Origin of the sequence: Nostoc sp., from assembly GCF_036917315.1 — a bacterium.
In the GTDB taxonomy this organism is placed as follows: Bacteria; Cyanobacteriota; Cyanobacteriia; order Cyanobacteriales; family Nostocaceae; genus Nostoc.
The window spans coordinates 1-57,671 of the sequence record NZ_JBALDR010000020.1 but is presented as its reverse complement, the minus strand read 5'-3'; the positions used below and the strand labels follow the sequence as shown (position 1 = coordinate 57,671).

Genomic DNA, 57,671 nt, shown 5'->3' with positions numbered 1-57,671 from the left:
GATAAAATTGGTCAGGTAGTAATGCCAAATGAGACAGGAAATATTGAAAATCTTACTTTAGCTTGGAAAGAACTTGATCCACTGGCGCAACAACTAGGAAAATTGTTGAGTTTATTTTCTCCCCAACTAATTCTTTGGGATTTGGTTTTGTGGGTAGCGACAGGTGGAGGAGAAGATGAGGAAGGCGAAAAAAAGAATCAAGAAGAAGCAAGACAGCTAACTTGGTCAGAAAATGAATTAAACGAGGCCAAAAAGCAACTTTACAAGGGCAACTTGCTGCAACTGGTAGAAGATAGAGAAGGATATTATAAAATTGATAGCTTAGTGCGGAGGTTTTTGCAAGAGCAGTTAGCTGCGTCTGGCGAGATGCAATCAGTTTTGGAAACAACCTTTGCGACTGCCATGATAGCCAAAGCCCAAAGCCTTCCCACTTCACCCACTTCTGAGGATATCGAAGGCGTGAGGGATATTGTTCCTCATCTTGAAGACCTGGGAAAACGTTTAATTGCAGAGATAAGGGAACCAAGAGAGGCACAAATAATTTCTCTAGCATCAGTCCCCAGTGATGAAGTAATTTGGATATTTGTGGGGATAGGAAGATTTTACGAAGGACAAAGATTATATCAATTAGCAGAACCTTGGCGTGAAGAATGTGTGAATGTTTGCCAAGCTCTGTTTGCAGGCGACCATCCCGATGTGGCTAGTAGCTTGAACAATTTAGCAGAACTTTACTATAGCCAAGAGCAGTACACCAAAGCCGAACCCGTCTACAACCAAGCGTTAGAAATGACAAAGCGCCTGTTTGATGGCGACCATCCCAATGTGGCTACCAGCTTGAACAGTTTAGCGGTACTCTACTATAGCCAAGGGCGGTACAGCGAAGCTGAACCCCTTTACAATCAAGCGTTAGCAATGACAAAGCGCCTGTTTGATGGCGACCATCCCAATATGGCTGATAGCTTGAACGGTTTAGCTTTACTCTACTATAGCCAAAGGCGGTACAGCGAAGCCGAACCCCTTTACAACCAAGCTCTGGCAATGAGAAAGCGCCTGTTTAATGGCGACCATCCCGATGTGGCTGATAGCTTGAACGGTTTAGCTTTACTCTACTATAGCCAAAGGCGGTACAGCGAAGCCGAACCCCTCTATAACCAAGCGTTAGCAATGACAAAGCGCCTGTTTAATGGCAACCATCCCGATGTGGCTGATAGCTTGAACAATTTAGCTTTACTCTACAAAAGCCAAGGGCGGTACAACGAAGCCGAACCCCTCTATAACCAAGCTCTGGCAATGAGAAAGCGCCTATTTAATGGCGACCATCCCGATGTGGCTTATAGCTTGAACGATTTAGCAGTATTTTACTATAGCCAAGGGCGGTACAGCGAAGCTGAACTCCTCTACAACCAAGCTCTGGAAATGAGAAAGCGTCTATTTGATGGCAACCATCCCGATGTGGCTGATAGCTTGAACAATTTAGCAGTATTTTACTATAGCCAAGGGCGGTACAGCGAAGCTGAACTCCTCTACAACCAAGCTCTGGAAATGAGAAAGCATCTATTTGATGGCGACCATCCTGATGTGGCTGATAGCTTGAACAATTTAGCTTTACTCTACTATAGCCCAAAAGGGTATAGCGAAGCCGAACCCCTCTACAACCAAGCCTTGGATATAAGGAAACGCCTGTTTGAGGGCGACCATCTCAAGGTGGCTGATAGCTTAAACAATTTAGCTTTACTCTACGATAGCCAAGGGCGGTACAGCGAAGCCGAACCCCTCTACAACCAAGCCTTGGATATAAGGAAACGCCTGTTTGAGGGCGACCATCCCGATGTGGCTAATAGCTTGAACAGTTTAGCAGTACTCTACTATAGCCAAGGACGGTACAGCGAAGCCGAACCCCTCTACACCCAAGCCTTGGAGATAAGAAAACGCCTGTTTGATGGCGACCATGCCGATGTGGCTGATAGCTTGAACGGTTTAGGTGTACTCTACGATAGCCAAGGGCGGTACAGCGAAGCCGAACCCCTCTACACCCAAGCCTTGGAGATAAGAAAACGCCTGTTTGATGGCGACCATGCCGATGTTGCTGATAGCTTGAAGAATTTAGCTTTACTCTACGATAGCCAAGGGCAGTACTACCAAGCCGAACCCCTCTACAACCAAGCGTTGGCAATGAGAAAGCGCCTGTTTGATGGCGACCATGCCGATGTGGCTGATAGCTTGAACAATTTAGCAGTACTCTACTATACCAAAGGACGGTACTACCAAGCCGAACCCCTCTACAACCAAGCGTTGGCAATGAGAAAGCGCCTGTTTGATGGCGACCATCCTAACGTAGCTACTAGCTTGAACAATTTAGCTTTAGTTTACTATAGCCAAGAGCGGTACAGCGAAGCTGAACCCCTCTATAACGAAGCCTTGGCAATGAGAAAGCGCCTGTTTGATGGCGACCATCCTAACGTAGCTTATAGCTTGAACAATTTAGCTTTAGTTTACTATAGCCAAGAGCGGTACAGCGAAGCTGAACCCCTCTATAACGAAGCCTTAGAGATGTATAGGCGGCTGTTTGATGGCGACCATCCCGATGTGGCTAGTAGCTTAAACAATTTAGCTTTACTCTACAAAAGTCAAGGGCGGTACAGCGAAGCCGAACCCCTTTACACCCAAGCCTTGGCAATGTCCGATCGCATTTTAGGAGTTAATCATCCCAGTACAGCGACAATTCGAGAAAATCTAGCAATCCTGCAACGCCAGTCTACTCCCCGTGCTATCTGGAAACGTCGGTTAGCTCAGTTAGTCCAAATCTTAAGAGCGATCGCAATTCTACCGTTTTCCCGGCTGTGGCGATCGCTTAAACAACTAATTCGTAATTAAAACATTGGCTTTGCGCGTAGGCGTAACCCGTCGTAGGCGATCGCCTTTTACAATTGGAGCATTAATTATATTTACGTCTACGAACTTTCCTCTCCAACTCCAACAAAAGATTGAAAAATGGGCAAGCAATCAGGAAATTTCGACTGAGCAGTTTGTTTTGCAAGCTATTGCAGAAAAAAATGATACGCTGAGTCACCAAGTCACTGAAGAACATACTCAACAAAACTCTGAGATGACCAATGTACTGGCTCTTAACCAACCAAATATTTATCGAAAAGAAGGAATTTTAGTTGTAGAGGCAGAATTACCAGAAAATTTTGATATTAATATCTTTATAGATAAGTTGAGAAAAGAACGCATTCAGGAGCAAATCTTCTGAGTTCTACGTTTCTATCTCAGATACATTCAAACCTGTTAACTTCGCTACCTGTTCTAGTGTCATCCCAGACTCAAATAAGTTGCGTGCAGTTTGTAATAACTGCAACTCTGCCTTGTCTGCCCTTTGACGTTCCTTTTCTTCAGGAGTTGGCAGCAATTCCCCTGCCAAATTTGCCCAGCGTAACCAAGTAGCATCAATGCCTTTATAACTTCCCTGCCACAACTGCAATCCTAATCCTAAAGATTGACTCACTAACTGATTTTGATTATTGACTGCAATAGGTTGATAAGCTCCTTTTTCATTAGAAAAACCAGCCAAATCATTAAAGTTAAAAGGGTCATACCAGAAATATTCTGGCACACGCATTTGATTTTGATAAATTAGCTTTTTCTGATTTTTGTCTGCTTGGGCTGTGCTGTCAGAAAGCAACTCAATGACTACATCTGGTGCTTTCTCCTCTTCCCAAACCACCCAACTGCGACGTTCTCCTTTCGGGACTCCCAACACAACAAAAAAGTCTGGCCCTTTAAAGTGTTTGTTTCGCACCTGAGCCAGACTGTAGTAAACGAACATATTACCACCGATAAACCCATCCTCTCGTTCTTCCAACCAAGGTATCAAAGCATCTATCAGCAAATCCATCTGGGCTTTGTGTCGTGGGCTTTCCATCGGAATACCGTCATCGTATGGTAATTCTGCTTGGGTGGGTGGGAGTTGAATATCTGGTGCAGCTAGGGTAGTTTCTGACATAGCTTTTCACCTTGTGGTTAGGCGTGACGGGTATTTTTATGTTAAGCGATCGCAGAAATTTCAGTTAATTTGATTTCGACAGTTTTGCAATTTGCCCAGTAAAGTATGCTTCTTGATGTTTGAGTTGTTGCGCCAGTTTTAACCCTTGTTGAAAAGCTGTTAGTGCTTGAGGAAATTCTTTACGTTCTAGATACAATTGCCCAATTTGGTCATAAGCTTGCATCATTCCGTAAAAGTTGGCAGCTTGCGCCTGTATCTGCACCAGAATTTCGCTAGCCTGCAAAGCCTCTTGTGTTTGTCCTTGGGAACGATACAGCGCAATTAACTTCTGCAAAGCATCACCAGCCCGAACGTACTCCTTTAATTGCCAAGCAGTGGTATAAGCTTCTTGATAATTATTAAAAGCTTCTAGCAGTAAGTTAGGATCTTTCTTGGCTAGAGATTCGTAATCTGAAGCGATCGCTAGCTTTAATTCTGGTATTTCCGTAAGCTTATTTTCATTGACGTAAATTTCTGCTAGTTTGTTAAGTACATTCAATGACTGTTGTGGTTGGCTTGTCTGCTCGTAAATATAAGCCAGTTGTTGCAGATATGTTACCTCGTTTACACGATCGCCTTGAGATGTCGCTAAACTCAACAATTCCTCGTAGATTGGCGCAGCCTTGCGATAATCAAACCAACTCAAATGCAGTTCTCCAAGTGTTTTGAGGGTTTCTAATACCGCTGCTCGATCTTGTTGTTGTCGCACTACTAGCAAAACTTGGTTGTAAGCTTCTATAGCCAGTTTAGACGATCGCACATTTTTGTAAGCTTCACCTAGCGATCGCCACAATTCTAGATCGATTGGGACGTTTTTTTTCTGAGATTGGGCTTGCTTTTGAATCGCTTGCAATCGTTCCGTAATATATTGTACTTCTTGTCCGTCGTTTAGCTTCCAAGCGATCGCGCCAACTCGTGATAATGCTTGCACCTCTGCTAATGAACCTAAAAAGCGCCGCAAACGTAATTCTCGGTTCCAAATTTCAAACGCCGCAACTTGTTCACCTGCTTGCAGTTTCGCCGCCGCTGCTTGATTTAACGCATCTAACGCTGGTTCTAACTTTTGCCGTTCTTGGGGAGTTAACGGTTGTTTATCCTTGGGCGATCGCGGTGACAGTGGATCGGGTGTGATAATCTCTAGAGGGCTAGGAGGAAATTGATCGGGTGGTTTCGGCGGTTTACTCTTTGCCAGCGTTAAAGAATTGCTAAAGAGTATAGTGGCAGTAGCGATCGCAATTAAGTGCCTGAGCATGAGTACTTTACTTTGCCTTGAATGATTTGCATGAGATAATTAGCAATTATCCCCATGCCTATTATTGACTAACTATTCTCCAGCTTTTCTCCAGCTTTACAAGAAAAGTCTGCCTGACCTGGATTTCTCACAAGAAGTGAGAAATCCAAGGGGTGTGGGAGGTGTGGGAGGTGTGGGAGGATGGGGAAGAAGTCTTACCCCCCAGACTCCCCACACTCCCCACACTCCCCACACTCCTCTTCCCCTGAAGCCTACACTATGCGTGAGAAATCCAGGCTGAGAGCTACGTGGCTTCAGGATACAGTAAGTGCGAATTTTGCCAAAATAAATGCCTAACGAATTCTACTTGTTAAGTACAAGATGTCAGCAGTTTAACTTGTACTGAAGCAGCCTAATTTTCTCCAGTCAGAGCATCCATCGTAGATATAGTTTAAAAATTGCGATCGCAACTAGGATTTTTGAGTCAGGGGAGTGTCAAAATAATCCTAGATCATATTTAAGCAACTAGTCGATCGTTTTGTAATGACTCATTCTACTGATATCGCCACCTTAGCCCGCTGGATGGCAGCTGACTTTAGCAATCAAGAACAAGCTTTTGAAAATCCGCCTTTTTATGCCCACATCCGCGTGTGTATCCGTCCCCTTCCCTTAGAGTTGTTCTCAGGCGTAAGTTTATTTCTCGAACAAGCTTATGATTTTATGCTCAATCAACCCTACCGGATGCGGGTAATGAAGTTGATTCCGGCAGAAAACCACATTGCGATTGAACACTACACAGTTAAAGAAGAACAAAAATTTTACGGTGCATCTCGTGAACCCGAACGCCTCAAAGAGTTGTCTGTTGACCAATTGGAAAAAATGTCAGGTTGTAGCATGATTGTAGAGTGGACAGGTAAAAGCTTCAAAGGCAGAGTTGAACCTGGTAAAGGCTGCATAGTAGTTCGTGACGGCAAAAATACTTATCTAGATAACGAATTTGAGATTGACGCTAAAGAATTTTTCAGCCTCGACCGGGGAAGAGATTTAGACACCGACGAACGTCTGTGGGGTTCCATCGCCGGCCCATTTCACTTTGTCCGTTGGAGTAACTTTGCCGATGAAGTGAAGGTGTAATAAGTCAACCTGCGATCGGAATTTTCTAGCGATCGCTTAAAGACTACCAGAAACATCCAGTTAACCCACTATCTCTACCTCAGAATCCTATGCTATCATGGTTTAACTAGCGTCCTATGGCTACTAAATGACAACTAAGATACCTTAGCAACATTAAAGTAGTTCAGGGAATCTTGCTGTGGCGGCATAGCCAAGTGGTAAGGCAGAGGTCTGCAAAACCTCCACCCCCGGTTCAAATCCGGGTGCCGCCTTCAAAGAAATATAAGCATTACAGGGCTTTGAAGCCCTTTTTTAATGGTAGTTATAGGGCTTGTTTTTAGAGCCTTCCAATATTTTTGGGGTAATTTTGGGTAGTTTGGGTAAAGAACTGGGGTAAAACTGGGGTAAAAATGTAAGGTAGAGGTTTTTACCCCAATAAGGATTTCTGGGGTAAAACTGGGGTAAAGTGGAAGGATAAAGGTATTTACCCCAGTTAATTACCCTTATGGAATCTCAAAAATCTCAAAGTATTGCCCGTCGGGGTTCAGTGCAGATTAAGAACTCTAACGGCAGCCTCCAATTAGTTTTTTCTCATCCCATTATTACGCCGACTGGAGAGCTAAAAACCAAACGTTTCTATCTTTCAACAAGGCACGACGATACACCTTTTGGAAGACATCAAGCATCGGCTTTAGCGACAAAAATCCAGAGGGATATTGACTATGGAGAGTTTGATGCCAGTTTAGTTAAGTACAAACCAGCAGCATCATTAAGCACCTTTACCCCAATTACCCCAATTACCCCAATTACCCTTTCACCTAACCCCCAACCAGACTTGGGAGAATTATGGGAAAAATACGCTGAGTTTAAAAAACCACAGGTTAGTCCTTCTACTTATGCGGTTGACTACCGCAAGTATCGCAATCACATTGCTAAGTTACCAACTAAAACTTTAGATGATGCGATCGCAATTCGAGACTATTTAGTTGCACATCTCAGTGCTAATGCAGCTAAACGTACTTTGACAAATATTAATGCTTGCTGTAATTGGGCACTCAAGAGTCAGCTAATTGAATCAAATCCCTTTCCAAGTATGGCAAAAGATATTCAAATACCGAAGTCAGAATCGGCAGAATATGAAATTAATCCCTTCACTAAGGAAGAACGAGATAGCATAATTCAAGCATTTGAGGAGAGCAAACTCTACAACTACTATGCTCCTTTAGTAAAATTATTATTTTTTACTGGGTGCAGACCATCAGAAGCGATCGCTCTACAATGGAAGCATATCAGTGATAAATACATTACCTTTGAGCAAGCAATTACCATCAGTACTAAAGGGTTAGCTCTCAAAGATGGATTAAAAACTCAAAGCCAAAGGCGTTTTCCGATTAATAATCAGCAACGTGAAATTTTAGACTCTATCAAACCTGAGAACTGTAACCCAGATGATTTTATCTTTAGAAGCAAGAAAGGCGGCATAGTAGACTTTGGAGATTTTCTCAATCATGCCTGGAAAGGTTACAAAAATCACCGTGGTACACATATAGATGGAATCGTAACTCAACTTGTAAAACAGGGTGTAGTAAGCGAATATCGCAAACCTTACCAATGCAGACACACTTTTATTACTCTTTGCCTGGAAGCTGATATTGATGCGAAGGATGTAGGAAGGTGGGTTGGTAACTCTCCAGAAATTATTTACAAGCATTACGCAGGTAATAAACGTAACCTACAGGTGCCAGAACTATAAATTTGTTGAATCAAAATATAGGCGATCGCCTACAAAGCAATTGTGTTAATCAGAAAATACGGTAATCTGATAAAAGTAGCTTTTGCATCGAATGCTGCTACTTATGATCGCCTTGTCCATTAACTCTTAGCATTTGTGTAAATAACACAAGGACGCGATCGCGCTTTATATCATGTTCGGCTAATTAGTTATAATTCCCTTTCTCTATGCAGAAAACCCAAAAACCCCTCCCCTCTGCACCTCTGCACCTCTGCACCTCTGCACCTCTGCACCTCTGCGGTCTTAATGATAAGTCTTTAACCGGACATGATATTATTCGGTGTCTGCCTTTATACTGCCACCCAAATCAACGAAAGCTGCACTTTGCTCAAAAGAGATGTTATTGGCACTAGGGGTTCGTCCCAAGCCGATCATCAGGGCATACAACACTAAAGGTGGCAAAGATACCAGAGAAATTCAGGTTCACCCCAGGCTCATTGGTAACAAATTAAGTAAGTGTTAAATGTGATACAAAACCTATATATGTGATGCTCCCAGAAGATTTAGATGCCTACGTGCGAAACAAGCCCAATCGTTCCGAGTGGTTGCGGCAGGTTATTGCTGAGGCTGTGGCTAAAGAACAAGCTTCAGCTTCCCAGGAAGATTGATTGTGAATTTTGCTCAAGCGATCGCTGCACTTGTATATTTGTAATTGAGGTAAAAGTAGCGATTAATGATAGCTTGTCCACTTCTACCCTTAGTTAACCAATGGATCTGTATTTCCCTGACAAATCCATGCTCCCCAGTAAAAGGGATGTTCTAATGGTGTGTCTTTTTCTTGACAATCAATTTTAGTATTGACAGATAACTCTTTGACCGCTAAAAGTTCCTTTAGCACTTCCAGACCCAAAGCTGATTCGCGCAATTGCTTAACTGTAATTCTACGTATATAATTTTGAGCAGAATGTAACGCCTCAGACCGACTCATGCCAGACTGCAAGTTATCAAAAAAACGCTCCATCAGTAAGGCAGTTACTTTATCAGGAACAGACCATAGGCTCATCACCAGAGTTTTTGTACCTGCCACTGCGAAAGCGCGACGCAAGCCAAACACACCTTCGCCAATTTTAATATCTCCTCTGGCAGTATCGCAGGCAGAAAGAACCGTCAATTCATTCGCCCACAAATCTAAACTGGCAATATCTTGGGCAAAAACAAAGCCTTTACCTGCTGCTTGAGGAAGTCTCCCACCAGCAAGCCTTGTATTAGCACCCGCTAACGCCAGCCCAGAACGCAACATGGGATTTTCTACCTTGGTTGTTCGCAGTCCTTCCATGTTTAATAGGTTGCGCCTCAAGGTGACTGGTTGCGTCTGGGAATCGCTTTGGAATAAGCCATGAGTCGCAATTAGCATGATACTGGGACACTCGCTAGTTGTCAGGCGGGTTTCTAGTGCTTCTGCGCCTAAGTATAATTTGGCATCGGGCAGTTTTTTCGCTACACTTTCCCCCAAAAACCTTGTCCCTGGAGCGCGGAACAAGCCTTTTGTGGTGAGAGTAGTAAGTAATTCTGGTATTTTTGGTGCTGTTGTATTGCCAGCTTCTCGATCTGTGGCTGCATCTGCTGTTAAATCAAAATCAGGATCGGCAATGATTAATGGTGTCGAAATAAAAGCTGTGGGTGGCTGAACTTGGCTACGGAGAATTTCTCGCCCGACACTGAGATAACTGATGGTGTAATCATCCATTAATAGACGTGAGCCTGTGGCATCAATCGGCAATATTTGAAATGGCACTAAGTTTAAGTTACCATCGGGTGCAATGATAAGATGTTTGCAATCTTTCACACAGTCCCGGATAGGGTTAAACAGTGCTTGAGTTAGTTGCATAGCATCTGTGGAATTGTATGATTTGATGTGTAGTTTTGGTGCTTGACTATCTTTACCCCAGGCTAATGTGGGGTGAGTATAGTCGGATGCTTCTAAGCGAAAGGCAATAATTAGTCTGTCGATAGTATCAGCTGCGCCTAAATCTATCATCTGTACAGTATCTAGTTTTCCGGCTGTTAAGATAAATGCTAGATACCGTGCTGGATGCCATTGTGTTTCTCCATTCGCCGAAATTGCCTGAAAATCGAATAAGTCAAAGCGGACAAACTCAACCAAAATAGAATCAGAAGGTAATGCTGCGGCAATCGCCTGACAATCAAAAACTTGCTCAGATAGTTGAATTTCTGGAACTTCCGCCGCTAATTGTTTTTGTAAGTTGTTATGTGTGTTTTGCAGTTGTCTCAAATTATCTTGGTATGTAGCTAAGTCATCTGTTTTGGGAACTGCAAAAGTCAGATGGATAATTTGATTGCTCAAATCGCGCAGTTGACGGAATTTTTCTGTTAGATGCGGGTAGCGGCCATTGTAAAATGCTTCATTTTGAGCCGCCAGCGCTGAGGCGGTTAAGGCTTTACGTTTGAGAACAAAATCTAAGGCTGCAAGTTTTGCTTTATCTGAATCAGCAAGATGGTTGCAGACTAAGGAGAGAAATAAGTCAAAGTTATTTCTGATTTTTTGCAGAAAGACCAGGCGATCGCTTTCGGAACTAAAAGCAAATATATTACGAATAATCTTGTCATTGATGTTACTGGCTTCGATGCGATGAGATAAAGCTTCATCTGGGCGGTTAGTCGCAGCTAACACCGTTGCGAGATTATTTAAGCTAAATGCAACATCAGGATGTTCATCTCCCAACAGGCGTTTTCTCATTGCCAAAGTTTCTACATACTTTTGTTGTGTTTCTTCATAGCGCCCCAGCGAAAAATATAACTCTCCCAGATTATTCAGACTATTAGCGATTTGTGGGTGTTCTTCTCCTAGTAATGACTTTCTCAGTCTCAATGTTTCTAAATGGAGTTCTTCTGCTTGTTGATAACGCCCTTGAAAATCATAAATAACCGCTAAGTTATTCATCGTACTTGCAGGGTTAGCGCGTCTCAAACCCTATTGACAAGCGGACTTGCCTGATTGGCAAAGTTGGGTTAAAAGTGACACTATCCGAGCTAGGGTAAGATTTAATCCATCTAGGTGCAAGGTTCGAGTAATGTCAACAGGATTTGAGAACAAGAAAAGCAAAACCAAAGCATCTTTTGCACCCAGCATAGATAGCAAAGACATTACCACTAAGTTTCAGAAATACTTCACAGAAATCAAAGACCCCAGAGTAGAAAGGACGAGATGGCATTCACTGACCGATATCATCACCATAGCGATTTTGGCAGTAATTGCAGGAGGGCAAGGTTGGGAAGATATCGAGGAGTATGGACTCAATAAACAAGAGTGGTTGGAGACATTTCTAGAACTGCCAGAGGGAATACCCAGTCCAGACACTTTTAGAAGAGTATTTGAGAAAATTAACCCCAAAGAATTTGAGAAATGTTTTCGGCAGTGGGTTCAATCATTGGTTGAGAAATTAGGAGTAGAAGTAGTAGCCATAGATGGCAAAAATCATAGAGGCTCATATGACCGAGAATCCCAGTTAAAAGCCTTACACACTGTCAGTGCCTGGTCGAGTGAACATCGTTTGGTCTTGGGACAAACAAAGGTCACTGACAAATCCTTTTGACTTCACCGCGATTCCAGCATTATTAGAAATGCTAGATATATCTGGCTGCATCATTACTATTGATGCAATGGGGACGCAAAAATCCATTGCCCAGAAAATTATCGCAGCTGATTCTGATTACATTTTGAGCCTCAAAGATAATCACCCCAAACTGCACCAGCAAGTCAAGAATTGGTTTGAGACTTCCCTCTCTCTTGGGTTTAAAGATGTTGATGTGAGTATAAGTCAACGCATAGAAAAAGGACATCATCGCATCGAGAATCGTCAGGTTTACACTGTGCCAGTGCCACAACTTCCTGGACTTCATGAACAAGATTTATGGGCAGGAATAACAACAGTAGTGATGGTAGTGCGTTCGATTCAACATTGGAATAAAACTACCCACGAGGTGCAATTTTACATCACTAGTCTCGCCAGCGATGCTAATAAAATTGGCAGTGCTATTCGACAACATTGGGGTATTGAAAACTCTGTTCATTGGACATTGGATGTCACCTTCGGTGAGGATGAATGTCGAATTCGTTCTCTGCATAGTCCACAGAATTTTTCTTTGCTACGTCGCATTGCTCTTAATGCCTTAGAGCGAGAATCATCTTTCCGCCGCAGTATTCGCCAAAAGTCACGGCGAGCCGCTATGAATGATCGGTATATGCTTTCTGTGTTAGCCGCATCTCTCTCAAATTCAATCCTCTCCTAGAATCCCACTGTCAATAGGGTTTGAGACGCGCTAACCCTGAGCGAGTTGTGATCGCTGTAGATGGTGGAAGAACTAAAATTAGGTTCAATAAAAAAGGTAGACGCAGTAACAAAACAAACCGTCATGGCTTTGTTGGTGAATGGATGGAGCCAAAGTTACTAACAATTTATGTAGTAAATGACCAAGGTAAAAAAATTAGAACATCGGCAATACCTATTACTAATGATGGCACGTATTCCGGTTATAAAGAATTCCTCAAAATTTTAGAGATGTATTTGGTAAATTTGGGTATAAGTGAAGCCAAGCAGGTGTTATTGATTGCTGATGGGGCAGAGTGGATATGGATACACATTCCTCCTTTACTAAAAAAATTAAAATGCCCACTTGAAACTTATAAATTATTAGACTTTTATCACGCAGCATCACATTTACAAGACTTTGCTGATGCTGCAATTAGCACAAATAATGAGCGACAACAGTGGTTTAAAAAAGCGCGAAAAACTTTAAAGAAAGGTCAAACACTAAATTTAATCAGAAACATGGATGAATTTATCTCTGGGGCAACTGGAGAGCGTCTTAAAATTTTGGTACGAGAGCGAAACTATATTTTAAAAGCTTACCGGCGGAGGCTTTTAAAATATAATGAAGTTGCATCTAAAAAACTTCCTCTTGGTAGTGGTGCTGTTGAAAGTTTAATTCGTCAAGTTGTTAATTTACGGATGAAAGGTAATAGTAAATTTTGGCTTCAAGATAACGCAGAAATTATGTTGCACCTCCGTTGTCAATGGATAGCTAAAAGTTGGGATAATTTTTCTGACTCTATCTTTAATTCGTTTATCAAACCCCAAAGTGCCTGATAAATTTTATACTTCAATTCGGCATTTAATTGATTTACTGCCATAATTGATACCAAGTCTTACAGATTTATTGCAGATATATTTGGAAATAATCGTCAAATAACTTACTAGCAATCTTTTTGAGATATCTCATCAAGATAATTTATCGTGCAATTACGTATGTTAATTGCAAATAAAATCACCTCATGCAGAAATGTAAGTTTTAGCGATCGCTGGTTTTTGATCCGACCTCACCAAATCGCGTTGCTCCCATTTCTAATTGGTATGAATTGCAAAGGAACTTATTTACTTTAGTTGTGCGTGATTATATTGTAAAAAATCCTACCACTATTTGTGCTGTTTAGTACACATGAATGAGATTTTTGTCAATGCGTAACTCCTAGAATGTTACTATTGTATGCATATCTAATGCTTATTCATATTTCAAGCTGTTCTAGCCTAGCAATCATTCTTTAGATAGAAGTTTAAGTTACATGATTCCACTTACTTTTAAGAAATAAGTATTAACGTCAGGTTAATTTATTGCTTTCATACACAATTTAGGAGCAAATTTTGGATAAGGTAAAGAGTAAATACTCTTTACCTTATCCAAGACATGCTGATATTGTTTAGCTTGATTTGTTGGTATATCTGGATGAGCGGTATTTTTGGATATTTGGCGTATTTCGCTTAATATGCAAGGGTTTAAGCTTTATTCATTCCTCGAAAATGTTTAAGTTCCTATAAGGAATATGAGATGCTAAATATTTATTGAATCAGAAACAAAAACGAAGTACTGGATGTAATGATATGTACGACAATAAATTTAAAATAAAAAAACATATTAACAAGCTTAACAGTTGCAAGATGCGAGTGCTCAACTATATATTCCCAAAGCGGGCATAACATAAATTTCTCAAAACTTATCCCAAAAAAAACTAAAAATTTGTGCAGGAGATATTTAAATGGTAGCCAGTGAAAACTTAACTTGCGATGGTTGTTTTAGCGCTGATACTATGGTTACTTTAGTAGATATTCTGCACGGCAGAGCAATACACCAACCTGATAAAAAAGCTTTTACTTTTCTAGTGGATGGAGAAACACAGGGAGATAGTTTAACTTATCGAGAATTAGATTTGCAGGCACGGGCGATCGCTGCCCTGTTGCAGAGCCTGGTAAAAAGCGGGGAACGAGCGTTGCTAATGTATCCCCCGGGTTTGGACTTTATAGCCGCCTTTTTTGGATGCTTATACGCTGGTATCATTGCTATCCCTGCTTATCCACCCCGAAGCAACAACCGAAGCATAGAGCGCATACAAGCCATTGTGGAAGATGCAGAGGCAAAGGTAGTGCTTTCAACCACAGATACTTTGTCTAATCTACGACATTTCGGGGATATTGTAGACTCGATTGCTGTACACGTGCTGACTAGTGACACTGTTGCAATAGAGCTAGCACAAACATGGCAAGCCCCAACAATCAGTGGTGAAACACTCGCATATCTACAATACACATCTGGCTCCACCTCGAAACCAAAAGGGGCAACGATCAGCCATGGAAACGTGATGGCTAATTCAGAACACATTGCTATAGGGTGGGAAACCAGCTCAGACAGTGTGCTTGTATCTTGGCTGCCTCACTTTCATGATTTTGGATTGGTTTACGCAATCATTCAACCCGTGTATATGGGGTTCCCGTGTATTTTGATGGCACCCACATCCTTCATTCAACAACCGATTCGATGGCTGCAAGCAATTTCGCGCTATAGAGCAACCCACACTGGCGCTCCAAACTTCGCTTATGAGCTTTGTGTTAAAAAAATTACACCTGAGCAGCGTGCAACTCTAGATCTAAGTAGTTGGCGTGTGGCAATAAATGGTGCTGAGCCGATTCGCCCAGAAACTTTACAAAACTTTGTAGAGGTGTTTGAATCCTGTGGTTTCCGCTGGAGTACCTTGCGCCCTGCTTATGGGCTTGCTGAAGTTGTACTGAAAATTTCTGGCATACGCAAAAAAGAAATGCCGATTTTTTACAGTGTAAAGGCATCTGAACTTGAAAAACATCAGATTATTGAGCTTTCTCGTCACTTACCAGGTGTGCGAACGCTAGTAGGATGTGGTAGTACTGTGCTCGATATGAAGGTAGTCATTGTGAATCCTACCTCTCGGACTCAGTGTTTACCTAACCAGGTGGGAGAAATTTGGGTATCTAGCAAAAGCGTTGCCCACGGCTATTGGAACCGACCTGAGGAGACAGAATATACGTTCCGCGCATACTTGGCAGACACGCGGGAAGGTCCGTTTCTCCGGACAGGAGATTTGGGATTCATCAAGGATGGTCAGCTCTTTATCACCGGTCGTCTCAAGGATTTAATCATCATCCGGGGTCACAATCATTATCCACAGGATATTGAACTGACGGCAGAACAGAGCCACTCGGCGCTGCGTCCAAGCTGTAGTGCAGCGTTTCCGGTCGATGTGAATGGAGAGGAGCGAGTAGCGATCGCAGCTGAGGTAGAGCGCACTTATCTTCGACGTTTGAACGTAGATGAAGTCATTGAAGCTATTCGTCAGGCGGTGTCCCAGGAACACGAATTGCAAGTTTATGCCGTGTTGCTACTCAAGCCAGGAAGTATTCCCAAGACTTCTAGTGGTAAAATTCAACGCTCTGCTTGCCGGGCTGGTTTTCTGGCTGGAAGCTTGAGTGTGGTTGGAGATTGGAATCAGACTCAAGAAACAGAAGCAAAATTAAAACATCTGCAAGCAGAAGTAGAAACTTTGGCTCAGGAGTTACAAACACACAAACAAAACTCTTCCTTTGATCAAAACAATTCTACTCAGCCCTCAAGCACACAAAAAGCATCTCAAACTGTCCCAGAAATTCAAGCTTGGTTGGTCTCTAAGATTGCCGAGCAACTCAAAGTCAATCCCGAAAATATAGATGTCCGGGAACCCTTCGCCAGTTATCGTTTAGATTCAATGGCGGCGGTCAGTCTTACAGGTGAGCTAGAAAATTGGCTCAAACGCCGGCTTTCTCCAACGTTGGTATATGATTACCCCAACATCGAAGCCCTTGCCGGGTATGTAGGTGGAGAATCTGTTTTTGGGTTAAACTTTCAAGTTGAAGCACAGCAGAAAACTCAAAGGGAGGCGATCGCCATTATTGGTCTTGGCTGTCGTTTTCCCCATGCCAACAATCCAGAAGCCTTTTGGCAACTACTGCGTTCTGGAGTTGATGCCATTACTGAGGTGCCTGGAGAACGCTGGAATATCGATGCCTTCTACGATTCCAATCGAGAAACACCAGGAAAAATGAGTACCCGTTGGGGTGGATTCCTAGACCAAGTAGACCAATTTGACCCCCTCTTCTTTGGGATTGCTCCACGAGAAGCAGAGGGTATAGACCCCCAACAACGGCTACTGTTGGAGGTAGCTTGGGAAGCGCTAGAAAATGCGGCAATTGCACCAGATAAATTGGCTGGAAGCAAAACAGGAGTGTTTATCGGCATCAGCACCAATGATTACTCCCGATTGCAGTTTGAGGATTATCATCACATTGACGCTTACGCTGGCACTAGCAACGCCTACAGCATCACCGCTAACCGCTTATCCTATCTGCTGGATTTACGCGGACCTAGTTTGGCAGTAGATACTGCTTGCTCTTCATCCCTAGTGGCGGTGCATCTTGCCTGCCAAAGCCTGTACCAAAGAGAGTCTCACATGGCTCTGGTCGGAGGGGTGAATCTGATTTTGTCTCCAGAACTGAACATCACCTTTTCTAAAGCACAGATGATGGCTGCCGATGGTCGCTGTAAAACCTTCGACGCCAGTGCTGATGGCTATGTCAGAGGGGAAGGCTGCGGTCTGGTAGTTTTGAAGCGTCTCTCTGATGCCCTCCGTGATGGAGACAGTATCTTAGCTCTGATTAAAGGTTCTGCAATTAACCAAGATGGGCGAAGTAATGGGTTGACAGCACCTAATGGACCTTCCCAACAGGCAGTTATCCATCAGGCTTTAGAAAACGCTGGGTTGACACCTGCTCAACTGAGTTATGTGGAAACTCACGGCACAGGCACACCTTTGGGAGACCCCATTGAGGTTGAATCTCTAAAAGCGGTACTGATGTCCAATCACTTCCCAGATCAACCCTGTGCCATTGGCTCGGTTAAAGCCAACATTGGACACTTAGAAGCCGCTGCTGGCATTGCCAGCCTCATCAAAGTTGTGCTGTCTCTACAGCATGGGGAACTCCCAGCCCAACTGCATCTGAACCAGTTAAATCCGCATATTTCTTTTGAAAATACCTCATTTTTTATTCCCAAAGAGCTACAGCCTTGGTTAGCGAATCAAAAGCGTCGTTTTGCAGGCGTGAGTTCCTTTGGCTTCGGTGGCACTAATGCTCATGTGGTATTAGAGGAGTCGCCTGCACCTACAAAAACAGACATTGATGTCGATCGCCCACTGCACATATTGACATTATCAGCAAAAACTAATATATCTTTGCAGTCATTGACGCGCTCTTATCAAAAGTTTTTAGAGCAGCATCCAGCAGTATCGCTTGCAGATGTTTGTTTCACCGCTAATACTGGGCGATCGCATTTTGCCCATCGTCTAGCGATCGCAACCGCATCTACTGGACAGCTGCATAAGCAACTGGGTGCTTTCGCCACAGGTGGACAAACATCAGGATTATTCAGTGGACAGGTACAGAGCAGAAATCACCCCAAAATAGCGTTTTTATTCACTGGTCAAGGCTCTCAGTATCCTAGTATGGGGCGTCGACTCTACGAAACCCAGCCGACTTTTCGTCAGGCTCTGGAGCGATGCGACGAACTGCTCCGTCCCTATTTGCAGCAGCCCCTACTGTCGTTACTCTACCCCACGTCGGAAACTTCTCCACTGTTACACGAAACTGTATATACTCAGCCAGCACTATTTTCTCTAGAATATGCCCTAGCTGAATTATGGCGTTCTTGGGGGATTGTGCCAGATGCTGTGATGGGACACAGCTTAGGGGAATACGTGGCAGCCTGTGTAGCTGGGGTGTTCAGTTTGGAGGATGGACTCAAGCTGATCGTGGAACGCAGTCGGCTAATGCAGTCCTTACCCCCCATCGGTGAGATGGCAGTAGTGTTTGCGTCCTATAAGCAAGTGGTTAATACTCTGACTCAGTATCAAAAACGGGTGGCGATCGCTGCTGTTAACGGGTCTGAAAACATTGTCATTTCCGGTATGAGAGAGGATGTACAGTCGGTGCTGAGGCTGTTTAAGTCCGAGGAGATTGCCGTACAGTCAACGCAGGTTTCTCACGCCTTCCATTCATCACTAGTAGACCCAATTCTCGATGAATTTGAGTGCTTGGCGAGCAAAGTCAAGTTTCAAACTCCAAGTATTCCCCTAATTTCCAATCTGACGGGTCAAATGTTCAAGCCAGGAGAAATCCCGGATGCAACTTATTGGCGTTGTCATATGCGAGAAACGGTGGAATTTTCAGCAGGTATGCAGACTCTTGCCGACCAGGGCTATGACTTGTTTATTGAATTGGGGCCACAATCTACTCTGTTAGGTATGGGCAAGCGCTGCCTACCGAAAGGCATCGGTACTTGGTTGCCTTCTCTGAACAAAAACCAGGATAACTGGCAGACCCTCTTGGATAGTCTGGCTGCATTGTACGTCAAAGGCGTAAATGTAGACTGGGCTGGATTTGATCGTGACTATGCACGTTACCGAACTTCACTTCCAACTTATCCTTGGCAGCGGGAGCGTTACTGGCTGAAAAAATCAACAGTCAAACAGCAGTCGCTGAGGTTACAAAAACAACCTTTGTGGGAGTCCGTAGTATCAGCTGGCGATCGACAGTCCCAGCAAGGGCCGTTGGATTTGGGAGTGCACACATATCCGGCTGAGTTGGGATGTCTGGACAGTTTAACGACTAGCTATATTATTTGTGCCCTTCAGAAGCTGGGTGCTTATACCCAAACTGGTGAAAAGCATTCTGTAGACTCTTTGTTGGAGCAGTTTAATATTTCGTCTATCTACCGTAAACTTTTGCGCCGATGGCTAGAAAGATTGACTACAGAAAACTTGTTGCAGCAACAAGAAGAAACTTTTGTATGTCTCCGACCACTGCCTGAAACATGTCCAAATTCTATATTGCGTGAAGCCAGAAAGCAATGGTCAAATGCTGCACCCATACTAGACTTTATGCAACGCTGTGGCGAAAATCTGGCTGCTGTCCTTGTGGGTGATGCGAACCCAGTAGACTTACTGTTTCCAGCTGGTTCCTTTGAAACAGCAGAAGGCATTTATCAGCATACTCCTGTAGCTCGCTACTTTGATGGTATTGCTAGGTCGGTTGTGGAGTCAGTGGTACAAACTCTGCCGCAGAATAAGCAGTTGCAAATTTTAGAAATTGGGGCTGGAACAGGTGGAACCACCGCTTCATTACTGCCAGTGATGCCACCAGAGAGGACGCTCTATTCCTATACCGATCTTTCAGGGCTTTTCTTGGCTCGAGCCAAGCAAAAGTTTAAGACATACCCATTTGTCCGCTATGGTGTACTGGATATTGAGCAGAATCCAATTGAGCAGGGCTACGAAACCCAGAGTTTCGATGTAGTTGTGGCGGCTAACGTCCTGCACGCTACTAGCAATCTAGGAGAAACTTTAAAGCATCTTCGCTCTCTGTTAGCTCCCAATGGTCTACTACTGATTTGGGAAGTAACTCATCCTCAATCGTGGCTGGACATCACCTTCGCATTATTCGATGGTTGGCAACGCTTTGATGACCAACTGCGACAGGATAGTCCCCTTCTATCACCAAAGCAGTGGGAGACAGTTCTTAAGTCTCATGGCTTCTCTGAAGTTGCGGTCTTCCCTGATTCCGGTTCGCCAGCGGCAGTTTTAGGACAAAATATCTTAGTCGCTCAAGCACCGACCTCGGTAACACACATAGACAGCCATGCTTCGTCTGGGCTTTTAAATCGTAATGGGTACGGCGTTGTTACCGAAAACCTCAACAATTGGCTGTATGAGTTGAAGTGGCAATCTCAAGCTCTGTTAGAAGGTAAGCCTTCAGAGTCAGGGATTTGGTTAATCTTTGCCGACAGAGGAGGTGTTGGTCAGCATCTAGCAGGACTTTTGGCACAAAGGGGAGAAAAGTCTGTTCTGGTTTCCCCAGGCGAAGCCTATGAACGCATCGATGAAGGGTACTTCCGCATCCATCCACAGCGACGGGAAGATATGCGGCAACTTCTTGAGATTGCCTTGGCAGGTCAGCCTCCATGTAGTAAAGTTGTACATCTTTGGAGCCTTGATGTTCCTCCAGAGGAAACTACAGTCGCTTCTTTGGAAACAGCCCAAACCTTAGGCTGTAGCAGCGTCCTGCACTTAGTTCAGGAATTGGAGCGAGGAGAATGGGGCGAGACAGTGCGCTTGTGGCTGGTGACGCAAGGTGTTCAGATGGTGGAGGAGAAGCCGGTTTCTCTAGCGATCGCTCAGGCACCTCTATGGGGATTAGGTCGTACTATTGTTCAAGAACACCCTGCTCTTTGGGGAGGATTGGTAGATTTAGATCCTCAAGCACCCGTAGATGATGCTGCTGCCTTGTTATGCAAGGAAATCTGGAACTCGGATGGAGAAGATCAGTTGGCTTTCCGTCAAGGGCAGCGTTACGTTGCTCGCTTAGTACGCAAGCGCCAATCCACACCACCAGAACCGCAAGCTTTACGACCTGATGGCAGCTATTTAATTACAGGAGGACTAGGAGAACTCGGCCTTTTGGTCGCCCAATGGATGGTGGAGCAAGGGGCGAGGCGGATCGTCCTTTTGGGACGAACGCAGATCCCAGATCGCACCACCTGGAACCAAGTAGAAAAGGGAAGTCGCCTGGCCAAGCAAATCGCCGCGATCCAGAAACTAGAATCTCAGGGAGCTAAGGTGTATCTTGCCTCGGTGGATGTGGCGAGTGAGAACCAGCTCAATTCTTTCATGGAAGCGTTTCACCACTCAGGTTGGCCATCAATTCGAGGTGTGGTACATACAGCCGGAGTCGTGCAGGATCGAACATTGTTGCAGCTTGATACCGATTCCCTAATGGAGGTTTTGCGTCCTAAAGTTGTAGGTGGCTGGCTCCTGCATCGATTACTGGAAAATACTCCTCTAGACTTTTTTGTTCTTTTCTCTTCCTTGAGTTCCTTGCTAGCTCAACCAGGACAGGGAAACTACGCTGCTGCTAATGCTTTCCTAGATGCTTTGGCATATTATCGACAAGCTGAAGGTCGAGTAGCCTTGAGCATTAACTGGGGAGCCTGGGCAGACTTAGGTTTTGCGGCTACACCAGGAGGAAGGCGCTTGACTGAGCATCTTGCACGTTTGGGAATCAAAAGCATAGAGCCAAAGCATGGGTTGGAATTGCTGGAAAGGCTACTCCAGCAAAGCTCTGTCCAAGTCGGTGTGCTACCTGTCAACTGGTCACAGTTGCGCGATTTTTATCCAGCGTCCCGCAAATTACCACTGCTCTCTTACCTACTGCATGACGAAATAAACGTCTTTTCAGAAGCAGAGAGTCTAAAAAGAAAAGAGCGTCTGACAAGAAATGTAGTTTTGAATGCTGAACCTGGAGAGCAGCAGCGGTTATTGCAGTCCTATCTAGGCGAACAGGTGGCTAGGGTGTTAGGGCTGACCACTTCCCAACTCGATGTGCAGCAGCCTCTTAACAACCTCGGACTCGACTCTTTGATGGCTGTTGAAATAAAGAACCTGATAGAAAATGACTTGGGGGTAGTCGTACCGATCGCAAACTTTCTTCAGGGTTCCTGTGTTGTTCAGCTAGCAGGACAGGTGTTTCAGCAACTGACGACAGCAGCAGTTACACACAATCATAATGAGCAAAAAGTTAACGATCTGGATTTGATCGGTATGAATAACACAGAGGATTTGTTAGCTAAGCTCGATCAACTTTCAGAAGAGAAAGTAGATTTATTGCTGAACTCCATCTTGGCCGAAAAGGAGGTTTCAAAAGGTGAGTAAAGTCTCGAAAAATAATCAAAGCTTAGACAGTGGTGACGAAAAAACTACTTTAACAAACCACGCGAACATAGAGAACGCACAGATCACAATAGAAGGTGGGACTTCCCACACAGTTGAAAATATGCATCGAGAATGGGTAAGTCCAAATCATAAACTTTCGCTACAGGAAAAACGTGCCCTTTTGGCACAGCTACTCCAGCAAAAGACCAGCGCATCTGAATCTGTGTATTCTCTGTCTTGGGGTCAACAAGCTTTATGGTTTTTATACCAACTGGCACCAGAAAACCCAGCTTACAACCTTGCGTATGCGGCATACGTCCGTTCCGATTTAGATATTCTGGCATTAAAACGGGCGTTTGAGGCTCTTATTGAGCGCCATACTTGCCTGCGGACTACTTACACGACACGCAAGGATAAACCTGTTCAACAGGTTCACGCAGATCAGAAAGTAGATATCAAGGTGACAGACGCTTCCAACTGGAGCTACGAGCTATTGAATCAGCGCCTTGCAGAAGAAGCCGATCGTCCTTTCGACTTGGAACGAGGACCTGTCATTAGGATAAGTTTATTTACTCGCCCAGACAAGCAATACGTGCTTTCACTGGTAATACACCACATGTCGAGCGATTTTTGGTCTTTTGTGGTGTTAATCAATGAACTCCATCTGCTGTACTCTACAGAAAAAGCTGGTTTACCAACATCTTTACCTCCTCTTTCTGTGAGATATACAGACTATATTCGTTGGCAGACTGAAATGCTGGCCAGTCCCGAAGGTAATCGGCTGTGGACTTACTGGCAGAAACAATTGGCAGGTTCGTTGCCTGTGTTGAATCTTTCAAGCGATCGACCTCGACCACCAGTTCAAACTTATCATGGAGCCTCGCATACTTTTAAACTGAACCCGGAAATTACCCAGCAGCTGAAGGTGCTAGGAAAGGCTGAGGGAGCAACGCTTTTTATGACTCTCCTGGCGGCTTTTCAAGTGCTGCTATACCGCTACACCAATCAAGAAGATATTTTGGTTGGTTCCCCCACAGCTGGTCGGAGTCGAGCCGATTTTGCAGGAATAGTGGGTTATTGCGTCAACCCAGTTGTTTTAAGAGCAAATCTTTCTAAAAATCCCACATTCAAGGAGTTTCTCAGCCAAGTACGCTTGACAGTGTTAGGTGCGATCGCTCATCAAGATTACCCCTTCCCGCTTTTAGTTGAGCGACTCTGTCCGACACGTGACCTTAGTTTCTCGCCACTTGTCCAGGTTATATTCGTTTGGGATAAGCCACACCAGACCCAGGGGCAAGGAGAACCACGGTTGAATCTGGGTGAAACGGCAACCGATGGAATGAATCAACAGGAGCTTGAGTTAGAAACCTTAACTTTGGGAGCCAGAGGGGCTGCATTCGATCTGACGTTGACAATTTTTGAAACTGATAAGCTACTCTCTGCTTCTTTGCAATACAATACGGATCTCTTTGATGCTGCTACTATTACTCGGATGGCAGAACATTTCCAGAGCTTGCTGGAAGGCATTGTTACCAATCCCCAGCAACCAATTTCTCAATTACCCCTGTTAACCGCAAGTGAGCAGTATCAGTTGCTGGTGGATTGGAATAACACTCACGTAGAGTATCCCCGCTCCCAGTGTATCCATCAGTTATTTGAAGCTCAAGTAGAACGAACCCCAAATGCGGTAGCTGTAGTTTTTCAAGATCGGCAATTGAGCTACTGCGAGTTGAACAGTCGGGCTAATCAATTAGCGCACCACTTGCAAGCACTTGGAGTAGGACCAGAGACATTAGTCGGTATTTGTGTAGAACGCTCTTTAGAGATGGTGGTAGGAATCTTAGGTATCCTCAAAGCAGGTGGAGCATATGTACCAATAGACACAAACTATCCCTATAAGCGTCTGGCATTCATGCTAGAAGATGCTCAAGTATCACTGATGTTGACTCAGCAAAAATTACTTGAGAAGCTTCCTCAACAACAAACGGATATTGTCTGCTTAGATAAAGACTGGGAGACGAATGCCTACGGCACGGCTTCACCGAACGCTCACGAGAGTACAAAGAATCCGGTCAATGGCGCAACAGCTAAGAACTTGGCATATGTGATTTATACCTCAGGATCTACAGGAAAGCCCAAGGGAGTTCTCATTGCTCACCAAGGATTGTGCAACCTTACCCAAGAACAGATTCGCACCTTTGATGTGCAACTCAACAGCCACGTTCTCCAATTCGCTTCCTCTAGCTTTGATGCCTCAGTTTCAGAAATTTTCATGACTCTGTGTTCTGGAGCAACGCTTTTTTTAGGCACAAAAGAAGAGTTATTGCCAGGACCAGCTTTGGTGCAACTATTGCGTGAGCAGGCTATTACACATATTACACTCCCGCCGTCAGCGTTGGCCGTTCTGCCTGTTGTTGAACTACCAACATTGCAAACCATTATCGTTGCAGGAGAAACTTGTGGATCTGACCTAGTAGAGCAGTGGTCTAGTAACCGACGCTTCTTCAATGCTTACGGACCAACCGAAGCCACTGTCTGTGCAACCATAGCTCTTTGCAGCCCTAATAGCAGTGGAAAGCCACCTATTGGTCGCCCCATTGCTAACACTCAAGTGTATATTCTAGACGACCATCTCCAACCTGTTCCTGTTGGAGTTCCCGGTGAATTGTATATTAGTGGTGTTGGGTTAGCTCGTGGTTACATAAATCGTCCAGAGTTGACCAATGAAAAGTTTATCCCCAATCCCTTTAGCCAAGATCGGGAAATGCGTCTATACAAAACTGGTGATAAAGCACGCTATCTACTCAACGGGAACATAGAGTTTCTTGGTCGCCTTGACGAGCAGGTTAAGGTGCGGGGGTATCGTATTGAACTTGGAGAAATCGAAGCCAAACTGACTCAACACCCTGCTGTATGTTCTGCTGTAGTCATAGATAGAGAAGATAATTCTGGTAACAAGCGCCTAGTTGCTTATGTTGTCCCAGAACAAGAACATGAGCAAGATAACCAAGAAACTGATAAAGCGGAACTATGGCCGTCCGTGGCAGAATACTACGTTTACGACGATTTTTTGTATTACGCTATGACCAACGATCAACGAAGAAATCATAGCTATAAAGTCGCTATTAATCATTTGGTAAAAGATAAAGTCGTCGTCGAGATTGGCACGGGTAAAGATGCTATTTTGGCTAGATTCTGTGCAGAAGCTGGTGCTAAAAGAGTCTACGCGATTGAGAGAAATGCAGAAACTTGTCAGCAGGCATCCGCTTGTGTCCAAAAACTAGGTCTAGGAGATGCGATCGCTATCATTCATGGAGATGCCACCGAAGTTAATCTGCCGGAAAAAGCTGATATCTGCGTCTCAGAAATTGTGGGACCAATTGGTGGATGTGAAGGGGCAGCGGTAATTATTAATAACTCTAGAAATCTTCTGAAGCAAGACGGAGCGATGATTCCCTCTAGAAGTATTACCAAAATCGCCGCTGTCACTCTTCCAAATGAGATATTACACAACCCTAAATTTAGCAAAGTCTCTGAGCATTATACTAGGAAAATTTTTGAGCAAGTTGGGTACCCGTTTGATTTAAGGGTCTGTATTAAGAGATTTCCTCAATCAAATATCCTTTCCAATGAAGATGTTTTTGAAGATTTGAACTTCACGCAATATATCAGCACAGAAGACCATCATCAAGTCAAGTTTATTATAAAGAAAAATGGTAGGTTAGATGGTTTTTTACTGTGGCTGAATTTGCATACAATGGAAGGAGAGAAAATAGATATTCTCGAACACGAATATTGCTGGCTACCAGTTTACTTTCCAGTATTTCAACCAGGTATTGAAGTAAATGTTGGAGATGAGATACAAGCATTTTGTAGCCGAACGCTTTGCGATAATCATCTTAATCCTGATTATGCTATCAAAGGTCGTGTCATAAGAAAAAATGGCGAGGTTATTGAGTTTGAACACATATCGTATCACTACAAAAAACTGTTCAAGCAAACACCTTTTTACCAAAAATTATTTGCTAACCATAACAGAGAAGAAAACAACCGCTCAAACAATTTAACCCAATCTCTTAAGAGCTACCTCAAGAGACACCTACCCGATTACATGATGCCATCAGACTTTATGGTTCTAGAGTCCCTGCCTTTAACCCCCAATGGTAAAGTAGACCGCAGAGCGCTGCCTAATTCAGAGGCGCTTCGCCCAGAATTAGAAGCGGCTTATATTGCGCCTCAAACCGAGATAGAACAAACTATTGCTACGGTTTGGCAAGAGGTGCTTCGTGTAGAAAAGGTGGGAGTGCATGACAATTTCTTTGATCTAGGTGGTCATTCATTGCTCATGGTTCAGGTTCATAAAAAACTACAAGAAATCTTTAAACGAAATTTCTTAATCACTGAAATGTTTAAATACCCAACCATAAGCTCCCTAGTAAAATATTTAAGTCCCAAACAGAATGAACAAACTGCTGTTCAGCAAAGCCATAAACGTCTCGAAATGCGTAGAAAGTCAATCGAGCGACAAAAAACTTAACTTTGCCAAAAAGCATTTGCTGAAAAATTAGGTAGTGAGGTAGTGTAAAATGAGTCATCTGAATGCTATTGATGACCTCGATTTAGAAATAGCTATTATTGGCATGTCCGGTCGCTTTCCAGGTGCCAAAAATATTGATGAATTCTGGCAGAATCTCCAGGATGGGGTAGAATCTATTTCGTTTTTTTCTGAGCAGGAACTAGAGTCTTTAGGCATTAATTCTACTTTGCTGAAAGCTGCCAATTATGTGAGAGCAAAAGCTGTATTAGAAGATGTGGATCTATTTGATGCCTCATTCTTCGGCTTTGCTCCCAGAGAAGCTAATATTATGGACCCACAACAACGCCTGTTTTTAGAATGTGCTTGGGAGGCGTTGGAAGATGCTGGTTACAGTTCTGGAACGGATGCAGGTTCAGTTGGAGTTTTCGCTGGTGCAAGTCTGAACACCTATCTGTTACTCAACCCTAGTTTAAACCTTGAATCAACACCAAGTAGTTTCCAAACTCTGATTTCAAATGATAAAGATTTCTTAGCAACACGTGTTTCTTACAAGTTAAATCTCAATGGTCCAAGTATCACGATTCAAAGTGCCTGTTCAACTTCACTAGTCGCCGTTCACCTAGCTTGCCAAAGTTTGCTAAATGGTGAGTGTGATATGGCTTTAGCTGGTGGTGTTTCAATATACTTTCCTCAAAAGGTTGGCTATTTGCATCAAGAGGAGATGATTTTTTCTCCTGATGGACACTGTAGAGCTTTTGATGCTAAAGCCCAGGGAACCATAAAAGGCGACGGTTTAGGAATTGTTGTTTTAAAGCGACTGGTAGATGCCCTCGCGGATGGGGACAATATTTATGCGGTAATTAAAGGTTCTGCCATCAACAATGATGGTTCATTGAAAGTAGGCTATACCGCACCTAGTGAAGATGGTCAGGCACAGGTGATTAAGGATGCTCTTACCATAGCTAGGGTTATGCCCGACATGATCGCTTATGTGGAGGCTCATGGGACAGGAACAACTCTTGGAGATCCCATTGAAGTTGCGGCGCTGACTCAAGCTTTTCGCGCTAGTACTGAAGCGAAGGGCTTCTGTGCAATTGGTTCGGTGAAAACCAATATTGGGCATCTGGATGTGGCGGCGGGTGTTGCAGGTTTAATTAAGACTGTCTTAGCTCTCAAAAATAAGTTACTACCACCCAGCTTACATTTTGAACAACCCAATCCCCACATTGATTTTATCAACAGTCCTTTTTATGTGAATACGACAGCTTGTGAGTGGGAAACAGGCGAGACTCCCCGTCGAGCCGGGGTGAGTTCCTTCGGTATTGGCGGTACTAATGCCCATGTGGTTTTAGAGGAAGCACCTGCACCCGAATTTGCGTATTCTCAAGTGGAACGTCCCCTACATCTCCTTTGTCTGTCGGCAAAGAGCCAGAGAGCTTTGATGGAGTTAGCAGCTAAATTTAAAAGCCAGTTAGCAATGCATCCATCAGTACCGTTGGGGGATGTCTGCTATACAGCTAATGTCGGACGGGTTCATTTTCCCCATCGTCTAGTTGCAGTGAGCGAGACATCGACTCAAATGCTTGAGAAGTTGGCTAGCTTTGCCAATGGGGAGGAAGCACCTGAGTTGCTGAATGGACATGTCGAAGGCATGAGCCATCCCAAGGTAGCGTTCTTGTTCGCTGGCCAAGGTTCCCAATATGTGGGGATGGGACGCCAACTGTATGAAACCCAGCCGACCTTTCGTAAAACTTTGGCACGATGCGATGAAATACTCCGCCCGTATCTACAGCAACCTTTGTTGTCAGTGCTTTATCCTGAAACTGGGGGAACCTCGCGCTTAGATGAGACTGCCTACACTCAACCGGCGTTGTTTGCATTGGAGTATGCCTTGTTTGAGTTGTGGCGGTCATGGAGTATAGAACCAGACATTGTCATGGGTCATAGTGTGGGGGAATACGTAGCTGCTTGTGTGGCTGGAGTGTTTAGTCTGGAAGATGGACTTAAGCTAGTTGCCGAACGCAGTCGGCTCATGCAGTCCTTACCACAAGACGGTAAGATGGCAGCAGTGTTTGCAACTGAGGAGCGGGTGAAGACTGCTGTTGCTGCGTATGAGGAACAGGTGGCGATCGCTGCTGTTAACGGCTCTGGAAACATCGTCATTTCGGGGGCGGGAGAGGCTGTGCAGTCCGCGATTGAACTGTTAAAGTCTGAGGGAATTGTCATACAGTCTTTGCAGGTTTCTCACGCTTTCCATTCACCATCAATAGACCCAATTCTCGACGAATTCGAGCGTTTGGCAGCGAGAGTGCAGTTTCAACCCCCAAGCATTCCCCTGATTTCAAATCTAACGGGTCAAATGTTCAAGCCAGGAGAAATCCCGGATGCAAACTATTGGCGTCGCCACATGCGAGAAACGGTGAAATTTTCCGCAGGGATGAATACACTGGCTCTACAGGGTTATGAAATATTTCTAGAACTTGGCCCTAGTACCACTTTACTAAGTATGGGTAAGAGATGTTTACCAAAACAAAAGGGTTTTTGGTTGCCTTCTTTGAAGCAAGGGCAAGATGACTGGCGGGTGCTATTAAACAGTTTGGCAAGACTGGAGATTCAAGGGGTAGATGTGAACTGGGCTGGATTCGATCGAGACTATCAACGTCGCCGAGTGTCCCTGCCTACCTATCCCTTTGAACGCAAACGTTATTGGATGGAATCTGAAAAACCTGCAAGCGTTAAGAAATCAGATCCACTATTAAAGGCACAAGTTGAGATGACGCCGCAGATAGCGCCAGAGGATAAGAGCGAATCAAAATTGCGTATCATTGTAGCTCGTTTGCTACAAATGAACCCAGATGAAATCGATGTTCATGCACCTTTTATTGAAATGGGTGCTGATTCGCTTGTCCTTATAGAGGCTGTGGGTATTATTGAAAATACTTTTGGCATTAAGGTTGCAGTTCGCCAGTTTTTTGAAGAGTTAACAACTATTGATGCCCTAGCTACTTACATAGATAGAATTCCGAAAGATTCGCTACAAACACAGACTAAACTTGATGTACCATCCCAACAATCAGTTTTAACAACATCTGTAAATGCAACCGCTGATGTGCCGAAAAAAGAAGAGAGTATCTCAGTATCTGAGACTGCACTGGAACGCATTATGGCGCAGCAGCTTGAAGCCATGTCTCAACTCATGTCTCAACAGTTGGAGGTATTACGCACCAGAGGTTTACCTGCACAGAAATCGCTTTCAAAAGACATCACATCATCTAAGTCCCTCAAGAGAACATCACCCAACGCTAACTCTCTAAGCGATGCATCTTTTCAATCCCAAATTACGACCAATGGATTTTTAGATACTTTATCGAGTTACCCAAAGCCAAATCAAACAAATGCAGAAATAATAAAGTCAGAACCAAGTAGAAGGCTAAGTCCCGAACAACAACAGCACCTAGAGGCTTTGATTGCAAGCTATACAAAGCGCACTCAAAAATCAAAACAACGCAAGCAAGCCTATCATCCCGTTTGGGCTGACAGTAGAGGTGCTGCTGGGTTTCGTCTTTCCATCAAAGAGATGCTTTATCCCATTGTTGGACAGTACTCCAAAGGCTCCAGAATTTGGGATATTGATGGCAACGAGTACATAGACATCACAATGGGGTTTGGGGTGCATCTTTTTGGCCATGCTGTGCCTTTTATTACTGATGCCCTAGAAGCACGGCTCAAACAAGGGATACACCTTGGTCCCCAATCCGATCTGGCGGGTGAGGTTGCTGAATTAATTTGCAAAATGACCGGCGTTGAGCGAGTCACCTTCTGTAGTTCTGGAACAGAAGCAGTTATGACAGCACTGCGTCTGGCACGTATGACGACAGGTCGTACCAAAATTGCTCTATTTTCAGGTTCTTATCATGGGCACTTTGACGGAGTTTTAGCAACAGCACAGACTGTAGATGGACAGTCGCGTTCTGTTGCGATCGCTCCAGGAGTCCCACAGAAAATAATTGAAGATGTTTTGGTGCTGGATTATGGAAACCCCCAATCGTTAGAAGTTATACAAGCCCATGCTCACGAATTAGCAGCCGTTTTGGTTGAGCCTGTACAAAGCCGCAGACCAGATTTACAACCTAGAGCGTTTCTCCAACAGTTGAGGGAATTAACACAAGCAACGGGAACGGCGTTAATTTTTGATGAAGTGATTACAGGCTTTCGGATTCATCCTGGCGGTGCCCAAGCTTGGTTTGGCATTGCAGCAGACTTGGTAACATATGGCAAAGTCATAGGTGGTGGTATGCCGATTGGCGTTGTCGCTGGCAAAGCTACCTATATGAATGGAATCGATGGCGGTCTGTGGAATTACGGTGATGGCTCGTCTCCTCAAGCAGAAAAGACATTTGCTGCGGGAACCTTCAACAAGCATCCTCTTGCTATGGCTAGTACACTGGCTGTACTGAAACATCTCCAAAAAGCAGGCCCAGCCCTTCAACAGCAGTTAAACCAACGCACAGCACAGCTAGCCGAAACACTCAATGCTTACTTTGAACAAGAGGATGTGCCGATCAGAATAGTATATTTTGGCTCCCTGTTCCGGTTTTCTTTCTCAGGCAATATGGATCTGTTGTTTTACCATCTAATTGAGAAGGGAGTCTACATCTGGGAAGGGCGCAACTGTTTTCTGTCTACAGCACATACTGATGAAGATATTAATTATATAATTCGGGCTGTCAAAGAGAGCGTAGAGTCCATGCGAACAGGAGGTTTCTTCCTCAAACGACCTGCCAACTCGCAAAATGGACATCAGCGATCACATTTAATATCAAACACTTTGACAAATTCCTCTAGGATTGCAGAGTCTACTCTGACTTCCCATACCACCAAAGTACACACCGTCCCCCTCACAGAAGCACAAAAGCAACTTTGGGTTTTGGCGCAGGTGGGAGACGAGGGTGCAATGGCGTATAATCTCCCTCTGCTTCTAGAACTGCGGGGATCGTTAAATTTATCTGCACTGCACACAGATGTTCACAAGGCGATCGAGCGTCATGAAGCTTTACGGACAACCATCAGCAACCAGGGAGATTTCCAGCAGATTTTACCAACTCTGACAATAGATGTTCCTTTAATTGATTTCTCAAGTCTCAATACTGCTGAGCGTGAAACAAAAGTGCAACAGTGGCTAATACAAGAGAGCCAACAATGTTTTGACCTAACGCAAGGGCCCTTACTGCGTATCCACGTTCTCAAGTTAGAAGCAGAAAAACACCTGCTTGTTTTTACGATGCATCATATTATCATCGATGGCTGGTCGATGGATGTGTTGCTACAAGAGTTGAGTGTATTTTATTCAGCAGAGTGTAAGGGTATCGATTGTCAGCAGGAACCACCTTTGCAATTCAGAGAATATGTTCAATGGCAGGAGCGGCAAAGCCAAACTGACCAAATGGCGGAACATGAAGCCTACTGGTTGGGGCAATTTACCGACTCGATTCCCATTTTAGAGTTACCTAGCGATCGCCCTCGACCGTCTGTAAAAACCTATAGGGGAGCGAGAGCAAGTATGAAGCTGGAAGCAACTCTTTATACTAAGTGCCAAAGGCTGAGTAGAGAGAAGGGTTGCACTTTATTTATGACACTGCTAGCAACCTATATTGCTTTGCTGCATCGATTCACAAATCAGGATGATATTTTGGTTGGTATTCCTGTAGCTGGGCGCACATTGTCAGGTAGTGAAAACATGGTAGGCTACTGCACTCACTTACTGCCAATACGCAGTCAACTGGTTGGCTCTCCGACATTTTCAGAATATTTAACCAAGATTAGGCATGTTTTGTTAGATGCTTACGAACATCAAGATTATACCTTCGCCAATTTACTCAAGCAACTAAATCTACGCACAGACCCTAGTCGCTCTCCTTTAGTGACCGCAACATTTAATCTAGACCGACCCAAGAGTATGCCAAAGATGTTTGGGTTGGAAGTGGAGTTAGTTTCACCTCCTATTAGTTATGCACAATTTGATATCGACTTGAATATCATTGAGAGCAACGGTGAATTGCTGTTGGAGGTGGATTACAGCACCGACCTATTTGAGGCACAGAAGATCGACAGGATGCTGAGGCATTTCCAAACTTTGCTGGAAAGCATTGTCACTGACCCACAGCAGCGCCTCTTAGAATTATCGTTGCTGACACAAAAAGAGCGTCAACAGTTGTTGCTGGAGTGGAATCACACCCAAACCGATTATCCCCAGGATGCCTGTATCCATCAGTTGTTTGAAGCCCAGGTCGAGAGAACACCTGATGCTGTGGCGGTAGTATTTGCAGACCAGAACCTCACCTACTTTGAGTTAAATTCTCGTGCCAATCAGGTAGCACACCACTTGCGTTCTCTAGGTATAAAACCGGGTACTTTGGTGGGCTTATGCATGTCGCCCTCGTTGGAAATGGTCGTGGGGTTGTTGGGCATTCTTAAGGCTGGTGGGGCTTATGTGCCACTAGATCCAGCTTATCCCTCTGAGCGCCTAGCCTTCATGCTGGCAGATTCACAACTTCCAGTACTATTGACTCAACAGCATTTAGTCAAGTTGCTTCCGCAACATCAAGCACGTGGGGTATGCTTGGACACCCAATGGCCAGCGAATACCCAATACAGTCAGGAAAATCTCAACAGTGGAGTTACATCCAACCACTTAGCCTATCTAATTTATACATCGGGTTCCACTGGTCAGCCAAAAGGTGTTCTCATCAACCATCAGGGATTAGTCAATCATGGTGTGGCGGTGGCGAAAGAGTATGGTCTGCAAGTGGGCGATCGCATTCTTCAGTTTTCTTCAATTAGCTTCGATATTGCCGCAGAAGAACTTTTCCCCTCTTGGCTCGCTGGTGCCACTGTTGTCCTCCGCTCTGGAGATATGGTGTCTATGAGCATGGATCTTTGGCAGGTGAGCGAACAAGAACGATTGACTGTCCTCAACCTGCCAACGGCATATTGGCATCAGTGGGTGCATAGTTTAGCTTTGTCAAACAAGCTTTTGCCCCAGACTCTGCGATTAGTAGTGGTGGGTGGAGAAAAAGCTTCATCGGCAACTCTCGCGATGTGGAGGCAATTGCCTGGAGCGGAACATGTCCGGTGGGTAAATACCTATGGCCCAACAGAGGCAACTATCATAGTCACTGTGTATGAACCAGGGACTTTGTTGGCCAGCCAGGAAATACCCATTGGTCGCCCGATCGCCAACACACAGATTTATCTATTGGATCGACAGCTACAGCCTGTGCCAATTGGAATTCCTGGTGAAATCTACATCGGCGGTGTCCCTTTAGCCAGAGGCTACCTCAACCGTCCAGAGCAAACCGCCCTGGCATTTATCCGTAACCCTTTTAGTGATACACCTGGCGATCGTTTGTACAAAACTGGCGATCTGGCTCGCTATCAGTCCAACGGAGACATCGAGTATCTCGGTCGCATTGACGACCAGGTAAAAATTCGCGGTTTCCGTATTGAGCTAGAGGAAATTGAAGCAGTGTTAAGCCAGCACCCGGCTGTGCAAGAAACAGTGGTTATCGTTCGGGAGGATGTACCTGGTAACAAGCGTTTAGTAGCCTATGTGGTAGCTAACCAGACACCGATACCAGCGATCGCTCAACTACAGCAGTTCCTCAAGCAAAAGCTGCCCGAATACATGGTACCCACTATTATAGTGTTCCTCGATACCCTACCATTAACACCCAACAGCAAGCTAGATCGTCGTGCCCTGCCAGCTCCCGACCCGGCTAGATCGGAATTGGCAGGCTCCTATGTGGCACCGCAAACCTCCGCAGAAGAGATACTAGCTAAAATCTGGGCTGAAGTTTTGGGAGTAAAACAAGTCAGCATCCATGACAATTTCTTTGAATTAGGTGGGGATTCAATTCTCAGCATTCAGATTATCGCCAGAGCCAATCAGGCGGGTTTAGTGCTGACTCCCAAGCAGTTGTTTTTTAACCAGACAATTGCCGAGTTAGCAACGGTAGCAGAAATCTCTTCTGTGTCTCAAATCAAACAAAAATTGGTAACAGGAGAAGTGGTACTGACACCGATCCAGCGATGGTTCTTTGAACAGGAATTGTCACAACCGCACCACTGGAATCAAGCAATGCTGCTGGAAGTGCGGCAAACCTTAGACCCAGGATTATTGGAACAGGTGGTGGAGCAATTACTAATGCATCATGATGCCCTACGCTTGCGGTTTGTGCGCTCAGCATCCGGCTGGCAGCAAGTTAACGCCCTTCCAGATGCGGTGCTACCGTTCACACGGGTGGATTTGTCGTGGCTAAAGGAGGAGGAGCAAAAACCTGCTATTGAAGCCGCCGCCGCAGAACTACAGGCGAGCTTGAACTTGGCAGAGGGGCCTTTGGTGCGGGTGGCGCTGTTTGACCTGGGTGCAAAACAGCCCAACCGCCTATTGTTCATCGTCCATCACCTGGCAGTAGATGGGGTTTCTTGGCGGATTTTGCTGGAGGACTTGCAGACGACATACCAACAACTGAACCATAAACAGGCAATTGCACTGCCACCCAAGACAACTTCCTTCCAGGATTGGAGTCAACGACTTTTTGAGTATGCGCGATCGCCAGCACTGGAGTCAGAACTAGACTACTGGCTGACCTGTTCTCGGTCTTTTGTTGCTTCCGTGCCAGTGGACGATCTTCAGGGTGACAACACTGAGGCATCAGCCTGCACTCTATCGGTGTCCTTGAGCGCCGAAGAAACCCATGCTTTGCTTTTTGAAGTGCCGAAAGCCTACCATACCCAAATCAATGATGCGCTACTAACGGCTTTGGTGCAGACCTGTGCCCAATGGACTGGTAATCGCTATCTACTGGTGGACTTGGAAGGTCATGGACGAGAGGAAATCTTAGAAGGGGTAGACTTGTCACGTACAGTAGGTTGGTTTACCACAGTTTTCCCTGTGTTCTTGGAGCTACCAGAAGCAGACAATCTCCCAGAGGCCTTGAAGGCGGTTAAAGAACAACTGCGCCGCATTCCCCAACGGGGCATCGGTTATGGTCTGCTGCGCTATCTTAAGGGAAACACAGACATTACCGAGCAACTGCAAAATCTACCCCAGGCTGAGGTGAGCTTTAATTATCTGGGTCAGTTGGATCAGATGCTATCTCCGGATGGGATGTTTGGAGTAGCCAAAGAATCCAGTGGACCAGAAAACAGTTTGCGATCGCACCGGAGTCATCTGTTGGAGATCAACGCTTTTGTGGTTGGGGGCTGTCTGCAACTCGATTGGATTTACAGCAACAATCGCCATCAACGTACCACAATTGAAGGTTTAGTCGAGAATTTTGTGGCAGTTTTGCGATCGCTTATTGACCACTGCCAATCACCCGATGTCGGAGGTTATACACCTTCTGATTTTCCTTTGGCAAGACTTGATGAAGACAAACTCAGCAAACTAGCTATGTTAATCGATCGTTCGGACGAGGTATCAACATGAAAATCAAAAATGTTGAAGACATATACCCCCTCTCGCCCATGCAACAGGGTATGCTTTTTCACACTCTTTATGCCTCAGAGTCACGGGTGTATTTTGAGCAGTTGATCTGCATCCTTGAAGGAAACCTTAGTACCTCGGCGTTTGAGCAAGCTTGGCAACAAGTTGTGGAGCGACATCCTGTTTTACGCACTGCTTTCATTTGGGAGGATCTGAATGAACCACTCCAAATCGTGCGACAGCAGGTAACACTGTCATGGGAGCAGCACGACTGGCGGGAGTTGTCCCCACCAGAGCAGCAAGAACAACTGGAGGTTTTCCTGCAAGCAGAACGGCAGCGAGGCTTTGACCTTTCCCAAGCACCACTGATGCGTCTGGCACTCATCCAGGTAGACGAGAACACCTACCAATTTATTTGGTGTCACCATCACCTGCTGTTAGATGGGTGGTCGTTGCCCTTGGTATTCAAAGAAGTCTTTACTTTCTACGAGGCATTGCGTCAAGGTGAAAACTTATACTTAAAACGTAGCCGTCCCTATCGCGACTATATCGCCTGGTTGCAACAGCAAGACTTAGCTAAAGCCGAGGCATTCTGGCGGCAAACGCTCCAAGGTTTGACAGCACCAACTCCACTGGTCGTAGGCAAGGCTTTGGGTAGCATTTCCAACCAAGAACAAACTCACGCTCATCAGCAAATCCAGCTATCAAAGACAGCAACCGCAGCCCTAGAGTCCTTTGCTCGACAGCATCAACTGACTGTGAATACCTTGTTACAAGGCGCTTGGGCTTTACTTCTGTCGCGCTACAGCGGTCAGGAAGATGTAGTGTTTGGCACTACTGTCTCTGGCCGTCCACCGACCTTAACAGGGGTCGAGTCGATGGTGGGGCTATTTATTAATACCCTACCCCTGCGAGTGCAAGTATCACCTCAAGCCGATCTGTTGTCTTGGCTGAAGCAACTACAAACTCAGCATGTCGAAATGCGCTCCTACGAGTACAGCCCACTCGTGCAGGTGCAGGGGTGGAGTGATGTGCCGCGAAGGTTGCCCCTGTTTGAAAGCATTGTAGTATTTGAGAACTACCCAATAGATGCTTCCTTGCACAAGCCGGACGGAAGCATACAGATTCGTCATGTTCGTGGTTTTGAGCGGACAAACTATGCCCTAACTGTAGCGGCAAGGCTGGGTACAGAATTATCACTGCTACTAAGCTACGATTGCCGTCGCTTTGATGCGGAGACGATCGGCCGGATGCTGGGGCATTTACAAACCTTGTTAGAAGGTATGGTTACCAATCAAGGGCGACAGTTGGCAGATTTGCCACTGCTGACACCAAAAGAACGTCAGCAATTGTTGGTAGAGTGGAACCACACTCAAATTGATTCCCCCCAGGATGTCTGCATCCATCAGTTGTTTGAATCCCAAGCTGAGCGATCGCCGGATGCTGTGGCATTGGTGTTTGAAGACAAGCAACTAACATACTTTGAGTTGAACCAACACGCCAATCAGGTAGCACATTACTTGCATTCTTTGGGTGTAGGAGCGGATGCTGTGGTTGGTTTGTGTCTGGAGCGCTCCTTAGAAGCGATCGTGGGGATATTAGGCGCTCTCAAAGCTGGCGGGGCTTATTTGCCTTTAGATCCAGCCTATCCGAAAGACCGCTTGACTTTTATGCTCGAAGATGCTCAAGTATCGGTGCTACTGACTCAACAACAATTAGTTGATAAGCTGCCTGAACATAATGGGCGTGCAATCTGCCTGGATACTGATTGGCAGGTGATCTCCCAACACAGCTGCGAGAATCCCATTAGCAGAGTAACACCTGATAACTTGGCTTATGTCATCTACACTTCCGGCTCTACTGGGAGACCAAAGGGAGTCATAGTAGGACATTCGGGGTTATGCAATCTGGCTTTTGCCCAGCAGAGACTCTTTGATGTCCAACCAGCCAGCCGTGTCCTTCAGTTCGCCTCCTTGAGCTTCGATGCCTCGGTTTGGGAAATTTTTATGGCTCTGTCTGCGGGAGCAACGCTAGTGCTGGCAAAGCGGCAGGATCTCTTGCCTGGAGCGACTTTAATTGAGTTGTTGCGTCAGCAAGCGATTACAATTGTGACTCTGCCCCCCTCTGTACTGGCGATTTTACCACCAGAGGAACTGACCGCATTGCAGACAATTATCGTCGCTGGAGAAGCATGTTCCCCCGACCTTGTGGCTCGATGGTCAGCAAACCGACGGTTCTTTAATGCTTATGGACCAACAGAAGCAACCGTCTGTGCTACCATTGCCGAATGTAACCAAAGCGATCGCCAGCCGCCGATTGGTCGCCCCATTGCCAATACACAAGTCTATCTCCTGGATGCCCAACTGCAACCAGTCCCCGTTGGTGTACCAGGGGAATTATATATTGGTGGTGTTGGTTTAGCTAAGGGCTACCTCAACCGCCCGGATCTAACCGCCGAAAAGTTTATCGCTAACCCCTTTGACAATTCAGAATTCAAAATACCTGCAAAAGCCGTTTTGCGTCTACAAAATTTCAAATTCGATCGACTTTACAAAACAGGTGATTTAGTACGCTACTTAAGCGATGGCAATATTGAATTTCTAGGTCGCATCGACCACCAAATCAAAATAAGAGGTTTCCGCATCGATTTGTTAGAAATTGAGGTTGTGCTGTCCCAGCATCCGGCTGTGCGGGAGGTTGCGATCGCAGCTAGGGAAGATATTCCTGGCGACAAGCGACTCGTCGCCTATGTTGTCCTTGACTCAGAGCAAGCACCCACAATTACTGAACTGCGCCGCTTCTTGGAAGAAAAACTACCTAACTACATGCTGCCATCAGCCTTTGTGTTGCTCAAGGCACTGCCACTGACACATAACGGTAAGATAGACCGCCAAGCACTGCCCCTTCCAGAGAATCTGCGCCCTGAATTACTCGAAGATTATGTAGCACCACAATCCGAGATGGAGCGAATAATCGCCACTGTTTGGCAAGAGGTTCTTCAATTAGAAAAGGTTGGCGTACACGACAATTTCTTCGATCTCGGTGCTCATTCCTTACTCGTCATTCAAGCGTATAGCAAACTGCGTCAACTCTTGAACCAAGAGTTATCAGTGGTTGACATCTTTGAACATCCAACTATTAGCACGTTGGCTAATTATTGCAGCCAAAAACAGAGCGAACAACCTTCTTTTCAGCATAATTATGACCGAACTCACAACCGTACAAGTTCAATGAAGCAACAAAAGCAACTAAGACAAAAACATCGATCCACTAACAACTAAGTAATAAATCGATCATGAGTAGCTTCGATACATTTAGTCATCTTGAGGAAATAGCCATTATCGGTATGGCTGGTCGTTTTCCAGGCGCAAAAAATATTGACCAATTTTGGCAAAATTTGCGAGATGGAGTCGAATCAATTTCTTCTTTCACCGATGAGGAATTAATATCTTCGGGGATAGAATCGGCAGTATTTAGTGATTCTAATTATGTGAAAGCAGGAGGAATTTTAGAAGATGTAGAGTTGTTTGATGCTTCTTTTTTTGGTTTCTCGCCTAGAGAAGCTGAAATGATGGACCCACAACATCGAGTTTTTCTAGAACAGGCATGGGAAGTTCTGGAAAGTGTTGGTTATAATTCTGAAACTTATGCAGGCCGAATTGGTGTTTACGCAGGTTTAGACTTTAATAACTACTTTTTATTCAATCTTTATCAAAATCAGAAATTTTTAAATTCAGAAAGCAGTTTCCGAATGGAAATTGGAAATGATAAAGATTTTTTATCTACCCTTGTTTCTTACAAATTAAACCTGAAAGGACCAAGTGTTACTGTCCAAACTGCCTGCTCTACTTCCTTAGTTGCTGTTCACTTTGCCTGCCAAAGTTTGCTGAATGGCGAAAGTGATATGACTTTGGCTGGTGGTGTTTCGATCAATGTGCCTCAGAAATCTGGCTATCGCTATGAAACCGGAGGAATTTTTTCTCCTGATGGTTACTGTCGTGCTTTTGATGCGAAGGCGCAGGGAACGGTGGCTGGCAATGGTGTAGGCATTGTAGTTTTGAAACGATTAGAGGATGCGATCGCAGATGGAGATTGCATTCATGCGGTGATTAAAAGTTCCGCGATCAATAATGATGGTGCTTTAAAAATTGGATACACAGCACCCAGTGTAGAAGGTCAAGCACAAGCGATCGCAGAAGCGCAAGCGTTGGCTGGGGTTGAGCCTGAGACAATTAGCTATATCGAAACTCATGGAACCGGAACGCCTTTAGGAGACCCGATTGAAATCACAGCTTTGCAAAAGGTTTTTGCTTCCAGTACACAAAAAAGAAACTTTTGTGCTATCGGCTCAGTGAAAACAAATTTTGGACATTTGGGTGCAGCAGCAGGGGTGACAGGCTTAATCAAAACAGTCCTCGCCCTCAAACATCAATTGCTTCCCCCCAGCTTGCATTTTGAGAAGCCCAACCCGGAAATTGATTTTGGGAATAGCCCCTTTTATGTGAATGCCCAGCTATCCGCATGGAATCACGGCAAAATTCCACGCCGGGCTGGGGTTAGTTCTTTTGGTATTGGAGGAACTAACGCCCACGTAATTCTTGAGGAAGCCCCAACTGTCGAGGCTTCTAAACCTGGGCGGGCACAGAAATTGTTAGTACTTTCCGCCAAGACGAGTTCAGCACTGGAAACTGCTACTGCTAATCTAGTTGATTACCTCAAACAGCATCCCAATCTCAATTTAGCTGATGTTGCTTATACCCTACAAGTTGGTCGCAGGTCTTTCAACCATCGCCGGATGCTGGTTTGCCAGACAGTTGATGATGCAGTCAAGGCACTGGAAACGCCAAAATCACAACAAGTTTTCACCCACTTCCAAGAACCTTGCCATCGATCGCTCGTGTTTATGTTTCCTGGGCAGGGTGTGCAGTACGCGAACATGGGCTGGGAACTTTACCAGACTGAGCCGATATTTCGTCACTATGTCGATCGCTGTTGTGAACTGCTTAAACCACACTTAGGATTAGATATCCACACTATCCTCTACCCCAGCGCGGAACAGGCTCAAGCAGCTGCACAGCAACTAAAACAGACTGAAATTACCCAACCAGCGTTGTTTGTGATTGAGTACGCTCTAGCTCAGTTGTGGATGGCATGGGGGATACGTCCTCAAGCAACGATCGGTCATAGTATCGGGGAGTATGTCGCTGCCTGCCTTGCTGGTGTTTTCTCTTTAGAAACAGCGTTAGCACTGGTAGCAATCCGAGGGCGATTGATGCAGCAACTTCCAGTTGGTGCGATGCTGGCTGTGTCGCTGTCAAAATCAGAAGTTCAATCTCTATTAAAAGGGAACAGAGAACAGGGAACGGGGAACGGGGTAGGAGGAAAAGAGGTATTTCTGCCATTTATAGAGAAGGCGAAAACAAAACTTCCTGGGGCGCTCCTGGAGGATAGCCTCTCTTTGGCTGCCAGCAATAGTCCGTCTTCCTGTGTAGTTTCAGGAACTATTGAGGCAATTGATACATTACAAGCTCAACTCACTGAACAAGGTATCAACTGTCGCCGTCTGCATACCTCCCATGCTTTTCATTCATCAATGATGGACTCAATTTTGGAGTCATATACACAAGAAGTCAGCAAAGTCAACCGGAATTATCCGCAGATTCCTTTTATCTCTAATGTAACTGGCAATTGGATTACCGCAGAGCAGGCAACGAATCCCAGTTATTGGGCACAGCAACTACGTCAAACTGTGCTATTTGGCGAGGGAGTACAGAAGTTGCTGCAAGAGCCTAATTGTATTTTGTTGGAGGTGGGTCCTGGGCGGACGTTAAGTACATTAGCCAAGCAGCACAAGCAGGATGAGCTAGTTGCTTTGGCTTCGATGCGTCATCCGCAGGATTCTCAGTCGGACATGGCGTTTTTACTAAAGACCTTAGGGCGACTCTGGCTGTTTGGTGTTCCAGTAGATTGGTCTAGTTTTTATGCCCAAGAGCGACGTTATCGACTGCCGTTACCAACGTATCCATTCGAGCGTCAGCGTTACTGGGTTGAACCCCCAGTGAAAACAGGTGATACCAGTTATCGTCAAATGAAACTAGGCAAAAAGTCAAATTTGGCAGATTGGTTTTATATTCCTTCTTGGAAAAGATCTATGCTGGTTGAATCCTTTAAAGAGGGAGAATTAGCAGAGCAGCGATCGCGCTGGTTGGTATTTGCCGATACCTGTGGAGTGGGTTCACAAGTTGCGAAACAACTCGAACAAGAGAATCAGGATGTCATCACCGTCATTGTAGGAGAGAAGTTTACTAAACTCAGTGAAAGTGTATATACAATAAATCCTCAGCAACAGGGAGATTACGAACTTTTACTTACAGCACTTCGTAGAGAGAATCAATTACCACAAAGGATCGCTCATTTTTGGAGTATAACACCGAACACTCAAACCCAATCAGGGATTGAGTTTTTCCAGCAGTGTCAGAATCTAGGCTTTTACAGTTTGCTCTTTTTGGTACAGGCTTTTGGACGACAGGCTCATCAAGATGCTCTAGCGATCGCAGTAGTTACCAATAATGTGCATGAGGTCACTGGCGAGGAAAGTTTATGCCCTGAGAAAGTGACTGTGTTAGGGGCGTGTAAGGTAATTCCCCAAGAGTCTCCCCATATCACTTGTCGGAGCATCGATATTGTGACTCCCAAATTAGGAAGTTTTCAGGGGAACCAACTGATAAACCAACTCTTGGGTGAACTGCGAATTATGCAACCATCTGATTTGGTGGTTAGCTATCGGGGCAATTATCGATGGGTACAAACTTTTGAAGCAGTCCACCTAGATAAAACTCTCACAGCCAACAAGCAACTGAGAGAGGGGGGTGTCTACTTAATTACAGGTGGACTTGGAGGTATTGGTTTGCTAGTTGCAAAATACTTGGCTCAGACACCACGAGCAAAACTAGTTCTCATCGGACGTTCCGGTTTGCCGAAAAAACAGGAGTGGGAACAATGGCTGACAAGCCATAGTGTCCAAAATGACATCAGCGACAGAATCCAAAAAGTGCAGGCATTGGAAGCATTAGGTGCAGAAGTTTTAGTCATTGAAGCCGATGTAGCTAATGAGACTCAAATGCAAGCAGCAATAACTCAAGCATCTGCGTGCTTCGGTCAAATTCATGGTTTAGTCCACGCAGCCGGACTGACGTTATCGGGGACAATTCAAGGCATCAGTCGAGCCGAATGCGAACAGCAATTTCGACCGACAGTACAAGGAATATTTGTATTAGAAAAGATTTTACAAGGAAAACAGCTTGATTTTTGCCTATTGACATCCTCTTTAGCCTCTATTTTGGGCAAATTAGGCATGGCTGCTTATCCGGCAACGCACCATTTCACTGATGCCTTTACTTACAAACATAATCAGACAAACTCTATCCCCTGGATTGCTGTCAACTGGGATAATTGGCTGACATCGGCAGCAGATGAATTAAGTATAAAACCAGAAGCTTCCGAATTGGTGATCACACCTGATGAAGGATTGGAAGTCTTTCAACGGGTTCTATCTCTGAGGGGAGTTCCTCAGATAATTATCTCAACGGGAAACCTGCAAGCTAGAATCGACCAGTGGCTTAAAGGGGCATCTTTACAAAATCAAGAATCTTCAAAGCCGGAAACTGTTAACTCACTTCATTCCAGACCTAACTTACAAAACACTTATGTTGCTCCCAGAAATGAGGTTGAACAAACCATTGCTAAAATCTGGCAGCAATTGTTGGGTATCGAATTTGTGGGTATTTATGATAACTTTTTCGAGTTGGGCGGGGATTCGGTAATCGGTATTCAACTCATTGCTCGCTTAAATCAAGCAGGTTTAGAACTAACCCCAAAGCAGTTGTTTGAACACCAAACAATTGCTAAGTTAGCACAGGTGGTAGACACAATTTTGCGATCGCCGCTGATTAATAACTGCCAATCTCCTGACACGGATGGCTACACCCCTTCCGACTTCTCACTTGTACAACTTAGTCAGGATGAACTTGAGAAAGCATTTGGAAGTATTGAGTTTGAGGAGGAATAAGCAAGATGAACTCTAAAAATATTGAGGCTGCCTATCCTCTCTCTCCTATGCAGGAAGGTATGCTTTTCCATACCATTTATGCTCCAGAGTCTCGGATGTATTTCCAGCAGTTGAGATACACCCTCTATGGAAATCTCAACGTTTTAGCTTTCCAGAAGGCTTGGCAACAGGTAATAGATCGGCATCCGGTCTGCCGAACCGCCTTTGTGTGGGAAAATATCGAGCAGCCACTTCAGATAGTCGTTAGGCGTGTCAAACTCCCTTGGGAGCAGCACGACTGGCGGGGGTTGTCCCCAGTAGAGCAGCAAGAGCAACTGGAGGCTTTTCTTCAAGCAGATTGGCAGCGAGGCTTTAAGCTCTCGAAGGCACCGCTGATGCGCTTAATTCTGATCCAAGTGGATGAGAACGTTTACCAATTTATTTGGAGTTATCACCACTTGCTACTCGATGGGTGGTCTGTATCCTTGGTACTTAAGGAAGTTTTTGACTTTTACGAGGCATTTTGTCTCGGTCAAAACCTACACTTAGAACCCAGACGTCCTTACCAGGACTATATCGCTTGGTTGCAACAGCAGGACTTGGTTCAAGCAAAGGCATATTGGCAGCAAGTGTTGAGTGGGATACACACACCAACTTCCTTGCAAGTGGATAGAGTATTGGCAAGTTCCACCAGTGAAGAGGAAAGCTATGCTGGGCAGCAGCGGCATTTATCAGTGACAGCAACGGCCGCTCTACAATCTTTTGCTCGACAGCATCAACTAACTCTAAATACCCTGATACAAGGCGCTTGGGCTTTACTTCTGTCACACTACAGCGGTCAGGAAGATGTAGTCTTTGGCACTACCGTCTTTGGTCGTCCACCGACCTTAACAGGAGTCGAGTCGATGGTGGGGCTATTTATCAATACTCTGCCAATGCGGGTACAGGTATCGTCTCAGGCTTCCTTAGTGGAATGGCTCAAGCAGCTACAAGCCCAATTATGGGAGATGCGCTCCTATGAGTACAGTCCCCTGGCGCAGGTGCAGGGGTGGAGCGAGATTCCTCGCGGCTTGTCCCTGTTTGAGAGTATTGTGGTGTTTGAGAACTACCCAACTGATACTTCCTTGCATGAGCAAAACAGAAGCTTAAATATCTGTCAAGAAGGTTGTTTTGAGCGGGCAAACTATCCCTTGACCATAGCAGCAATGCCTAGTGAGGAGTTATTGCTGTACCTGAGCTACGATTGTCGCCGCTTTGATGCAGCAACTATCAATAGGATGTTGGGGCATTTGGAAACCTTGCTAGAAGGGATGGTTGCGAATCAAGAGCAAAGGTTGGCAGACCTGCCAATGTTAACCGAGCCAGAGCGGCATCAGTTACTCCAAGAGTGGAACGATACGCAAACAGATTACCCACAGCAACAGTGTATCCATGAGTTATTTGAAGCACAGGTAGAACGTACACCAGATGCTGTAGCAGTAGTGTTTGCAGATAAAAGCCTCACCTATTGTGAGTTAAACCGCCGTGCCAACAAAATCGCACATCATTTGCGTGGTTTGGGAGTCAGCGCAGATACTTTGGTGGGATTGTACCTAGAGCGTTGTGTAGAAATGGTCGTAGGACTGTTAGCGATTCTCAAAGCAGGCGGGGCTTACCTACCAATAGATACAGCCTACCCTGCCGAGCGTATAGCATTAATGCTAGAAGATGCTCAAGTACCTATTTTGTTGACCCAAAAACACTTACTAGAGCAATTACCACCCCACACAGCCCAAGTGATTTGTCTGGACACAGACTCGCAAGCATTAGCCCAACAAAGCCAGGAAAATCTCCCCACTTTTATCAATCCTGAGAACTTAGCTTACGTGATTTACACCTCCGGTTCTACAGGAAAACCCAAGGGGGTAGCTGTTCCCCATCGGGCTGTGAATCGGCTAGTGTTTAACACCAACTACATTCAATTTCAGCCTGATGACCGAGTTGCCCAAGTCTCAAATGTTGCTTTCGACGCAGCCACCTTTGAAATTTGGGGAGCACTGCTTCATGGAGGGCAGCTCATTGGTATTGACAAAGATATCTGCCTGTCTGCTGAAGAATTTGCTGCCTATATCCAACAGCAGCAGATTACTACGTTGTTTTTAACCACAGCCTTATTTAATCAATTCGCAACTGTTGTGCCAGCTGCCTTTAAAAATCTGCGACAGCTTTTATTTGGAGGTGAGGCGGCGAATGTCGGCTGTGTCAAAGAAATTCTCACCCAAGGTTCACCCCAACGATTACTACACGTATATGGACCAACCGAGAGTACAACATTCTCTTGCTGGTACTTAGTCGAAGATGTAGCAAAAGCGGCTACTAATCTGCCGATTGGGAAACCGATTTCCAACACGCAAATCTACATTCTTAACCGTCATCTCCAACCAGTTCCAATTGGTGTTGCGGGGGAAGTGTATATCGGTGGTGCTGGTGTGGCGCGAGGTTATCTCAACCGCCCTGATTTAACTACCCTGAAATTTATCCCCAACCCCTTTAGCCAACAACAGGGAGCCAAACTTTACAAAACAGGCGATTTAGCACGCTACTTAAGTGACGGCAATATTGAATTTCTTGGTCGCCTTGACAACCAGGTGAAAATTCGCGGTTTTCGCATCGAGTTAGGGGAAATAGAGGCGGTATTAGCTCAACACCCAGCGGTGCAGGAAGCTGTGGTGACAGCAACAGAAGATATACCTGGCAATCAGCGTTTGCTGGCTTATGTGGTGCTTAAACAGACAGATGCCTGTGCGAATGCTCAACTACAGCAGTTTCTCAAGCAGAAGTTGCCTGAGTATATGCTACCCTCAGCAATCGTGCACTTAGAAGCTTTACCCCTGACAGCCAATGGTAAGGTAGACCGTCGCGCCCTCCCGGCTTTTGAGACTACTAGACCAGATTTGGCAGGGGAGCTAGTCGCGCCGCGAACCCCCATACAGGAGATACTCGTGGGTATCTGGAGTGAGATTTTAGGACTCCAACAGGTTGGCATTGACGATAATTTCTTTGAATTGGGTGGAGATTCTATCCTCAGCATTCAAATTGTGTCACGAGCTAATCAGGCAGGTTTGCAGCTCACACCCAAGCAGTTATTTCAGCACCAAACCATTGCAGAGCTGTCCACTGTAGTGGGCATTCATCCATCAGTAACAGCAAAACAGGGTTTAGTAACTGGTGAAGTACCACTAACACCCATTCAACACTGGTTTTTTGCCCAGAATCAGCCTGAACCTCACCACTTTAACCAGTCTGTGCTGCTGTTGGTACCACCAGATTTGAAGCGATCGCTATTGGCGCAAGTCGTCCAGCAAATACTAGTGCATCACGATGCCTTACGCCTACGGTTTGTATCCACAGATAGTGGTTGGCAGCAGATAAACGCTGACGCTGAGGTGACAGTGCCGTTTGAGGTGGTAGATTTGTCGGGACTAGAGCCACAGGAGCAACAAGCTACCTTAGAGAGCATCGCCGCTAAACAGCAAAGCAGCCTGAACTTGTCAGAAGGACCACTGTTGCGAGTTGTGCTGTTTAAAATGGGTAAGGATCAACCAAGTCGCTTGCTGTTAATTGTACATCACTTAGCAGTGGATGGTGTTTCCTGGCGAATTTTGCTGGAAGACCTAGCTAGTTCCTACCAACAACTAGAGCGAGGCGAAGCCATTCAACTACCATCCAAGACCACGTCCTTTCAAGCATGGGCAAAAAAGCTGTGGGAATACGGGCAATCCGAAGCATTAGCGAGTCAGTGGGAATACTGCTTAACGCAGTTAAATGCAGACATTCCTCCATTGCCAGTGGACTATCCCCCAGACGGGCAAGCCAATACGGTAGCGAGTGAGGCACAGGTATCAGTTTCGCTCTCAGTAGAACAAACCCGTGCTTTGTTGCAGGAAGTACCTTCAGTGTACAATACGCAAATTAATGATGTGCTACTGGCAGCATTGGTGCAAAGCTTTGGGGAATGGGCTGGAGAACGTAAGCATTCGCTTGTCGTCGATCTAGAAGGCCACGGGCGAGAGGAAATATTTGCAGATGTAGATTTGTCGCGTACAGTGGGTTGGTTTACTTCTATGTTTCCGGTGCGGTTGCAGTTGCCAAAGGATAACCATCTAGGGGAACTTTTGAAGTCGGTAAAAGAGCAACTGCGCCGTCTACCACAGCAAGGCATAGGTTATGGTATCCTACGAGACCTTAGTCCAGATGAAGCCCTACGCTTTAAACTCCAGCATCTTCCCCAAGCCGAAGTCAGTTTTAACTATTTAGGACAGTTGGATGGCGTACTATCGGCATTACCACTGTTAGGATTTGCAACAGAGTCCCCTGGTTCACCTGTTAGTTCCTTGGGAGTTCGCAACCATCTCCTGGAAATTAACGCATTTGTAGTCTCTGGCAAGCTGCAATTGGATTGGGCTTACAGTCAAAACATCCATCACCGGGAAACAGTCGAGCGTTTCGCATTTGGATTCATTGATGCTTTGCAATCTCTGATCGACCACTGCCAGTTGCAAGACGCAGGCGGCTATACCCCTTCAGATTTTCCTGAAGCTGAGTTGAGTCAAGAAGAACTAGATCAACTTATGACAACAATAGATTGAAAATTAGGAAAAGCAATGGTAGTCGTTGATAAGAAAAATAAAAGTAAAAACATTGAATCCATCTACGCGCTTTCTCCCATGCAACAGGGTATGTTGTTCCATACCCTTTATGCACCAGATTCGGGCGTGTACTTTGAGCAGTTTAGCTGCACTTTCTATGGGAACTTTAATGTTTCAGCATTTGAGCAGGCTTGGCAAAAAGTACTGGAACGCCACCCAATTTTTCGTACTTTTTTCGTTTGGGAAAACTGTAAAAAGCCGCACCAGGTTGTACGCAAGTGGGTAAATTTGCCTTGGTCAAACTATGACTGGCGATCGCTATCCTCAGTTGAGCAGCAAGAGCGTCTAGAAGCTTTTTTGCAGAGAGAGCGAGAACAAGGCTTTGAACTTGACAAAGCACCACTGATACGCTTTACTCTCATCAAGCTGCGAGAGGACACCCACCAATTTATCTACAGCTTTCATCACCTGCTGATGGATGGTTGGTGCTTGTCGATTATCTGCAAAGAAGTCTTTACTTTCTACGCAGCCTATAACAAAAATCAACATTTATCCTTAGAACGTCCTCGTCCCTACCGCGACTATATCAGTTGGTTACAACAGCAAGACCTTGCCCAAGCAGAAGCCTTCTGGCGGCAAACACTCCAAGGGTTTACTGCCCCTACCTCTTTGGTAGCTAAATTAGTTGCAGGTAAGAATCATCACCAAAAGCCGAGCTATGAGGAACAGCAACGACAATTATCGGCAATGCTGACTTCTGCTCTCCAGTCCTTCACTCGACAGCATCATTTAACACTCAATACTCTAGTACAAGCAGCATGGGCATTGCTATTAGCACACTATAGTGGTGAATCAGATGTCCTCTTCGGGGCTACTGTTTCTGGTCGTCCTGCTGCTTTGAGGGGCGTAGAATCAATGGTGGGACTGTTTATCAACACTCTGCCAGTGCGGGTACAAGTTGCTTTCAACGTTCAACTGTTGTCATGGCTTAAACAATTACAGGCACAGCAGGTAGAGCGAGAACAGTACTCCTACACTCCTTTGATTGACATTCATGGTTGGAGTGAAATCCATCGAGGGACACCTTTGTTTGAAAGCATCGTGGTGTTTGAGAATTATCCCGTCGATACTTCTTTAACTCAACAAATTGAAGGTTTAGACATTGACAATATTCGAGTGTTTGAACAAACGAATTATCCCCTCACCCTAGTTGTTGGACTTGATCGCAAATTAAATTTACAACTTAAATATGATACTAGCAAGTTTGATGCAGCAACTATCAATAGGATGTTGGGGCATTTGGAAACCTTGCTAGAAGGGATGGTTGCGAATCAAGAGCAAAGGTTGGCAGACCTGCCAATGTTAACCGAGCCAGAGCGGCATCAGTTACTCCAAGAGTGGAACGATACGCAAACAGATTACCCACAGCAACAGTGTATCCATGAGTTATTTGAAGCACAGGTAGAACGTACACCAGATGCTGTAGCAGTAGTGTTTGCAGATAAAAGCCTCACCTATTGTGAGTTAAACCGCCGTGCCAACAAAATCGCACATCATTTGCGTGGTTTGGGAGTCAGCGCAGATACTTTGGTGGGATTGTACCTAGAGCGTTGTGTAGAAATGGTCGTAGGACTGTTAGCGATTCTCAAAGCAGGCGGGGCTTACCTACCAATAGATACAGCCTACCCTGCCGAGCGTATAGCATTAATGCTAGAAGATGCTCAAGTACCTATTTTGTTGACCCAAAAACACTTACTAGAGCAATTACCACCCCACACAGCCCAAGTGATTTGTCTGGACACAGACTCGCAAGCATTAGCCCAACAAAGCCAGGAAAATCTCCCCACTTTTATCAATCCTGAGAACTTAGCTTACGTGATTTACACCTCCGGTTCTACAGGAAAACCCAAGGGGGTAGCTGTTCCCCATCGGGCTGTGAATCGGCTAGTGTTTAACACCAACTACATTCAATTTCAGCCTGATGACCGAGTTGCCCAAGTCTCAAATGTTGCTTTCGACGCAGCCACCTTTGAAATTTGGGGAGCACTGCTTCATGGAGGGCAGCTCATTGGTATTGACAAAGATATCTGCCTGTCTGCTGAAGAATTTGCTGCCTATATCCAACAGCAGCAGATTACTACGTTGTTTTTAACCACAGCCTTATTTAATCAATTCGCAACTGTTGTGCCAGCTGCCTTTAAAAATCTGCGACAGCTTTTATTTGGAGGTGAGGCGGCGAATGTCGGCTGTGTCAAAGAAATTCTCACCCAAGGTTCACCCCAACGATTACTACACGTATATGGACCAACCGAGAGTACAACATTCTCTTGCTGGTACTTAGTCGAAGATGTAGCAAAAGCGGCTACTAATCTGCCGATTGGGAAACCGATTTCCAACACGCAAATCTACATTCTTAACCGTCATCTCCAACCAGTTCCAATTGGTGTTGCGGGGGAAGTGTATATCGGTGGTGCTGGTGTGGCGCGAGGTTATCTCAACCGCCCTGATTTAACTACCCTGAAATTTATCCCCAACCCCTTTAGCCAACAACAGGGAGCCAAACTTTACAAAACAGGCGATTTAGCACGCTACTTAAGTGACGGCAATATTGAATTTCTTGGTCGCCTTGACAACCAGGTGAAAATTCGCGGTTTTCGCATCGAGTTAGGGGAAATAGAGGCGGTATTAGCTCAACACCCAGCGGTGCAGGAAGCTGTGGTGACAGCAACAGAAGATATACCTGGCAATCAGCGTTTGCTGGCTTATGTGGTGCTTAAACAGACAGATGCCTGTGCGAATGCTCAACTACAGCAGTTTCTCAAGCAGAAGTTGCCTGAGTATATGCTACCCTCAGCAATCGTGCACTTAGAAGCTTTACCCCTGACAGCCAATGGTAAGGTAGACCGTCGCGCCCTCCCGGCTTTTGAGACTACTAGACCAGATTTGGCAGGGGAGCTAGTCGCGCCGCGAACCCCCATACAGGAGATATTCGTGGGTATCTGGAGTGAGATTTTAGGACTCCAACAGGTTGGCGTTGACGATAATTTCTTTGAATTGGGTGGACATTCGTTGCTGGCAACTCAGCTTTTCTCTCGGTTGCGTAACACCTTTTCTGTGGAATTGCCTTTGCGTAGCTTGTTTGAGGCTCCTACAGTGGCGGGGTTAGCTGAACGTATCGAGACTGCCTGCCGCACACAACTACGTCTACAGGCACCGCCCCTACTGCCCGTCGATCGCGATCAGTACCAGCTATCGTTTGCTCAAGCTAGGTTATGGTTCTTAGAGCAACTGGAACCCGGTAATTTTGCTTACAACATACCAGCAGGCGTGCGCCTTACTGGTTCACTGCATGTGATGGCACTCAGGCAGAGCCTAAACGAAATTGTCCATCGTCACGAAGCGTTATGCACCAGCTTCACAACAGTAAATGGGGAGCCAGTTCAGGTTATCGCCCAAACTTTCGCCTTGACCCTGCCAGTGGTGGACTTACGTGAATTGCCACAAGCCAAGCAACAGGCTGAGGTTGAGCGACTAGCCACAGCAGAAGCCCAGAGGCCTTTTGATTTAGCTCAAGGTCTCTTACTGCGAGCAACACTGCTACAGCTAAACGAGACTGAACATGTACTCCTGCTGACAATGCACCACATTGTCAGTGATGGATGGTCGATGGGCGTCTTCATCCGAGAACTAGCGGCGCTCTACTGTGCCTTCTCCACAGGGAAGCCTTCACCATTGCCTAATTTGCCCATCCAATATGCAGACTTTGCCCACTGGCAACGTCAATGGTTGCAAGGTGAAGTACTGGAAGAACAACTTTCCTACTGGAAGCGACAACTCAACAACGCGCCCCCAGTCTTAGAACTGCCCACCGACCGACCACGACCCCCGATTCAAAGTTACCGAGGCGCGATCGGATCTCTGGTTGTCTCTGAATCCCTAACCCAAAAGCTGAAGCTTCTGAGTCAGTGCAATGGTGTCACCTTATTCATGCTCCTACTGGCGGCATTCCAGACGTTGCTTTACCGCTATACAGAGCAGTCTGACATTTGTATAGGCTCTCTCATTGCCAACCGTAACCGCACCGAAACCGAGGGGTTGATTGGCTTTTTTGTTAACACATTGGTTCTACGCACAGACCTTTCTGGGAATCCGAGTTTCCAAGAGTTGCTGGGGCGAGTGCGCGAAGTGGCTCTGGGTGCCTATGCCCATCAAGACCTACCCTTTGAGCAACTGGTGGAGGCACTAAAACCAGAGCGTTCCTTGAGCCATCAGCCGTTGTTTCAGGTGATGTTTATCCTCCAAAATTCCCCGATGCCAACTTTAGAACTGCCGGGACTAACCCTAAATTCCTTGGAACTCGACATTACCACAGCAAAGTTTGATTTGACTCTGGCGATGGAAGACAGCTCTGAGGGACTAGTGGGATCTTTGGAATACAATACTGACCTGTTCGAGGCCCAAACTATTAGCCGAATGCTAGGACATTTTAAGACTTTGCTTGAAGGTATCGTTGCCGATCCTCAGCAGCGCCTTTCAAACTTGGCATTACTAACACAGCAAGAGCACCAGCAATTACTAGTAGAGTGGAATCACACAGAACTGATTTACCCACGCGATCTATGTATCCATCAGCTATTTGAGGCGCAAGTGGAAAAAACACCGGATGCTGTGGCACTGGTATTTGAGGAACAAATTCTGACTTATAGAGAGTTGAACACAAAAGCCAATCAATTGGCACACTATCTACAAGCATTGGGTATGGAACCGGAAGTGCTGGTAGGCATCTGTGTGGAGCGTTCTGTAGAAATGGTGGTGGGGTTGCTAGGTATTCTCAAGGCGGGTGGTGCTTATGTGCCACTCGATCCTGCCTACCCTCCAGAGCGATTGACTTTGATGCTTGAAGATGCCCGAGTTTCAGTAGTGGTAACGCAGCAAAGTTTACTTCCAAAGTTGACTAAAGATTATACAAATGTGGTGTGTTTGGATAGCGACTGGCAAAGTATTGTTCAGGAAAGCCAAGAAAATGTCCACTGTCAAGTAACATCTGAACACTTGGCATATGTGATTTACACCTCCGGGTCGACTGGCAAGCCAAAAGGCGTGCAAATTGAACACCGAGCTGTCGTCAATTTTTTACATGCTATGAGGCTAAATCCTGGACTGACACAGGAAGATGCTTTGTTGGCAGTGACTACAATTTCTTTTGATATTGCCGGTTTAGAAATCTACTTACCGTTGATAGTCGGTGCGAGAATTGTTCTGAGCAGCCGTGAAGTTGCTATGGATGCAGCGCAGTTGATAAAAGTTTTAAGTGAATCTGGTGCTTCTATAATGCAGGCAACTCCAGCTTCATGGCAACTACTTTTACAAGCTGGATGGCGGGGCAATCCACAACTGAAAATTCTTTGTGGTGGGGAAGCACTCAATACAGAACTCGCCAATCAGTTGCTAGAGATGGTTGACAGCGTTTGGAATATGTATGGTCCGACCGAAACCACTATTTGGTCAGCTTGTTATAAGGTAAAGGCGAGTCAGAGTCAATTACCAATCGGTCGTCCCATTCCTAACACCCAATTTTACATCTTGGATCGGCATTTTCAACCAGTGCCTATCGGTGTACCAGGTGAATTGTATATTGGTGGTGAAGGACTGGCTCGTGGCTATCGCAACTACCCGGACTTGAGCGCTGAGAAATTTATCCCCAACACTTTTAAAGATTTCCCCGGAGCACGTCTGTATAAAACTGGTGATTTGGCTCGTTACCAAAGCGATGGGAACGTAGAGTTCCTGGGGCGCATCGACCACCAAGTCAAGATACGTGGCTTCCGCATCGAGTTGGGAGAAATTGAGACGGTGCTGAACCAACACCCAGGTGTGCAGGAAAGTGTGGTCATAGTTCGGGAGGATGTACCTGGTAACAAGCGCTTGGTTGCTTATGTGGTGCTTAATCAGACAGATACCTGTGCAATCGCTCAACTGCACCAGTTCCTCAAGCAGAAGTTGCCCGACTATATGGTACCCTTAGCCATAGTGGAGTTGGAAGCCCTTCCACTGATGCCTAATGGCAAAGTGAACCGACGTGCCCTGCCACAGTCAGACATAGCTAGACCTGAACTTGAGGAAACCTTCATCGCCCCCCGTGACTTTTTGGAACTGCAACTTGTCCATATTTGGGAAGATGTTTTGGATGTCCGCCCTATTGGTGTCAATGACAACTTTTTCAACCTCGGTGGTCATTCTCTTTTGGCTGTGCGCCTGATGGCTCAGATTCAGTCGCAATTCGGGCAAAATCTGCCCTTGGCTACACTATTTCAAGCTCCGACGATTGAACAGATGGCTACCACTCTCCGCCAGGATGCGGGCTTTTTACATGATTCTCCATTGGTAAAAATTCAGTCTCGTGGTTCCAAGCGGCCGTTCTTTTGTCTGCCTGGTGCTGGTGGCAATGCCATCTACTTACACAATTTGGCACGTTATTTGGGTTCAGAGCGACCTTTTTATAGCCTGCAAGCACGTGGTCTTGATGGAAAGCAGGTACCTCACACTAAAATTGAGGATATAGCGGCTGATTACATCGCCGCCCTACAGACCATTCAGCCTGAAGGTCCGTACTTTTTGGCAGGGCATTGCTTCGGTGGTCGCGTAGCCTTTGAGATGTCCCTTCAGTTACAAAAGCAAGGACAAGAGGTAGCTTTACTCGCCATTTTCGATGCCCTGGCTCCAAATCCGCACAAAAAACCTGTAAAGGTCGAGCGTAATGATGCTAGATTATTAACTGACATTGCAATGGACATAGAAAGCTTTTTTGGAAAGGAACTGTTAGTATCATATGATGCTCTCCAAAAGCTTCAGCCGGAAGAGCAATTAAACTACCTCTTAAAGAAATTGCAAGTAGTTAATATCTTGCCGCCCAGTATTGACCAGCAACAACTGCGGGGTTTGCTGCAAGTTTATAAATCTAACCTTCAAGCTGCAATTGATTATATGCCACAGGACGTGTATCCAAATCGGATTTTCGTCTTCCAGGCAATTGAAAAATACGTAGAAAACAGTGAGGAATTTAGTGATGAACCTATGATGGGTTGGGATAAGTTTTCTTTCCAACTAGTAGAAAGTTACGAGGTCCCAGGCAATCATGCCACGATGTTTGCCGAACCCCATGTCTCGGTTTTGGCAAAACAGTTAAGAGCCTGTCTCGATCGGGTACAGACCGATGATTGAAGGAAATAAGATAACCCAACGTCCCACAACCAGACGTATAGGGATCTTTATCTTCGTCTGGTTGGGGCAACTAGTCTCGCTGATCGGATCGGGTCTTACCAGCTTTGCGTTGGGCGTGTGGGTGTATCAACGCACCGGGTCAGTCACTCAATTTGCCCTGATCTCTTTATGCACAGTTGTACCAATGATTGTGATTTCTCCAATAGCTGGTGCGCTGGTAGACCGTTGGTCTCGGCGCTGGACTATGCTTTTAAGTGATTGCGGTGCGGGTCTGTGTACCCTAGCCCTTGCACTGATGCTTTTCGTCGGTCGACTTGAAGTTTGGCATATATATGTGGTCACTTTCGCCAACTCTATTTGCAGCGCTTTCCAGTTGCCTGCTTATACAGCTGCTACCACACTGCTTGTACCTAAGCAGCATCTCAGCCGGGCTAGCGGGTTAATTCATATGGGACAATCCCTTGCTCAACTCATCTCACCAATGCTGGCAGGTGCGCTGATCGTTACCATTCAGATTCAGGGCGTTATCCTGCTGGACTTTGCCTCCTTTCTTTTCGCCCTGGTTACACTGCTGTTCGTTCGGTTCCCCAAACCTAAACCTGAAACCACATCTGTAAACATTGCAGAGAAAGGTTCGTTGCTGCGCGAGGTAGTCTATGGCTGGACTTACATCACAGCCAGACCTGGGCTTCTATGGCTGTTGATATTCCTAGCTACTACTAACTTCCTTATGGGCAGCGTTGGAGTTCTAGCCACGCCATTGGTGCTGTCCTTTGCCTCGGCTCCTGTCCTTGGCATTGTGATGTCTATCGGAGGCAGTGGTATGGTGTTCGGTAGTCTGGTAATGAGTATCTGGGGGGGATCGCAGCACCTCATCAACAGTGTGTTTGGCTTCATGCTGCTAAACGGACTGTGCCTTTTAGTTGCCGGATTGCGAACCTCCGCTCCTCTGTTTGCTGTCGCTGCCTTCCTCTTCTTCTTCGGTCTACCATTCATCAATGGCTCTACCCAAGTCATCTTTCAGAAAAAAGTCGCCCTCAACGTCCAGGGAAGAGTCTTTGCCTTAATGGGAATGATCGTCGGGTCATCTCTACCACTCGCTTATCTTGTCGCAGGACCATTAGCTGACCGGGTTTTTGAGCCTTTACTGCTTCCCGGTGGAGTCTTAGCCAAAAGCATTGGAAAACTCATCGGTGTTGGACCAGGGCGCGGAATTGGATTAATGTTCATTGTTATGGGAGCGCTTACCATGCTGACAACGGTTGTTGCCTACCAGTATTCCCATATTCGGTTGCTAGAGAAACAACTACCGGATGCGATCGCCAATCCAGCTACTGATACCAATTCCCTTTAGGCATCAATGAATGGCACTAAGAAAAGCCCAAAGGCTTGTGATTTAAGCAGTTTGCAACTGTTTTCGTAATTCATGCCGGGGTTTGGTCATCAAGGGGTAAATT

General features: G+C 45.5%; 17 protein-coding genes, 1 tRNA gene and 2 pseudogenes (1 of these 20 running past the window's edge). 16 read left to right on the top strand and 4 right to left on the bottom strand.

Going from position 1 to position 57,671, the window contains the following annotated elements:
* Both V7K84_RS10885 and V7K84_RS10880 read left to right on the top strand, forming a co-directional pair.
* Positions 1-2,874: the 3' portion of a tetratricopeptide repeat protein gene (locus V7K84_RS10885; RefSeq protein ID WP_334837994.1), read on the top strand. The gene continues 336 nt to the left of window position 1, outside the view; only the last 2,874 of its 3,210 coding nucleotides appear in the window; its start codon lies beyond the left edge, outside the window; the stop codon is at positions 2,872-2,874.
* Between the two features lie 4 nt (positions 2,875-2,878).
* A complete protein-coding gene (locus V7K84_RS10880; protein WP_334837992.1) occupies positions 2,879-3,253 on the top strand; it encodes a hypothetical protein in 375 nt (124 codons plus the stop codon).
* A 3-nt stretch (positions 3,254-3,256) separates the two neighbouring features.
* On the opposite strand, the gene V7K84_RS10875 is transcribed toward V7K84_RS10880, so the two are convergent.
* Together V7K84_RS10875 and V7K84_RS10870 are read right to left on the bottom strand one after the other, a co-directional pair.
* On the bottom strand, positions 3,257-4,003 hold the full coding sequence (locus tag V7K84_RS10875) for a Uma2 family endonuclease (RefSeq protein ID WP_334837990.1): 747 nt from the start codon (positions 4,001-4,003) through the stop codon (positions 3,257-3,259).
* A 64-nt stretch (positions 4,004-4,067) separates the two neighbouring features.
* The gene (locus tag V7K84_RS10870; protein WP_334837988.1) at positions 4,068-5,294 is read right to left on the bottom strand and encodes a tetratricopeptide repeat protein; all 1,227 of its coding nucleotides are present in this window, start codon (positions 5,292-5,294) and stop codon (positions 4,068-4,070) included.
* A gap of 64 nt (positions 5,295-5,358) precedes the next feature.
* Between V7K84_RS10870 and V7K84_RS10865 the strand changes: the two genes are divergently transcribed.
* The 4 genes from V7K84_RS10865 to V7K84_RS10850 all read left to right on the top strand — a co-directional run bounded on the left by V7K84_RS10865 (position 5,359) and on the right by V7K84_RS10850 (position 8,139).
* Positions 5,359-5,574, top strand: coding sequence for a hypothetical protein (locus V7K84_RS10865; RefSeq protein WP_334837986.1), 216 nt, complete (start codon positions 5,359-5,361; stop codon positions 5,572-5,574).
* A 242-nt stretch (positions 5,575-5,816) separates the two neighbouring features.
* The gene (locus V7K84_RS10860; RefSeq protein WP_334837984.1) at positions 5,817-6,407 is read left to right on the top strand and encodes a chromophore lyase CpcT/CpeT; all 591 of its coding nucleotides are present in this window, start codon (positions 5,817-5,819) and stop codon (positions 6,405-6,407) included.
* 180 nt (positions 6,408-6,587) lie between these two features.
* A tRNA-Cys gene (locus V7K84_RS10855) sits at positions 6,588-6,658 on the top strand.
* 233 nt (positions 6,659-6,891) lie between these two features.
* The gene (locus tag V7K84_RS10850) at positions 6,892-8,139 is read left to right on the top strand and encodes a tyrosine-type recombinase/integrase (protein WP_334837982.1); all 1,248 of its coding nucleotides are present in this window, start codon (positions 6,892-6,894) and stop codon (positions 8,137-8,139) included.
* 312 nt (positions 8,140-8,451) lie between these two features.
* Here V7K84_RS10850 and V7K84_RS10845 read toward each other — a convergent pair whose 3' ends face one another.
* Both V7K84_RS10845 and V7K84_RS10840 read right to left on the bottom strand, forming a co-directional pair.
* On the bottom strand, positions 8,452-8,580 hold the full coding sequence (locus V7K84_RS10845) for a hypothetical protein (protein WP_334837980.1): 129 nt from the start codon (positions 8,578-8,580) through the stop codon (positions 8,452-8,454).
* Between the two features lie 295 nt (positions 8,581-8,875).
* Positions 8,876-11,080, bottom strand: a complete 2,205-nt coding sequence (locus V7K84_RS10840; RefSeq protein WP_334837978.1) for a CHAT domain-containing protein — start codon at positions 11,078-11,080, stop codon at positions 8,876-8,878.
* Positions 11,081-11,210: 130 nt separating this feature from the next.
* Here V7K84_RS10840 and V7K84_RS10835 point away from each other — a divergent pair.
* The 10 genes and pseudogenes from V7K84_RS10835 to V7K84_RS10790 all read left to right on the top strand — a co-directional run bounded on the left by V7K84_RS10835 (position 11,211) and on the right by V7K84_RS10790 (position 57,568).
* Positions 11,211-12,429, top strand: a pseudogene (locus V7K84_RS10835) (ISAs1 family transposase).
* A 38-nt stretch (positions 12,430-12,467) separates the two neighbouring features.
* A pseudogene (locus tag V7K84_RS10830) lies at positions 12,468-13,286 on the top strand (ISLre2 family transposase); the annotation flags it as partial.
* A gap of 944 nt (positions 13,287-14,230) precedes the next feature.
* A complete protein-coding gene (locus tag V7K84_RS10825) occupies positions 14,231-22,294 on the top strand; it encodes a beta-ketoacyl synthase N-terminal-like domain-containing protein (protein WP_334837976.1) in 8,064 nt (2,687 codons plus the stop codon).
* Entirely contained in the window at positions 22,287-26,831 is a 4,545-nt protein-coding gene (locus V7K84_RS10820) for an amino acid adenylation domain-containing protein (protein WP_334837974.1), read from the top strand. Before V7K84_RS10825 ends, V7K84_RS10820 begins: the two co-directional genes overlap by 8 nt.
* Before the next feature lie 49 nt (positions 26,832-26,880).
* On the top strand, positions 26,881-36,321 hold the full coding sequence (locus tag V7K84_RS10815) for a non-ribosomal peptide synthetase/type I polyketide synthase (RefSeq protein ID WP_334837972.1): 9,441 nt from the start codon (positions 26,881-26,883) through the stop codon (positions 36,319-36,321).
* Complete coding sequence (locus V7K84_RS10810; protein ID WP_334837970.1) at positions 36,318-39,599, top strand: amino acid adenylation domain-containing protein; 3,282 nt, start codon at positions 36,318-36,320, stop codon at positions 39,597-39,599. Before V7K84_RS10815 ends, V7K84_RS10810 begins: the two co-directional genes overlap by 4 nt.
* 14 nt (positions 39,600-39,613) lie before the next feature.
* Positions 39,614-44,386: an SDR family NAD(P)-dependent oxidoreductase gene (locus V7K84_RS10805; RefSeq protein ID WP_334837969.1), complete on the top strand. Its 4,773-nt coding sequence runs from the start codon at positions 39,614-39,616 to the stop codon at positions 44,384-44,386.
* A 5-nt stretch (positions 44,387-44,391) separates the two neighbouring features.
* Positions 44,392-48,993 carry an amino acid adenylation domain-containing protein gene (locus V7K84_RS10800; RefSeq protein ID WP_334837968.1) on the top strand — a complete coding sequence of 1,534 codons (4,602 nt, stop codon included), beginning with the start codon at positions 44,392-44,394 and terminating at the stop codon, positions 48,991-48,993.
* A 15-nt stretch (positions 48,994-49,008) separates the two neighbouring features.
* Positions 49,009-56,214, top strand: coding sequence for an amino acid adenylation domain-containing protein (locus V7K84_RS10795; RefSeq protein ID WP_334837966.1), 7,206 nt, complete (start codon positions 49,009-49,011; stop codon positions 56,212-56,214).
* Positions 56,207-57,568 (top strand): MFS transporter, encoded by a 1,362-nt coding sequence (locus V7K84_RS10790; RefSeq protein WP_334837964.1) that lies wholly within the window; start codon positions 56,207-56,209, stop codon positions 57,566-57,568. Before V7K84_RS10795 ends, V7K84_RS10790 begins: the two co-directional genes overlap by 8 nt.
* Positions 57,569-57,671 lie beyond the last annotated feature (103 nt).

Excerpts from the sequence above, each read along its gene's own strand:
- V7K84_RS10805 (WP_334837969.1), top strand. The coding sequence starts at position 39,614 with ATGAGTAGCTTCGATACATTTAGTCATCTTGAGGAAATAGCCATTATC.
- V7K84_RS10815 (WP_334837972.1), top strand. The coding sequence starts at position 26,881 with ATGAGTCATCTGAATGCTATTGATGACCTCGATTTAGAAATAGCTATT.
- V7K84_RS10810 (WP_334837970.1), top strand. The coding sequence starts at position 36,318 with ATGAAAATCAAAAATGTTGAAGACATATACCCCCTCTCGCCCATGCAA.
- V7K84_RS10870 (WP_334837988.1), bottom strand. The coding sequence starts at position 5,294 with ATGCTCAGGCACTTAATTGCGATCGCTACTGCCACTATACTCTTTAGC.
- V7K84_RS10790 (WP_334837964.1), top strand. The coding sequence starts at position 56,207 with ATGATTGAAGGAAATAAGATAACCCAACGTCCCACAACCAGACGTATA.
- V7K84_RS10800 (WP_334837968.1), top strand. The coding sequence starts at position 44,392 with ATGAACTCTAAAAATATTGAGGCTGCCTATCCTCTCTCTCCTATGCAG.
- V7K84_RS10840 (WP_334837978.1), bottom strand. The coding sequence starts at position 11,080 with ATGAATAACTTAGCGGTTATTTATGATTTTCAAGGGCGTTATCAACAA.
- V7K84_RS10825 (WP_334837976.1), top strand. The coding sequence starts at position 14,231 with ATGGTAGCCAGTGAAAACTTAACTTGCGATGGTTGTTTTAGCGCTGAT.
- V7K84_RS10850 (WP_334837982.1), top strand. The coding sequence starts at position 6,892 with ATGGAATCTCAAAAATCTCAAAGTATTGCCCGTCGGGGTTCAGTGCAG.
- V7K84_RS10860 (WP_334837984.1), top strand. The coding sequence starts at position 5,817 with ATGACTCATTCTACTGATATCGCCACCTTAGCCCGCTGGATGGCAGCT.
- V7K84_RS10795 (WP_334837966.1), top strand. The coding sequence starts at position 49,009 with ATGGTAGTCGTTGATAAGAAAAATAAAAGTAAAAACATTGAATCCATC.
- V7K84_RS10875 (WP_334837990.1), bottom strand. The coding sequence starts at position 4,003 with ATGTCAGAAACTACCCTAGCTGCACCAGATATTCAACTCCCACCCACC.